At 62.0% G+C, this 56,002-nt stretch carries 51 protein-coding genes, 2 tRNA genes and 2 pseudogenes (2 of these 55 cut by a window edge); 31 read left to right on the top strand and 24 right to left on the bottom strand.

What is annotated here, in order from left to right:
- The 5 genes from ruvA to AC3IYG_RS07175 form a co-directional block, all read right to left on the bottom strand.
- Positions 1–312, bottom strand: the 5' portion of a protein-coding gene (gene ruvA / locus AC3IYG_RS07195; protein ID WP_489313110.1) for a Holliday junction branch migration protein RuvA. Its footprint begins 294 nt before the window's first position; only the first 312 of its 606 coding nucleotides appear in the window; the start codon lies at positions 310–312; its stop codon lies beyond the left edge, outside the window.
- A 31-nt stretch (positions 313–343) separates the two neighbouring features.
- Positions 344–868 (bottom strand): crossover junction endodeoxyribonuclease RuvC, encoded by a 525-nt coding sequence (gene ruvC, locus AC3IYG_RS07190; protein WP_489313109.1) that lies wholly within the window; start codon positions 866–868, stop codon positions 344–346.
- A 139-nt stretch (positions 869–1,007) separates the two neighbouring features.
- On the bottom strand, positions 1,008–1,757 hold the full coding sequence (locus AC3IYG_RS07185; protein ID WP_489313108.1) for a YebC/PmpR family DNA-binding transcriptional regulator: 750 nt from the start codon (positions 1,755–1,757) through the stop codon (positions 1,008–1,010).
- 126 nt (positions 1,758–1,883) lie between these two features.
- The gene (gene aspS, locus AC3IYG_RS07180) at positions 1,884–3,659 is read right to left on the bottom strand and encodes an aspartate--tRNA ligase (protein ID WP_489313107.1); all 1,776 of its coding nucleotides are present in this window, start codon (positions 3,657–3,659) and stop codon (positions 1,884–1,886) included.
- A 44-nt stretch (positions 3,660–3,703) separates the two neighbouring features.
- On the bottom strand, positions 3,704–3,925 hold the full coding sequence (locus AC3IYG_RS07175) for an FmdB family zinc ribbon protein (protein WP_119955747.1): 222 nt from the start codon (positions 3,923–3,925) through the stop codon (positions 3,704–3,706).
- 508 nt (positions 3,926–4,433) lie between these two features.
- On the opposite strand from AC3IYG_RS07175, the gene AC3IYG_RS07170 reads away from it, so the two are divergent.
- From AC3IYG_RS07170 to AC3IYG_RS07155, 4 genes and pseudogenes are all read left to right on the top strand, one after another.
- Positions 4,434–4,904 (top strand): Dps family protein, encoded by a 471-nt coding sequence (locus tag AC3IYG_RS07170; RefSeq protein WP_489313104.1) that lies wholly within the window; start codon positions 4,434–4,436, stop codon positions 4,902–4,904.
- Between the two features lie 113 nt (positions 4,905–5,017).
- On the top strand, positions 5,018–6,085 hold the full coding sequence (locus AC3IYG_RS07165) for a GGDEF domain-containing protein (RefSeq protein ID WP_489313102.1): 1,068 nt from the start codon (positions 5,018–5,020) through the stop codon (positions 6,083–6,085).
- A 178-nt stretch (positions 6,086–6,263) separates the two neighbouring features.
- Positions 6,264–6,536 (top strand): annotated as a pseudogene (locus AC3IYG_RS07160) (cold shock domain-containing protein membrane protein); the annotation flags it as partial.
- Between the two features lie 105 nt (positions 6,537–6,641).
- Positions 6,642–6,866, top strand: a complete 225-nt coding sequence (locus AC3IYG_RS07155; RefSeq protein WP_177412473.1) for a cold-shock protein — start codon at positions 6,642–6,644, stop codon at positions 6,864–6,866.
- Positions 6,867–6,934: 68 nt separating this feature from the next.
- Here AC3IYG_RS07155 and AC3IYG_RS07150 read toward each other — a convergent pair whose 3' ends face one another.
- On the bottom strand, positions 6,935–7,141 hold the full coding sequence (locus tag AC3IYG_RS07150; RefSeq protein WP_489313100.1) for a SlyX family protein: 207 nt from the start codon (positions 7,139–7,141) through the stop codon (positions 6,935–6,937).
- A 3-nt stretch (positions 7,142–7,144) separates the two neighbouring features.
- Entirely contained in the window at positions 7,145–7,570 is a 426-nt protein-coding gene (locus tag AC3IYG_RS07145) for an HIT family protein (RefSeq protein ID WP_489313099.1), read from the bottom strand.
- A 900-nt stretch (positions 7,571–8,470) separates the two neighbouring features.
- On the opposite strand from AC3IYG_RS07145, the gene AC3IYG_RS07140 reads away from it, so the two are divergent.
- Complete coding sequence (locus tag AC3IYG_RS07140) at positions 8,471–9,808, top strand: OprD family porin (protein WP_489313097.1); 1,338 nt, start codon at positions 8,471–8,473, stop codon at positions 9,806–9,808.
- Positions 9,809–9,874: 66 nt separating this feature from the next.
- Here the strand turns inward: AC3IYG_RS07140 and AC3IYG_RS07135 are convergent, their stop codons facing one another.
- On the bottom strand, positions 9,875–10,285 hold the full coding sequence (locus tag AC3IYG_RS07135) for a PaaI family thioesterase (protein ID WP_489313857.1): 411 nt from the start codon (positions 10,283–10,285) through the stop codon (positions 9,875–9,877).
- Positions 10,286–10,397: 112 nt separating this feature from the next.
- On the opposite strand from AC3IYG_RS07135, the gene AC3IYG_RS07130 reads away from it, so the two are divergent.
- The 3 genes from AC3IYG_RS07130 to AC3IYG_RS07120 are packed head-to-tail and all read left to right on the top strand — an operon-like array spanning position 10,398 to position 13,689.
- Positions 10,398–12,113 carry a proline--tRNA ligase gene (locus tag AC3IYG_RS07130; RefSeq protein ID WP_489313095.1) on the top strand — a complete coding sequence of 572 codons (1,716 nt, stop codon included), beginning with the start codon at positions 10,398–10,400 and terminating at the stop codon, positions 12,111–12,113.
- A gap of 41 nt (positions 12,114–12,154) precedes the next feature.
- Positions 12,155–13,111 carry a hypothetical protein gene (locus AC3IYG_RS07125; RefSeq protein ID WP_489313093.1) on the top strand — a complete coding sequence of 319 codons (957 nt, stop codon included), beginning with the start codon at positions 12,155–12,157 and terminating at the stop codon, positions 13,109–13,111.
- Positions 13,112–13,119: 8 nt separating this feature from the next.
- Positions 13,120–13,689: a transglycosylase SLT domain-containing protein gene (locus AC3IYG_RS07120; protein WP_489313091.1), complete on the top strand. Its 570-nt coding sequence runs from the start codon at positions 13,120–13,122 to the stop codon at positions 13,687–13,689.
- Positions 13,690–13,704: 15 nt separating this feature from the next.
- Here the strand turns inward: AC3IYG_RS07120 and AC3IYG_RS07115 are convergent, their stop codons facing one another.
- On the bottom strand, positions 13,705–13,980 hold the full coding sequence (locus AC3IYG_RS07115) for an acylphosphatase (RefSeq protein WP_489313089.1): 276 nt from the start codon (positions 13,978–13,980) through the stop codon (positions 13,705–13,707).
- 4 nt (positions 13,981–13,984) lie between these two features.
- The gene (locus AC3IYG_RS07110; protein ID WP_489313856.1) at positions 13,985–14,422 is read right to left on the bottom strand and encodes a TlpA disulfide reductase family protein; all 438 of its coding nucleotides are present in this window, start codon (positions 14,420–14,422) and stop codon (positions 13,985–13,987) included.
- Between the two features lie 90 nt (positions 14,423–14,512).
- Between AC3IYG_RS07110 and AC3IYG_RS07105 the strand changes: the two genes are divergently transcribed.
- Both AC3IYG_RS07105 and AC3IYG_RS07100 read left to right on the top strand, forming a co-directional pair.
- Positions 14,513–15,922, top strand: coding sequence for a PilZ domain-containing protein (locus tag AC3IYG_RS07105; protein WP_489313088.1), 1,410 nt, complete (start codon positions 14,513–14,515; stop codon positions 15,920–15,922).
- A gap of 145 nt (positions 15,923–16,067) precedes the next feature.
- Positions 16,068–16,460, top strand: coding sequence for a hypothetical protein (locus AC3IYG_RS07100; protein WP_489313087.1), 393 nt, complete (start codon positions 16,068–16,070; stop codon positions 16,458–16,460).
- Between the two features lie 47 nt (positions 16,461–16,507).
- Here the strand turns inward: AC3IYG_RS07100 and AC3IYG_RS07095 are convergent, their stop codons facing one another.
- Together AC3IYG_RS07095 and AC3IYG_RS07090 are read right to left on the bottom strand one after the other, a co-directional pair.
- Positions 16,508–16,714: a hypothetical protein gene (locus AC3IYG_RS07095; protein ID WP_489313086.1), complete on the bottom strand. Its 207-nt coding sequence runs from the start codon at positions 16,712–16,714 to the stop codon at positions 16,508–16,510.
- Between the two features lie 207 nt (positions 16,715–16,921).
- Entirely contained in the window at positions 16,922–18,139 is a 1,218-nt protein-coding gene (locus AC3IYG_RS07090) for a virulence factor BrkB family protein (RefSeq protein ID WP_489313085.1), read from the bottom strand.
- A gap of 122 nt (positions 18,140–18,261) precedes the next feature.
- Between AC3IYG_RS07090 and arsC the strand changes: the two genes are divergently transcribed.
- From arsC to AC3IYG_RS07075, 3 genes are read left to right on the top strand one after another with little or no spacing between them, the layout of a single operon-like run.
- A complete protein-coding gene (arsC, locus tag AC3IYG_RS07085; RefSeq protein WP_489313083.1) occupies positions 18,262–18,615 on the top strand; it encodes an arsenate reductase (glutaredoxin) in 354 nt (117 codons plus the stop codon).
- On the top strand, positions 18,612–19,217 hold the full coding sequence (gene wrbA, locus AC3IYG_RS07080) for an NAD(P)H:quinone oxidoreductase (RefSeq protein ID WP_489313082.1): 606 nt from the start codon (positions 18,612–18,614) through the stop codon (positions 19,215–19,217). The genes arsC and wrbA overlap by 4 nt, the downstream gene beginning before the upstream one ends.
- On the top strand, positions 19,210–19,617 hold the full coding sequence (locus AC3IYG_RS07075; RefSeq protein WP_489313081.1) for a DUF2069 domain-containing protein: 408 nt from the start codon (positions 19,210–19,212) through the stop codon (positions 19,615–19,617). Before wrbA ends, AC3IYG_RS07075 begins: the two co-directional genes overlap by 8 nt.
- Before the next feature lie 234 nt (positions 19,618–19,851).
- On the opposite strand, the gene hda is transcribed toward AC3IYG_RS07075, so the two are convergent.
- Genes hda through AC3IYG_RS07060 form a run of 3 tightly spaced genes read right to left on the bottom strand, consistent with a single transcriptional unit; the run spans position 19,852 to position 22,747 of the window.
- Positions 19,852–20,556 (bottom strand): DnaA regulatory inactivator Hda, encoded by a 705-nt coding sequence (gene hda / locus AC3IYG_RS07070; protein ID WP_489313079.1) that lies wholly within the window; start codon positions 20,554–20,556, stop codon positions 19,852–19,854.
- On the bottom strand, positions 20,553–21,644 hold the full coding sequence (locus AC3IYG_RS07065) for an AI-2E family transporter (RefSeq protein WP_489313077.1): 1,092 nt from the start codon (positions 21,642–21,644) through the stop codon (positions 20,553–20,555). The genes hda and AC3IYG_RS07065 overlap by 4 nt, the downstream gene beginning before the upstream one ends.
- Positions 21,645–21,703: 59 nt before the next feature.
- Positions 21,704–22,747: a DUF2066 domain-containing protein gene (locus tag AC3IYG_RS07060; protein ID WP_489313076.1), complete on the bottom strand. Its 1,044-nt coding sequence runs from the start codon at positions 22,745–22,747 to the stop codon at positions 21,704–21,706.
- Between the two features lie 222 nt (positions 22,748–22,969).
- On the opposite strand from AC3IYG_RS07060, the pseudogene AC3IYG_RS07055 reads away from it, so the two are divergent.
- The 5 genes and pseudogenes from AC3IYG_RS07055 to AC3IYG_RS07035 form a co-directional block, all read left to right on the top strand.
- A pseudogene (locus tag AC3IYG_RS07055) lies at positions 22,970–23,494 on the top strand (MCP four helix bundle domain-containing protein); the annotation flags it as partial.
- 225 nt (positions 23,495–23,719) lie between these two features.
- The gene (locus tag AC3IYG_RS07050; protein WP_489313855.1) at positions 23,720–24,583 is read left to right on the top strand and encodes a methyl-accepting chemotaxis protein; all 864 of its coding nucleotides are present in this window, start codon (positions 23,720–23,722) and stop codon (positions 24,581–24,583) included.
- 291 nt (positions 24,584–24,874) lie between these two features.
- Positions 24,875–25,933, top strand: a complete 1,059-nt coding sequence (gene purM, locus AC3IYG_RS07045) for a phosphoribosylformylglycinamidine cyclo-ligase (RefSeq protein WP_489313075.1) — start codon at positions 24,875–24,877, stop codon at positions 25,931–25,933.
- Complete coding sequence (purN, locus tag AC3IYG_RS07040) at positions 25,933–26,583, top strand: phosphoribosylglycinamide formyltransferase (RefSeq protein ID WP_489313074.1); 651 nt, start codon at positions 25,933–25,935, stop codon at positions 26,581–26,583. Before purM ends, purN begins: the two co-directional genes overlap by 1 nt.
- Before the next feature lie 8 nt (positions 26,584–26,591).
- Positions 26,592–27,308, top strand: coding sequence for a DUF3108 domain-containing protein (locus AC3IYG_RS07035; protein WP_489313073.1), 717 nt, complete (start codon positions 26,592–26,594; stop codon positions 27,306–27,308).
- 63 nt (positions 27,309–27,371) lie between these two features.
- Here the strand turns inward: AC3IYG_RS07035 and AC3IYG_RS07030 are convergent, their stop codons facing one another.
- From AC3IYG_RS07030 to cysM, 5 genes are all read right to left on the bottom strand, one after another.
- Positions 27,372–27,911 carry a DUF2058 domain-containing protein gene (locus tag AC3IYG_RS07030; protein ID WP_489313071.1) on the bottom strand — a complete coding sequence of 180 codons (540 nt, stop codon included), beginning with the start codon at positions 27,909–27,911 and terminating at the stop codon, positions 27,372–27,374.
- 123 nt (positions 27,912–28,034) lie between these two features.
- Positions 28,035–28,871, bottom strand: coding sequence for a nucleoside triphosphate pyrophosphohydrolase (gene mazG, locus AC3IYG_RS07025; protein ID WP_489313070.1), 837 nt, complete (start codon positions 28,869–28,871; stop codon positions 28,035–28,037).
- Positions 28,872–29,013: 142 nt separating this feature from the next.
- Positions 29,014–31,257 carry a GTP diphosphokinase gene (relA, locus tag AC3IYG_RS07020; RefSeq protein WP_489313068.1) on the bottom strand — a complete coding sequence of 748 codons (2,244 nt, stop codon included), beginning with the start codon at positions 31,255–31,257 and terminating at the stop codon, positions 29,014–29,016.
- Positions 31,258–31,350: 93 nt separating this feature from the next.
- A complete protein-coding gene (gene rlmD, locus AC3IYG_RS07015; RefSeq protein WP_489313067.1) occupies positions 31,351–32,703 on the bottom strand; it encodes a 23S rRNA (uracil(1939)-C(5))-methyltransferase RlmD in 1,353 nt (450 codons plus the stop codon).
- 2 nt (positions 32,704–32,705) lie between these two features.
- A complete protein-coding gene (gene cysM, locus AC3IYG_RS07010; protein WP_489313065.1) occupies positions 32,706–33,608 on the bottom strand; it encodes a cysteine synthase CysM in 903 nt (300 codons plus the stop codon).
- A gap of 186 nt (positions 33,609–33,794) precedes the next feature.
- Here cysM and AC3IYG_RS07005 point away from each other — a divergent pair, with 186 nt between their 5' ends.
- Genes AC3IYG_RS07005 through AC3IYG_RS06990 form a run of 4 tightly spaced genes read left to right on the top strand, consistent with a single transcriptional unit; the run spans position 33,795 to position 38,483 of the window.
- Positions 33,795–36,548 (top strand): response regulator, encoded by a 2,754-nt coding sequence (locus AC3IYG_RS07005; protein WP_489313064.1) that lies wholly within the window; start codon positions 33,795–33,797, stop codon positions 36,546–36,548.
- A gap of 30 nt (positions 36,549–36,578) precedes the next feature.
- Positions 36,579–37,568: a 2-hydroxyacid dehydrogenase gene (locus AC3IYG_RS07000; protein WP_489313063.1), complete on the top strand. Its 990-nt coding sequence runs from the start codon at positions 36,579–36,581 to the stop codon at positions 37,566–37,568.
- Between the two features lie 58 nt (positions 37,569–37,626).
- Positions 37,627–38,058, top strand: a complete 432-nt coding sequence (locus AC3IYG_RS06995) for a hypothetical protein (protein ID WP_489313062.1) — start codon at positions 37,627–37,629, stop codon at positions 38,056–38,058.
- Positions 38,059–38,078: 20 nt separating this feature from the next.
- Entirely contained in the window at positions 38,079–38,483 is a 405-nt protein-coding gene (locus tag AC3IYG_RS06990; protein WP_489313061.1) for an META domain-containing protein, read from the top strand.
- A gap of 161 nt (positions 38,484–38,644) precedes the next feature.
- Here the strand turns inward: AC3IYG_RS06990 and dinB are convergent, their stop codons facing one another.
- Positions 38,645–39,706, bottom strand: coding sequence for a DNA polymerase IV (gene dinB, locus AC3IYG_RS06985; protein WP_489313060.1), 1,062 nt, complete (start codon positions 39,704–39,706; stop codon positions 38,645–38,647).
- Positions 39,707–40,460: 754 nt separating this feature from the next.
- Between dinB and AC3IYG_RS06980 the strand changes: the two genes are divergently transcribed.
- The 4 genes from AC3IYG_RS06980 to AC3IYG_RS06965 all read left to right on the top strand — a co-directional run bounded on the left by AC3IYG_RS06980 (position 40,461) and on the right by AC3IYG_RS06965 (position 43,460).
- Positions 40,461–42,260, top strand: coding sequence for a multicopper oxidase family protein (locus AC3IYG_RS06980; RefSeq protein ID WP_489313059.1), 1,800 nt, complete (start codon positions 40,461–40,463; stop codon positions 42,258–42,260).
- A 40-nt stretch (positions 42,261–42,300) separates the two neighbouring features.
- Positions 42,301–42,921: an SCO family protein gene (locus AC3IYG_RS06975; protein ID WP_489313058.1), complete on the top strand. Its 621-nt coding sequence runs from the start codon at positions 42,301–42,303 to the stop codon at positions 42,919–42,921.
- 259 nt (positions 42,922–43,180) lie between these two features.
- Positions 43,181–43,257 (top strand) — tRNA-Met (locus tag AC3IYG_RS06970).
- Between the two features lie 126 nt (positions 43,258–43,383).
- Positions 43,384–43,460, top strand: a tRNA-Met gene (locus AC3IYG_RS06965).
- A gap of 53 nt (positions 43,461–43,513) precedes the next feature.
- Here AC3IYG_RS06965 and AC3IYG_RS06960 read toward each other — a convergent pair.
- Positions 43,514–44,350, bottom strand: coding sequence for an enoyl-CoA hydratase/isomerase family protein (locus AC3IYG_RS06960; protein ID WP_489313057.1), 837 nt, complete (start codon positions 44,348–44,350; stop codon positions 43,514–43,516).
- A gap of 165 nt (positions 44,351–44,515) precedes the next feature.
- On the opposite strand from AC3IYG_RS06960, the gene mprF reads away from it, so the two are divergent.
- From mprF to AC3IYG_RS06945, 3 genes are all read left to right on the top strand, one after another.
- Positions 44,516–47,155 carry a bifunctional lysylphosphatidylglycerol flippase/synthetase MprF gene (gene mprF, locus AC3IYG_RS06955; RefSeq protein WP_489313056.1) on the top strand — a complete coding sequence of 880 codons (2,640 nt, stop codon included), beginning with the start codon at positions 44,516–44,518 and terminating at the stop codon, positions 47,153–47,155.
- The gene (locus tag AC3IYG_RS06950) at positions 47,155–48,420 is read left to right on the top strand and encodes a virulence factor family protein (RefSeq protein WP_489313055.1); all 1,266 of its coding nucleotides are present in this window, start codon (positions 47,155–47,157) and stop codon (positions 48,418–48,420) included. Before mprF ends, AC3IYG_RS06950 begins: the two co-directional genes overlap by 1 nt.
- A gap of 144 nt (positions 48,421–48,564) precedes the next feature.
- On the top strand, positions 48,565–49,113 hold the full coding sequence (locus AC3IYG_RS06945; RefSeq protein WP_489313054.1) for a cytochrome b: 549 nt from the start codon (positions 48,565–48,567) through the stop codon (positions 49,111–49,113).
- Positions 49,114–49,161: 48 nt separating this feature from the next.
- On the opposite strand, the gene AC3IYG_RS06940 is transcribed toward AC3IYG_RS06945, so the two are convergent.
- Positions 49,162–51,069, bottom strand: a complete 1,908-nt coding sequence (locus AC3IYG_RS06940; RefSeq protein ID WP_489313052.1) for a potassium transporter Kup — start codon at positions 51,067–51,069, stop codon at positions 49,162–49,164.
- Between the two features lie 248 nt (positions 51,070–51,317).
- Between AC3IYG_RS06940 and rimO the strand changes: the two genes are divergently transcribed.
- A complete protein-coding gene (gene rimO, locus AC3IYG_RS06935; protein ID WP_489313051.1) occupies positions 51,318–52,646 on the top strand; it encodes a 30S ribosomal protein S12 methylthiotransferase RimO in 1,329 nt (442 codons plus the stop codon).
- Positions 52,647–53,195: 549 nt separating this feature from the next.
- Entirely contained in the window at positions 53,196–54,578 is a 1,383-nt protein-coding gene (gene ppnN, locus AC3IYG_RS06930) for a nucleotide 5'-monophosphate nucleosidase PpnN (RefSeq protein ID WP_489313050.1), read from the top strand.
- 601 nt (positions 54,579–55,179) lie between these two features.
- On the opposite strand, the gene AC3IYG_RS06925 is transcribed toward ppnN, so the two are convergent.
- Positions 55,180–56,002 carry the 3' portion of a hypothetical protein gene (locus AC3IYG_RS06925; protein WP_489313049.1) on the bottom strand. Its footprint extends 194 nt past the window's final position, so only the last 823 of its 1,017 coding nucleotides appear in the window; the start codon falls outside the window, past its right edge; it ends in the stop codon at positions 55,180–55,182.

The following is a 56,002-nucleotide window of genomic DNA, read 5'->3' as shown; positions in this document are numbered from 1 at the left end:
CGCCTGTACGCAGCGTACCAGCTCATCCACTTCCAAACCGGACATCAGCGCCAATGCCAGCTTGGGTCCCACGCCATTGAGCCGGATCAGCTCGCGAAACAGCTCACGCTCGCGCTTCTCGCTGAAGCCATAGAGCAAATGTGCGTCCTCACGCACCACCAGATGGGTGTGCAAGGTCAGCGGCTCGCCGACGGACGGCAACCGGTAAAGGGTGGTCATCGGCACTTCCAGTTCATAGCCGATACCGTTCACGTCGATAACCAGATGTGGCGGCTGTTTTTCCACCAAGGTGCCGCGCAGGCGTCCAATCACGGGTTCACTTCCTTAATAAAAAGCCACGGCATTACAACCTGAGCCGGCCGCCGCGACTGCGTGCGCCAGCCAAACCATGGGGAATCAGACTTGAGCGGGTGTGCGCATGGCACAAGGCAATCGCCAAGGCATCGGAGGCATCGATCTGCGGCTTCTGCGTCAGCTTCAGCAGGTGCATCACCATCAACTGCACTTGCTGCTTGTCCGCACCACCGGTTCCCGCAATCGCCTGCTTGACCTGGGTCGCCGTGTACTCGGCAATTTCCAGCCCCTCCTCCGCCGCCGCAACGATGGCGGCGCCACGCGCCTGCCCGAGTTTGAGTGCCGAGTCGGCATTCTTGGCCATGAACACCTGCTCGATACCCATGGTTACCGGGCCGTAGGTCTGAATGACCTCGCGCACACCGCGAAAAACGATCTGCAGCCGCTCATGCAAAGCCCCGGCGCCAGTACGAATGCAGCCTGAGGCCACGTATTCGCAGCCGCGGCCGATATCGCGCACCACGCCGTAGCCGGTGATACGTGAACCAGGGTCGATACCGAGAATAAGAGTCATAGCGCCCGCAGCTTGAAGTTGATGCCCAATGCCAAGCAACCCGTGCTCGGCAGCTTAAAGGCAGAAGCCGGAGGCGCAAAGCGGCGTGATGCTCACGCCCTTGCGTCTCCGGCTCCAGGGATACCGCCAGCAGTCCGGTCTAGCCGAGCTGCTCCATGATTTCATCTGGAATTTCGGCGTTGAAGTAGACGTTCTGCACATCATCCAGGTCTTCAAGCATGTCGATCAGCTTGAGCACCTTTTGTGCGGCTTCCAGATCGGCCAGCTCAACCGCGATCGAAGGGATCATGCTGATCTCCGCCTCCTCCCCCTTGAAACCAGCCACCTGCAACGCCTCATTCACCGAAATGAAGTCGACGAAGCTGGTGAACACGTCGATCGAGCCATCGTCATTAGTCACCACATCATCGGCGCCGGCTTCCAGCGCCGCATTCATCAGGGCATCTTCATCCACACCCGGCGCGAAGCTGATCTGCCCCTTGCGATCGAACATATAGGCCACCGAGCCGTCGGTACCCAGGTTGCCGCCGCACTTGGTGAACGCATGCCGCACGGCGGCAGCCGTCCGGTTACGGTTATCGGTCATCGCTTCGACAATCACCGCTACACCGTTGGGTGCATACCCCTCATAACTCAACTCTTCGACTTTCGTGTCATCGTCGGCACCCACGCCGCGCGCGATCGCCCGGTCGATGGTGTCACGGGTCATGTTGGCGCCAAGCGCCTTATCCACCGCCAGGCGCAAGCGCGGGTTATCCGCGGGCAACCCACCGCCTTGGCTCGCAGCGATAGTCAATTCGCGAATCAGCTTGGTGAAAATCTTGCCTTTCTTGGCGTCCTGCCGCCCTTTACGATGCTTGATGTTGGCCCATTTGGAATGACCAGCCATAACGCACTCCGCACTTTCTGATGCCTCGAATCTCCCCTCTCCCGCTTGCGGGTTAGGGGCCGGGGGAGAGGGAAAACAGCGAACACCTCTCCCTAACCCTCTCCTTGAGAGAGAGGGAACTACCCCTTATTCCGCTTTTGGCTGTTCGCGCAGGCGAATGTGCAGTTCGCGCAAAGCCTTGGCGTCCACCAGGCCCGGCGCCTGAGTCATGACGCAGGCGGCACTCTGGGTTTTCGGGAAGGCGATCACTTCGCGGATCGACTGGGCACCGGTCATCAACATCACCAGACGGTCGAGACCGAAAGCCAGGCCACCGTGGGGCGGCGCACCGTATTTCAACGCATCGAGCAGGAAGCCGAACTTCTCCTGCTGCTCGTCTTCGCTGATGCCGAGCACGCGGAACACGGTCTGCTGCATGGCCCGGTCGTGGATACGGATCGAACCGCCACCCAGTTCGGTACCGTTCAGCACCATGTCATAGGCGCGCGACAGCGCGGCGGCCGGGTTGGCTTCCAGCTCTGCCGGGCTGCACTTGGGCGCGGTGAACGGGTGATGCATGGCCGTGAGGCTGCCATCGTCGTTCTCTTCGAACATCGGGAAGTCGACGACCCACATCGGCGCCCACTCGCAGGTCAGCAGGCTGAGGTCGTGACCCAGCTTGATCCGCAGCGCGCCCAGGGCTTCGCTGACGACCTTGGCCTTGTCGGCGCCGAAAAACACGATGTCGCCGTCGACCGCGCCGACGCGATCGAGGATCACATTGAGGTTGTCCAGCGGAATGTTCTTGACGATCGGCGATTGCAGGCCTTCGACGCCATTGGCGCGCTCGTTGACCTTGATGTAAGCCAGACCGCGGGCGCCGTAGATGCCGACGAATTTGGTGTAATCATCGATCTGCTTGCGCGGCATGCTCGCGCCACCGGGTACGCGCAGGGCCGCAACGCGGCACTTCGGATCGTTGGCCGGGCCGCTGAACACCTTGAAGTCGACCGCTTGCAGCTGATCGGCCACGTCCACCAGCTCCAGCGGGTTACGCAGGTCCGGCTTGTCGGAACCATAACGGCGCATGGCTTCGGCCAGGGTCATGTGCGGCAACTCGCCAAACTCGACGTCCAGCACCTCCTTGAACAGCTGGCGAATCATCTTCTCGGTGATGGCCATGATGTCGGCCTCATCGAGGAAGCTGGTCTCGATGTCGATCTGAGTGAACTCAGGCTGGCGGTCGGCACGCAGGTCTTCGTCGCGGAAACACTTGGCGATCTGGTAGTAGCGGTCGAAGCCGGCCACCATCAGCAGTTGCTTGAACAGCTGCGGCGACTGCGGCAAGGCGAAGAAGCTACCGGCATGGGTGCGGCTCGGCACCAAATAGTCACGCGCACCTTCAGGGGTGGCGCGGGTGAGGATCGGTGTTTCCACATCGAGGAAGCCGTTCTCGTCCAGGTAACGACGAATGCTGCTGGTGATGCTCGAACGCAGCTTCAGCTTGGCGGCCATTTCCGGACGACGCAGGTCGATAAAGCGATAGCGCAGGCGGGTTTCTTCGCCAACGTCGGAGTATTCGTTGAGCGGGAACGGCGGGGTTTCCGCTTCGTTCAGCACTTCCAGCTCGTAGCCAAGCACTTCGATAGCACCGGAGGCCATGTTGGCATTGCCGGCACCGGCGGGACGCAGGCGTACCTTGCCGGTGATCTTGACGACATATTCACTGCGCACACGGTCAGCGACGGCGAACGTGTCAGCGCGATCCGGGTCGAACACCACCTGGGCCAGACCTTCACGGTCACGGATGTCGAGGAAGATCACCCCGCCGTGGTCACGACGGCGATGGACCCAGCCGCACAGGGTGATTTCTTGACCGTCCAGGCTCTCGTTCAGTTGGCCGCAATAATGGCTGCGCATCATGATGGTGGTTTCGCTTCTCGTAATTCGACTAGTCGGTGTGCTGCTTAATCGGCTTTATCGCCGCCAGCCAGGTTCTTTTTCGCGCCGGTTTTGAAGTCAGTCTCATACCAGCCACTGCCTTTGAGGCGGAAACCGGGCATCGACAGCAGTTTCTTCAACTCGGGCGCCTTGCAGGTCGGGCAATCGACCAATGGCGCATCGCTGAATTTCTGAATGGCTTCCATTTGATGACCACAGGAAGCGCATTGGTAATCGTAAATAGGCATTGGCTCATCTCGGCAATCTAAAAAACAGCACTGCGCCAGGCTGGATGAAAACGCAGCGAGCGCAAGCTAGACCGGGGCGCGCAGACAAAGCGAAAACAGCGACTGCACGTTGCACATGCGCATTTTTAGCCATTTTTAAACGCCGTATAGCCAGGCTCGTCGTTTTCACACCGCCTGGCGAGCCCGCACCCAGCGGCAAGGGGCGCGATTATATATGGTTAATCGGTCACGTGCAGCCGCCTGGGTGGCCGGCGCTCACCAAGGCCGTCGCCACCCGAAAAATACCGCCCCACGGTCGCGATACAGGCTTGCCGACCTGGAGCAACCACGCTCCATAGCAATCGAAGCCCTCGAAACCATGCTGAAAAGTTGAACCTAACACCGGGAGCCCGCACTGAATCAGGTGCTTTATTGACGCAAGCCAAGACTAACCCCCCCGGCCCCCTATGCTAGGCTCCGCCCATCACCAAGCACCTACAAGCCTGAGCCGTCAGAAAGGAGAAACGCCATGGAAATCAACATCGGAATCGCCGAACAAGACCGCGCCGCCATTGCCGAAGGCCTGTCGCGCCTACTGGCGGACACCTACACCCTGTACCTGAAAACCCACAACTTCCACTGGAACGTCACGGGGCCGATGTTCAACACCCTGCACCTGATGTTCGAAGGGCAATACACCGAACTGGCGCTGGCGGTCGACTCCATCGCCGAACGCATTCGTGCCCTCGGCTTCCCGGCGCCCGGCACTTACGCCGCATACGCGCGCCTGTCCTCGATCAAAGAGGAAGAAGGCGTGCCGACCGCCCAAGACATGATCAAACAGCTGGTACAGGGCCAGGAAGCCGTAGTACGCACCGCACGCGGCATCTTTCCATTACTGGAAAAAGTCAGCGACGAACCGACTGCCGACCTGCTCACTCAACGCATGCAGGTCCATGAAAAAACCGCCTGGATGCTGCGCAGCCTGCTGGCCGCTTAAACCAGCGGTTTTTACAGAAAGACAAAGGCCCGGCTAAACCGGGCCTTTTGCTAGGCACCCACCCTCCGGCTACTCTATGCTCTGGCAATCCAGAATTAGCCACAGTGACGTGCATGAGCCAGCCCTCGAAAACTATCAGCATTCTGAACCTGTACCCTGAAGAGTCCCGAGAAGCGGCCGACCTCCTCAAGCAGTCTGTACCGCTGATGATGCGCCATAACATCCCGCCTAACCCGATGCACTACGCCCTCTGGTACACCTACAGCAGAGGCCTGGAGCCCGAACTGAATCGCCGGCTGGACAAGGTCGTCAAGGATTTCGACAGCTTTCCACCGGAAACCGCCGCCAAACTGTTTCGCGACTACATCATCCGCGGCGAACTGGAGGAAGCTCGCGCGGGCCAGCAACAAGTGATCGAACTGGTCGACGATATCGAAGGCAACGTTTCACACAGCGTGCTCAGCAGCCAAGCCTACCAAGCCAGCCTGAGCCAAGGCTTGAGCGCCTTGCATGAACCGCTCATCGATGACTTGCCCAATGTGCTGAACGAACTGCAACAGAGCACACAACTGATGCAGGACCAGCAGGAGAAATTTCTCTACCGCCTACGCACCGCCCAAGAAGAAATCCAGCACCTGCGCGGCCAGCTGGAGCGCGCCCACATGGCCGCCACCCTGGACAGCCTGACCAATGTATTCAACCGACACGCCTTCACACGCCTGCTGGAGCAAACCCTCAGCGTCAGTCATCAGGGTGTCGCACTGGTGATGCTGGATATCGATCATTTCAAGCAGTTCAACGATCAATACGGCCACCCTCTGGGCGACCGCGTACTGCAGCATGTCGGCCAGCTACTGCGCGAGCTGCTGCCGCCAGGCGCCATGGCCGCCCGCTATGGTGGCGAAGAGTTCTGCGTAATCATGCGCGACTGCACAGACCTGGAAACCGCCCTCGCCTTCGCCGAACGGATGCGCCTGAAAATTCAGGCACTGCGAGTCAAGGTGCGGCGCACCGATGAAATCCTCGACACCATCACCGCCTCCTTCGGCCTGGCCCTGGCCGAAGCCGGCGACAACCTGGAAAGCCTGCTGACCCGTGCAGACGATGCGCTGTACCAGGCCAAACGCAATGGCCGCAACCAAGTCCACCCGGCCGCTCCAGAGCCCGCGCTAAGCACTTGATTTGAGTAGCCCTGCGCTTTGCTGTTAAATACGCCCCGTGCTGCCGCTCTCTAACCGTTCAGGGAGAGGCGCATAGGCTGGCATTGTGCGCGCATCGACCGCCCGCCATTTATCAGGGGCAAACCGCGCCGAGCCAGCTCTCCTCGTGATCCGCCTTATATAAGTGAGCTCATTGCACATGTTGAAAATCGTCCATCTATTCACGGGCGCTGCCGCCCTGCTGCTGTCCTTTATTCCCAGCCTGCACGCCGAAGCCCTGCCTTACCTGCAGCAACCCGATGCGCTGTACCTGGCCCTGTTCGGCCTGCTCAACCTGCTACTGGCACCCCTGCTGCCAATCTGGCACATGGGCGCGCGCCACCAACTGCAAAGCCTGGTTTCGGCGCTGCTGGTGCTGGCCGTCGTGCTGCAAATGCTGATTCTACTGGCACCACTGCCGGTCATCAGCGGCCAACCCGCCGTGCTGCTCAGCCTGCTGACCGTATTTGCAGCAATACTGCTGCACTTGGCCACCAACCTGCGCATGAGCAGCCGCAGCGCCTCGCCAACTCAGGACATGACTGATCGCGAGACCGGCACCGTCAAGTGGTTCAACACTTCCAAGGGCTTCGGCTTTATCTCGCGCGACTCCGGCGACGATATCTTCGTGCACTTTCGCGCCATTCGCGGCGAAGGCCACCGCGTCCTGGTCGAAGGTCAGCGTGTAGAATTTTCGGTCATGCAGCGCGACAAAGGCCTGCAAGCGGAAGATGTGATCGCAGCCCTGCCGCTGCGCCGCTAACGCCCAGCGCATAAAAAACCCGCCTCAATGGCGGGTTTTTTTATGCGACTCCTATCAGGAGGGACCTATCAGTAGTGCGGCGGCGGTGCATCCTCCTGCGAAACACCCAACTGCCCCTGGATATCTTCCTGCCGCTTGGCCAACGCCGCGACTTGCCGCTCCAGCCGATCCAACACCCGCTGCTGAGTCACCAGCACATCATTCAATGCCTGAATCGTGTCATCCTGAAAAGCCAAGCGGCTCTCCAACTCGGTAATGCGCATTTCCGGGCTCATGGCTTATTCCTCGACAAAACTGAAACCCTCGGTCAACACCAGCCGCAACTTGGCGCGAATCACCGCAACCTGCTCCGCACTGTACGGCTCAGTCGGAAACCTGCCCCAAACCGGCGCTGGCCAGGCAGCATCTTCACGACGACGAACAATGACGTGCATATGCAGCTGACTGACGACATTGCCGAGGGTGGCGACGTTCATCTTGTCCGCCGCAAAGGTATCTTTGAGCATCTCAGCCAGCCCCGTGACCTCCCGCCACAACGTTTGCTGATCATCGGCATCCAACTGAAACAGCTCGCTGAGCGCTTCCCGTCGCGGCACTAAAATGAACCAGGGGTAGTGCGCATCGTTCATCAAGAGCAAGCGGCAGAGGGGAAAGTCGCCAATCGGTAGAGTGTCCTGCTGCAGACGTGAATCCAAGGCGAACATGCTGGCCTCTCCTGTTCGACGGTTTAAGGTTTCAGTGTGGCTCCCCATGCAGAGCATGACGACTGCACAGGATACCCGTGAACCCCTACTCGATTCATCCCGCAACGACAGCGCGCGACAATCCCAGGTTATCCCGCCCCTCAACCCCCCCTAAAAACCTGCCACCCGCACGGATCAGGCAGCGTGCAGAGCCAAACCAAGCACCGAGCCCTCACTTGGAGCAAGCGTACAACCCGTGCACCCAACCCGTGCACCATCCAGCAGCACTCGCTCAGGAGCAACATCAACGCCACTTCGAACACCGCCCGCCGTGTTACCCGGCAGCTATCGCGCACATCCAACACGCCCTGACTGGCACCCTGGGTAACGTTCAGAAGCAGATAGGTCGCGACAAGCCCCCCCTCACAACCCGCCACTCGCCCCGCCCACCAGGTACAAATGTTGCTTTTTCCCAGCACAATGCTCGAAAAAACGCACAGCTGTAAATTTTCCCAAGCGACCTGGCAACTTGTGCATGGATTTTGCTTTAGCCCATATCAAGATGAATGCCCGCTCGTATTAATAAGCGCAAGCACGCCTCTTTACCAAAACGCAACAACTTCATTGAATGGGGCTGACGAACAGGTATTCAAGGGGCCGACAAGCAGTCTTACCGACGCTTGAATCGTCTAAAACTACGGAAAACTTAAAACGGCATGGATGCAAGAGTAAAACTACGAATTTGCGACATGTTTCATCGGGTTTTGCGACATAGCCGTGAAGAATTCGTAAGTAATAGACTGCACCTGTCGCCAACAATGTCGGCGTGATATAAGTTACCGCCGACACAAAAAGAAAGAGCCGCCCATACAATAAAGAAGATGGGTGGCGCAACTCTTCTAAACCAAAGGAGCAATCACGATGCAAGTGATGAAGTGGAGCTTAATCGCCCTAGCTGTAACCGCGGGCACTTCTCAAATGGCCGCAGCCAGCCAACAGTCCGACTCCAAGGGCTTTGTTGAAGACAGCAGCCTGACCCTTCACAACAAGAACTTCGCCTTCTACCGCGACTTCCGCAACAACGCTTCCGACCGTCAGAACTACCGCAATGAGTGGGCTCACGGTATCAGCACCAAGTTCGAGTCCGGCTTTACCCAAGGCACCGTTGGCTTCGGCGTTGACGCCAACGCCAATCTGGGCCTGAAGCTGAATAGCGGCGGCGGCACCAACGGCACCGGCCTACTGCCAATCGGCAGCGATGGCAAAGCACAGGATGATTACTCCTACGTTGGCGGCGCCGTCAAAGTACAAGTTTCCAACACTGTACTGAAATACGGTGACCTGATACCGACCTCCCCGGTCTTCGCCACCGGCACCGCCCGCCTGTTCCCGGGCTCCGCCACCGGTTTCCAACTGCTGAGCAGCGAAATCGAAGGCCTGAACGTCGACGCCGGTCACTTCACCTCGATTCGCGACGGCAGCGCCTCCACCAACCATGACGGCGAAATCACCACCACCTACACCGGCATCGCCAGCGACAGCGCCGACTACGTGGGCGGCTCCTACGCCTTCGGCGACAACGTCACCGCCAGCCTGTACGGCTCCGAGCTGGAAGACATCTGGAATCAGTACTACGGCAACCTGAACTGGAACATTCCGTTCAGCGACAGCCAAGCCCTGAACTTCGACTTCAACGTCTACCGCACCCTGGACGAAGGCAAGGCCCTGGCCGGTGACCTCGATAGCACCGCCTTTTCGCTGGCAACCGCCTATTCCATCGGCGCGCACAAGTTCACTCTGGCCTTCCAGAAGGTGAATGGCGACGAGCCGTTCGACTACATCTCGATGGACGGCCAAAACGCCGGCGACTCCATCTACCTGGCCAACTCGGTTCAGTACTCCGACTTCAACGGCCCGAACGAGAAGTCCGTACAGGCTCGCTACGACCTGAACATGGCCGAATACGGCGTTCCCGGCCTGAGCTTCATGGCTCGCTACATCTCCGGTAGCGACGTCGACGGCACCAAGGCCGACCCGAACGGCGCGTTCGCTGGCGCGATCGGCGACGATGGCAAGGAATGGGAACGCGACATCGAAGCCAAGTACGTAGTTCAGGAAGGCGCCGCCAAGGACCTGTCCTTCCGCCTGCGTCACGCCAGCTGGCGCGCCAACAGCGACATGGGCTTCTTCGGCTCCGCTGGCGCCACTGCCCTGGACGAAGTTCGTCTGATCACCGAGTACCCGCTGGACATCCTGTAAGTCCAACGCGTACCCGTAGCTGATAAAAGAAACCCGGCCTAGGCCGGGTTTCTTTTTGCGCGCAGCTCAACCGCCCAGCGGCAGGGCGTAAGTCCCCGTGACATGCGCCACCAGTTCATCCTCCCCCGCCGAATACAGGCTGACTTCACAGACCGCCTGCCGCCTGGACAAGCGCAGGATACGTGCCTCGGCCAGCAGATCCACCGGCTTGGGCTTGGCCAGGAAGTTGATGTTCAGGTTGGAGGTCACCGCCATCTCCACCTTGCCCAGCCGGCCCAGCACCACGGCGTACATCGCGGCATCGGCCAGGGACATGATGGTCGGCCCGGACAAGGTTCCGCCCGGACGCACCAATTTGGCCTGGAAAGGCACCCGCGCCAGGGCGCAATCCGCATCCAGCCGGTCGATCCGCAGATCGATATCCTCCGCCATCGGCACCCCCATTCGAATCAGCGCCTGTACCTGCTCTGCGGTCAATACTGTCACCTTATATCCCCTGTTCCGGCGGCCTGAATCCTGTACGCGACTGTACAGGCACCGTACAATGCCGAGCTATTCCCAGCCTTCGCAACTGATATAACGGCCAAACATGCGTACCAGTCAGTATCTGCTCTCGACCCAGAAAGAAACCCCCGCCGACGCCGTCGTCATCAGCCATCAGTTGATGCTGCGCGCCGGCATGATCCGCAAACTGGCGTCAGGCCTGTATACCTGGCTACCCATGGGCCTGCGCGTGCTGCGCAAGGTCGAGGCCGTGGTGCGCGAAGAGATGAATGCCGCCGGCGCGCTCGAAGTGCTGATGCCGGCCATTCAGCCCGCCGAACTGTGGCAGGAGTCCGGCCGCTGGGAGCAATACGGCCCGGAGCTGTTGCGCTTGAAAGACCGTCACGGGCGTGAGTTCTGCGTCGGCCCGACCCACGAAGAAGTGATCACCGACCTCGCGCGCAACGAATTGAGCAGCTATAAGCAGTTGCCGCTCAATCTGTACCAGATCCAGACCAAATTCCGCGATGAAATTCGCCCGCGCTTCGGCTTGATGCGCGGCCGTGAATTCACCATGAAGGATGCCTACTCCTTCCACAGTGACCAGGCGTCGCTGCAACAAACCTACGACCGCATGCACCAGGCCTATTGCAATGTGTTCACCCGCCTGGGCTTGAACTTCCGCCCGGTGCAGGCTGACACCGGCTCGATCGGCGGCACCGGCTCCCACGAGTTCCACGTACTGGCCGAATCTGGCGAAGACGATATCGCCTTCAGCGACAGCTCCGACTATGCCGCCAATATCGAGAAAGCCGAAGCGATTCCACGCGAACAAACCCGCGGTGCCGCCACGCAAGAGTTGCGCCTGGTCGATACGCCGAACGCCAAAACCATCGCCGAACTGGTGGAAGGCTTCAACCTGCCGATCGAAAAAACCATCAAGACCCTGGTTGTGCAGGGTGCCGAAGCCGGCACCCTGATCGCCCTGATCATCCGTGGCGACCACGAACTGAACGAAATCAAGGCCGCCAACCTGGCGCAAGTCGCCAGCCCACTGGTGTTCGCCTCCGAAGCCGAACTGCGCACCGCCATCGGCGCTGGCGCCGGCTCGCTCGGCCCGCTGAATCTGCCGTTGCCGTGCATCGTCGACCGCTCGGTGGCACTGATGAGCGATTTCGGCATCGGCGCCAATATCGATGACAAGCACTATTTCGGCGTCAACTGGGAGCGCGACCTGCCGTTGCCGGAAGTTGCCGACCTGCGCAACGTCGTGGCGGGCGACCCGAGCCCGGATGGCCAAGGCACCTTGGTAATCAAGCGCGGCATCGAAGTCGGGCATATCTTCCAGCTCGGCAGCAAGTACAGCGAAGCGATGAACTGCACGGTGATGGGCGAAAACGGCAAGCCGGCCGTCCTGACCATGGGCTGCTACGGCATTGGCGTATCCCGCGTGGTCGCGGCCGCCATCGAGCAGAACAACGATGAACGCGGCATTCTCTGGAACGATGCCCTGGCGCCCTTCCAGATCGCGCTGGTGCCACTGCGCTATGAAAACGAAGCGGTACGCGAGGCGACCGACCAGCTCTACGCCGAGTTGACGGCGGCCGGCTTCGAAGTGCTGCTCGACGACCGTGACAAAAAGACCAGCCCGGGCATCAAATTCGCGGACATGGAGCTGATCGGCATTCCGCACCGCATCGTGGTCAGCGAACGCGGCCTGGCCGAAGGCAATCTGGAATACAAGAGCCGTAGCGAAACCGAGGCTCAAGCCGTTCCCGTGGCCGAAACCCTGGCCTATATCCAGGCCCGTATCCGTCGCTGATCCTAGCCGTTGTCGAGAGCAGTCGCTCACCAAGAGAAGTCATGTTCAAGCGAAATACTTCAGGCCTCATTGGCGCCGCACTCTGCGGCGCCCTCTTCCTCAGCGGCTGCGCCAACCACCTGCCACAGCGCAGCGAGCATGAGGAGCGGGTCGAGCGCAAACTGCTGAACCACAGCCTGCAGATAGATGTGGGCGAACCTGGCGTGCTTGAACTGCCGCAACGGCGCGTGCGCGTGCAAGAGCAGAAAGCCTTCGAGGTCACCGACTTCGAGGTGACTCGCCGCTACGATCGCTACACGCCTTACCAGCCCTGGCGCGAGCTCTACGAAGTGCCGCTGGGTGCCGTTGCGGTGGTCGCCGGTATCGGCGCCAACGTGCTCAACGTGGTCATGCTCGGCAGCCTGCCGGAAACCGCCACCAAAGACTGGATCAGCTACGGCTTTGCCGGCCTCAACCCCTTTATGAACGCCCAGTCCAATGGTCGCTCGCAGCAGAACCTGGCCGGCATCGACGAGGTGCAGCAGGACAAGCGCATGGAATACTCCAGCCTGCCGTGGGCTGAACGCTCCGTATTGATCAAGGCGGGCAAGCAAACCCATGAGCTGACCACCGACCGCAACGGTGTACTGCGCCTGAACCTGCTCGATGGGCCCTTCGCCGAGCAGGACGTCAGCCAGGTGAGCAAACTGCAACTGAGCACCGAAGACGAACAGGACCATACCCGCGCGGATGCCACCTTGCTGGTCAGCCGCACGCTGCGCGGCAAGTTGTTGGAAGCTCACGCATTGATCTACGACGACCTCGAAGACGACGAAGTCGGGCAGTGGGTGCATCGGGTCAAACGCCTGTCGGAGCTGGGCCTGGAAGAAGAAGCCAGTGAGCTGGAACAAAGCCTGATCGAGCTGACGCGCAACGATCCGGAGTTGCAGCAAGAATTTCTCAAGTCGCTGACAAAGGACGCCGGTCGCCTGGTCGCCGACCCTGGCGCCAGCAACTGAGGCGCAACGTGGCCTCTCGCTTCGCGTTGTTATGCCTGCTGTTGTTAGCGCTGCCGGCGGGCGCCAATCTGCGTCAGGCTCCGGAACCGGAGCTGCGCAGCTTGTTGCAACGCACGGTGGCCGAGGCGGACAGTTTTGAAGATCGCTTCGACGCCGAAGTCTGGCTGCTGGATATGTCTACGCGCCTCACCCGCTATCTACCGGATCCCGAGGAGCGCCTGAGCCTGCTCAAACAGGTGCATCGCGAAGCCCGTAAAGCCGGCCTGAAACCCGATCTGGTGATCGCCCTGATCCACGCGGAAAGCCACTTCAACCGTTTCGCCATCTCCTCGGTGGGCGCCCAAGGCATGATGCAGGTGATGCCTTTCTGGAAAGGCGAGTTGGGCCGCCCGCAAGACAACCTCACCGACAACGCCACCAACCTGCGTTACGGCTGCACCATCCTCAGTTACTACCTGAAAAAAGAAAACGGCAATCTCAGCCGCGCCCTCGCCCGCTATAACGGCAGCCTGGGGCAGAACGCCTACCCGGCAAAGGTCATCGGGCTCTGGCAAGACTTCTGGTACGTCAAACCCTGAACATGCCGGCTACATTCAGCCGCGCACGATAAAGCCGGCGATGCCCTGCAAGGCCTGCTCGTGCAGCTCGACCGTATCGACCTTGGCTTGCTTGGGCCCCCGCTCCAACCAGGCAGCCAGCTCACGCACCGCCGCCTCTTCGCCCTCCAGCAGCACTTCGACCCGGCCATCGGCGAGGTTGCGCACCCAGCCATCGAGCCCCAGGCGCTCGGCCTGCTCCTCCGTATGCTGGCGATAGCCCACACCCTGGACTCGACCGCTGACATAACCGTGCAAACAAATGCGTGCCATTGCCTCACTCCTCAGCTTGCAACTCGGATAACCGCTTACTCAGCCCCGCCGCGGTCTGTTCGCCGATCAGGCGCTCGCGCAGCCGGCCTTGTGCATCGACAATGTAGGTCACCGGCAGCGCTTCACTGCGAGGCAGCTGAAAGCGCGCGGCGGGGTCTTGGGCCAGCACGGTGAAACGAATCCCCAGCGCCTCGGAGGCCTTGCTCAGCTCTTTGCCCTGAAGGCCATCAAAGTTCACCCCAAACACGCTGACAGGCTTATCCTTGAGCTGTTCGGCCAGGGCATTCAACTCTGGGATCTCGGTTCGGCAAGGCCCGCACCATTCGGCCCAGTAATTAATCACTAACCACTGGCCTTCCAAACGTTCAGCCGCTACCTTTCGTCCATGCTGATCGACACCTGAGTCCTCGGCACAACCGGCCAACAGAAGCCCGGCGAGCATACTGATGACGATCCGCACCATGACCATTCGCCTCAAGACTATCTGGAGTTGCATTCCCATGCCGTCGATCCTCGTACATGCAGGGTTGATATGACGCTGGATGCCTTGCGCCTGGAAGTGCCAGACATCCTCGAAGAGGACGCGGCGAGCCTTGCCGATCTCAATGAGCAACTCGTCGACGCACGTTTGCAGTCGCACGAGCAGGGGCTGCAACAGGTATTGAGCCTGCTGTTTCGGCTTAATCGCAGCGCCATGACCTTACTCGAAAGGCAGCGCGCGCTGCAAAGCTTCAGCGAAGAATACCGCCACTATGCGGCGCTCTACCTTACCGGCTCGGCACCACCGCAACTGTTCGTACGCCTGTGTGCCGAGATTTCCATTGGCTTCAAGCGCTTGCTCCTGCAGATTCTGCAAGGCCGCCAGCCCTCGCGCCCGCACCTGGCGTGGTGCCTGTACATGGCTCAGCACTTCCTCGCCCAGAGCCTGCTGCGGCACTACCAGTTGTACCAGGAACCACCCGCCAGCCTATGGCGTGACAGCCACCTGCTGTACTGGATCGGCGAACACCAGGAATGCCTGGATGAGCCCGTCGCCGCGGCCTTCCAGCCGACGCCGGCCAGCACCCTGCGCGGCCTTTATCAGCAGATGCTGCTCATGGCCTTGAGCAACCCCTTTCATCTGGCCGAAGGCGAAAGCCCGCTGCTGTTCAGCGCCCTCGCCCCACTGGCCAGCCTCGCGCGCCTGCTGCCCTGGGATGAGGAGGATGACAGCGAGGGCCTGGCCGTCGACCTCACCGAGTCGCAGCCTTGTTTGGCCCACGAACAGACACCCGAAGGCGATAGCCCTTACCTGCGCCGCTTCGAGCTTGGCGCCTTGCTGATCGCCCTGCATGAACCGGCGCCCTTGCAGAGCCCACGTGAGCGGCAGTTGCTGGAGCGCGTTCGGCATAATTGGCTGGGCCGTCAGCAGCGTCGCCATACCCGCGCGGAACACGTTGGGGACTGCAGCCTGGTCATCGGCCTGACCGCCATCCATGCCCAGCTCCTTGAACATCGCCCAGGCCACTGCGCGGCGCAGATGCTCGATACCAGCCCGGGCGGCGCACGGCTGCTGTGCCATGCCGATCAAGGCAAACACTTGCCTGTCGGCCAGGTGGTGTTGCTGCTCAGTGGCAGTGCCACCCCGACCTTGGCGCTGGTACGCTGGCGGCACTTGAATGTCGAGGGCCTGCATCTCGGCCTGCGCTACTTGAAAGGGTTGCCGCGCCCCGTGTGGTTGCGCCGCGCACCCAGCGCGCAAACCCACCCCGGCGTCCTGCAAAGTACGCCGGTGCAGGGCGGCGGCTGGAACCATGGCCTGTGGTTGCCCAACGGGCAGTTCGTGGCCGGGGAGAACCTGTGGTTGCAGTTGGTCAGCGTGCACAACCAAGCCGCCCTACCCCTACCGGCAGCCAACCTGAGCACCCCCACGGTCAGCCGCCATCCGCTCAAACTGGCCTGAAGGCAGTCGGCGCAAAGCTTGAAACTGCGAGACCGATCACGCCAGCTAACGGCCAAGCGCACAGTTTGACTGGCACCGTCGTGCTTATAATTTCGCGCACAACTCGCACCGCTCATTCAATACGCTATCAGCCCGGAAGCCCGCCATGTCCCAAGCCCACGACAAGCTGATCGGCCCAGTGCCATCCCGAATCGCCGACGCCGCACGCCTGCTCGTCACCCCTTACGAAGGGCGGGTAGCCGAATACAACATCGCCGCCTGGCTGCAGCTGCCAGGCCTGGCCAATCTGCCGGTGTCGTTATTGGTCAGCTACCGCGATGGTGACAACCGGCGTGAAGTGCTGGTGGATCACGGCAAGGTCAGCGTCCAGCACAAAATCCTGCTCTCGGGCATCGCTCGCCTGCCGGTCAAACAGAAGATCCAGGACATGCAAGTCTGCTTGCGTTCGGCCGTGCCGGCACCCAGCCTGATCGTCGAAGAGTTATTCGTGCAGGCCGTGGAACTGGCCAGCGACGAGAGCCGCCAAGCCCTGGCTTGAGGGTCGCCTTGCAGCCCCGACCCCGCGCTCAACCGCGGGGTTTGTTTTTAGCGCTGCGCAACCGTTGAACCGGTGGGAGCCAGGATGGCAAAGTCGCTGCCATCCTGCTCGACAACGCCAACCGGCGACACGCGTTGCACCAGCGACTCCGGCCACCGCGCAAAGCGCAGCCCGGTCAGGCGATTGAGACGCTCCAATGCGTGCTGCGGATCCCACTCCTGCAAGTGGATCACATTGCCCTTAGTTCCGCTCATAGCACCCATTGTTCCTCGGCTAATCCGTGCCGCGCTGGCAGTTTGATAGCAATCTCTTAGCGAGAGAGCCAAAAGCGTGCCAACCTCCTGATCATCTACCCTGCGGCCCCATCCGGGCTGCCGCGCCACCCTGGCGCCTGCACGGCGGTGGCTATATGCCGCAAACTGACGTTTTTCGTCATACGCTGGCCGGCGCAGCGATCGAGCTTACTTGGTCGCGTGCAGCCATTGCGCCAGGCTGGCACCCAATAACAGCGCCTGTTGCTCATGCAGGGTTGCCAACGCCGCACGCAGCTGCGGATACCAGGCCTCGTCCAGCTCTGCCGGCAGTCGCTCCAGGCGCGGCAATGGCCAAGGGCTGTGGCTGAGCAATTGGTGCAGGCTGTACTGGCTCAAGTCGCGACACAGCACCCAGCCACCGCCACTGGCGCGGCAGATCAAGCGTTCGCGTTCGAGAAAGTCGAGGATTTCGTCCCACTCGTCCTCCGGCAGTTGCCAACCCTGGCTCTGCACATCGCTATGGCGCACCACTTGACCGCGCTGCTGGCAGTCATGGAACACCCGCAAAACACCCAACGCCACCAACAGCCGCGGCACCGCACGGCGCCGCCAATGCCGTGACGAGGACAGGTTGCAGACCAGTTCGGCACCAAACAGCACGATCAGCCAGGACAGGTAGATCCACAGCAGAAACAGCGGCACGGTGGCAAAAGCACCGTAGATCAACTGGTAACCGGGAAACAGGCGGACATACAGGCCGAACAGCATCTTCGCCACTTCGAACAACACCGCGGTGAACAGCCCGCCAAGCAGCGCATGCTTGAGCGGCACCCGTGCGTTGGGCACCGATGCATAAATCAAGGTGAACGCCGCCACACTGGACAATAACGGCATGAAGCGCAGCAAGGTCTGGGCGCCGATCACCGCGTCCGGCCCGGAGATCAGCGATAAGGAAGTGATGTAGGTACTCACCGCAAAACCGGCGCCGAGCAGCAGCGGGCCGAGACTGAGAATCGCCCAGTACAGCAGAAAACTGGAAATCCCACGCCGAGGCTGACGCACGCGCCAGATGGTGTTGAGCGCCTTCTCCACCGTCACCAGCATGGCAAAGGCGGTCACCGCCAGCAGCGCCACGCCGATCCAGGTCAACTGCCGCGCCTGGATGGTGAAATTGCTCAGGTACTCCTGCACCGTTTCGCCGGACGAGGGCAAGAAGTTACGGAAGATGAAACTCTGAATTTCTTCGCCCACGCCCTGAAACGCCGGGATCGCGGACAGCATGGCAAAGGTCACCGTCATCATTGGCACTACCGCGAACAGGGTCGTGTAGGTCAGCGCCGCCGCGCTGTTGGGCCCATGATCTGCGAGAAAGCGCCGCAGCAGAAAGCGCCAGAATTCCACGACATCATTGAAGCGTTGGCGCATGCCCTTTCCTTAGCGAGTGATAAAGCCGTTCCAACCCATGACCACAAACCTTGCGCCCGGTTCAGACAGAGGCGCCGACGCAGGTAGAATAGCCGCCACCTTATGCAAGATGCGACCTGCACATGACCGATTTGACGCTCTATCACAACCCGCGCTGCTCGAAATCCCGCAGCGCGCTGGAACTGCTCGAAGCCCGCGGCCTCGTACCGACCATCGTGCGTTACCTGGACACCCCGCTCAGCGCCATCGAGCTGCAGGGCCTGCTGGGCAAACTCCAGCTGTCCGCACGGCAATTGCTGCGCAGTGGCGAGGACGAATACAAGACCCTGAATCTGGCCGATGCCAGCCTCAGCGAAGAACAACTGATCGCCGCCATGGTCGAGCACCCCAAACTGATCGAACGGCCGATCCTGGTCGTCGGCAGCAAGGCCGTCATCGGCCGCCCACCGGAGAAAGTGCTGGAGATTCTGCCATGAGCCAGCCCTACATCCTGGTGCTCTATTACAGCCGCAACGGCGCCACCGCCGAAATGGCCCGGCAGATTGCCCGCGGCATCGAACTGAGTGGCCTGGAAGCGCGCCTGCGCACCGTGCCGGCGGTCTCCACCGACTGCGAAGCCATTGCGCCGGCCATTCCAGCCGAAGGCGCGCTGTATGCCAGCCTGGATGACCTGAGAAACTGCGCCGGCCTGGTTCTGGGCAGCCCGACCCGCTTCGGCAACATGGCCGCCCCGCTGAAATACTTCCTCGATGGCACCAGCAGCCTCTGGCTGACGGGCGAGTTGGTCGGCAAACCGGCCGGCGTCTTCACCAGCACCGCCAGCCTGCATGGCGGCCAGGAAACCACCCTGCTGTCGATGATGCTGCCACTGCTGCACCACGGCATGCTGATCGCCGGCCTGCCCTACAGCGAGGGCGCCTTGCTGGAAACCCGAGGCGGTGGCACGCCTTACGGTGCCAGCCACCATGCGGGTGCCGACGGTAAACGGCCATTGGACGAACATGAAATCAGCCTGTGCCGCACCCTCGGTCAACGCCTGGCTCAGATCGCACAGCGCCTGGAGAACAACCGTGGCTAAAACCCCGAAACCCTTGCCGACACTCAGCTGGCTGGCGCCGCGCCTGGCCATCAGCCGCGCGCTGAGCCTGCTCAGCTTCGGTGGCTTGGCACTGTTGCTGCTGGTCTGGAATCTGCTCTACGCCGACCTGCATGGCGCGCGCCCGTGGGTGATTCTGAGCATCGAGTTGGTGCCCTTACTGATACTCGCCCCCGGCCTGCTGCTGGGCAACGCGCGGGCTCACGCCTGGACCTGCTTTGTCGTCAACCTGTACTTCATCAAAGGCGTGCTCGCCGCCTTCGACCCCAGCCGCAGCTGGCTCGGCTGGACCGAAGCGCTGCTGAGCCTGACGCTGTTCTGCGCGGCACTGCTCTATACCCGCTGGCGCTTCCAATACGATCGCAAACTGGCCGGCGAATAGCAGAGCGACAGCCCGCCAGCTCGATAGTTATAAGCACCCACCCTCTCCCCAACCATCTCCCGGAGGGAGAGGGGGCGAATCGAGGCAGGGTTGTTGCCCGTGTACATCCGCCATTCCCGCGAAAGCGGGAACGAAGGCGAGCGAAAAAGCGGGGTTTAGTTTTTGTAGATCAGCGTTCTCAGCTCCTGCCTTCAACGCCGCATGATCGAGCACCGCCGCTTTAAACCCAACCTTTTACCAGCCGAGAACTTCCTTCAGAAAAGGAATGGTCAGCTTGCGCTGCGCCTGCAGGGAAGCCTGATCCAGGCGTTCCAGCAGCTCGAACAGGGCACTCATGCTGCGCGTGCCGCGTGTAAGGATAAAGCGGCCGACTTCGTCGGTCAGGTGCAGACCTCGACGCGAGGCGCGCAGTTGCAGGGCGCGCAACTTGTCTTCGTCGGACAGCGCCTGCAACTGGAAAACCAGCGCCAGGGTCAGGCGTGACTGCAGGTCCGGCAACTGCACCGGCAGTTCCCGTGGCGAAGCGGCGGCGGCCAGCAACAACCGGCGACCGGCGTCACGCAGACGGTTGAACAGGTGGAACAGCGCCTCTTCCCAATCGGCACGGCCGGCCACCGCATCCAGATCATCCAGACAGACCAGTTCGCACTGCTCCAGATTGTCCAGCAGTTGTGGGCCGTAATCCGCCAGCTCGGCCAGCGGCAGGTACACGGCCTGTTCGCCACGCTGCTCGAAGCGCAAACACGCCGCCTGCAGCAGGTGGCTGCGGCCAACACCGTCACCACCCCAGAGGTAGATCAGGCTTTCCGCCCAGCCGGCTTCAGCCTCGCAGAGGCGCTCGACATAGCCGAGCGCGGCGGCATTCGCACCGGGGTAGTAGTTGGCAAAGGTGGCGTCATCGCGCAGACGCACGCCCAGAGGGAGCTGAATCGGTTTCATGCAGGGCTGGGCGGCTCGTCGGAACCGCCGGAGGACTCTTGATAAAGAGCGGAAAGTTTATAGAAATCATGAGCATGACGCAGCAATACCATGATCACCGCGGCAACTGGCAGCGCCAGCAGCACGCCAGTAAAGCCAAATAACTGGCCGCCGGCGAGAATCGCGAAGATCACCGCGACCGGATGCAGGCCGATGCGATCCCCCACCAGCAGCGGTGTCAGCAGCATGCCTTCGAGCAATTGGCCGACCATGAACACCGCAGCAATCCCCAGCAAGGGATAAAACTCACCGCCAAACTGAAACAGCCCAGCCGTGATCGCGGCACCAAAACCCACCACAAAACCCATGTAAGGCACGATGCTGGCCAAACCGGCAATCAGGCCGATCAACAGGCCCAGCTCCAGACCCACCAGCATCAAGCCGCTGGCGTAGATAATCCCCAGCGCCAGCATCACCAACAACTGGCCACGCAGAAAGGCGCCCAGCACTTCATGACACTCGCCGGCCAGTTGCACGACAAAACCTTCGCGACTGCGTGGCAGCAGGCTGCGCAACTTGGTCACCATCAGGTCCCAGTCCCGCAGCAGGTAGAAGCTCACCACCGGGATCAGCAACAAATTACCGAGCCAACCGAGCAACGCCAGACTCGATGCAGTGGCCTGCGCCAGCACGGCCCCGACTATGTCGGTAGTCTTGCCCAGATGCTCGGAGAAAGCCGTTTTGAGCTGATCGAAACGCCAGAAGCCATCCGCCAGCCCCAGCTGCGCCTGCGCCCAGGGCAAAGCCGTGTGCTGCAGCCAGTCGAGCATCTGCGGCGCCAGTTCATAGAGGCGCACCAGCTGTCGGCCCAGCATCGGCACCAGTACCAGCAGCAACACCAGCAAAATCAGGCTGAACAAGCCGAACACCACGATCACAGCCCAGGTGCGCGAGAGCTTCCAGCGCTCCAGCCGGTCCACCAATGGGTCGCCCATGTAGGCCAGCAGCACGCCCATCAGAAAAGGAGAAAGAATCGGGTGCAGCGTGTACAGCAACCAACCGAGCAGCAACAGCCCGGCAATCCATAGCCAGTGACGTGAATCAGTCATGCCCAAAACCTCGTAGCGGGGAATTCCAGAAGCAAGCCCAGGCCAGGCCAGGCCAGCTATTACCAACGGTACTGCAGCAGATCCGCACGCGGCTGTTGCATCGGCGCCACACCTGGCGTTGCGGCCTGAGCGGCATCAACCGCTGCAGCCCCGGCTGGCACCTCCTGCAGGTGCACCAGGGCCAATTGCGCACGCAACTGTTCGGTGCTGGCCTTGATCCGATAGGTCAGACGCTCGCCTTCCACCTTCTGCAAGCGCGCATCGAACGGCTCGAGCAAGCGTTGCAGCTCGGCATAGCGGGTCAGATTGGCGCCCTGCACCTCCAGCGTCAGGCTTTCGGCGGTGCCCGGCGCGGCGACAAAGCGCGACGCCAAGCGCTCGCTGATGGCCAGAAACACCGCATCCGCCAACGCATCGGCATCGGCGCCCTGGGCTGTGCCCTGTTCGCGGCTATCGCCCAGCCACAGACGCCACTGTGCTTGCCACTGGCCGGCTTCTTCATGGGCATTGACCGCCAGCAAGGCATCCGCCGCATAGCGCTCGGAGGCTGGGCGCAGTGCATCGGGCTGGGTGGCGGCGAGGTTTTCCGCGGTAGCCGCCAATTGTTCATTCAAATCGGCCAGCGGCAGGCGCAGCGGCAAACCACGATGCTGCGCGGCGCGGCGCAACGGCGCGGCACTGGCCTGGCCGTCACCGACCAGATTGGCGCCCTCGGTGGCGCTATTGAGCCACCACGCCAGGATCGCCGGGCGGTTGGAGCCCCATAGCGAGAGGCCGGCCTGACGCAAGCTGCGCTCGCTGCTGACCGGGTCGAAGTCGACCACCAGCAACTGCGGCGGGCCACTTTCGTAACCGTACTGGCTGATCAATTGCTGTGGATCCTTGCGCAATTCAGCCAGCGCCGGGTTGCTTGGCGCTTTGCTGTCGCCGGTAAGGCGCAGCACCAGGGTATCCAGCGCGCGACTCAGCGCCGCCGCACGCTCTTCCGGCTGTTGGCTGGCGACCGGTTCGCGCACCTGATACAGATCGCCAAGCGTTTGCGCCCATGACGGCAAGCTAAGCAGCGAGAGACAGAGGACGAGCAGTTGAGCAAGCGGGCGCATGGCAGATTCTCGACAGACTGAAAGGCGGCATCAGGGCCACCGCTGAAGGGCTCTACCTTAAACAGCCACCTCGACCCCGGCAACACTTGCCGCGCCCGGAAAAACCAAGACGAAGTGTAAATACGCTTAACTAACCCTCTAGAGCAGCCGATAACCCGCCTGAACATAACAACCCCAGCATTACTCAGCCGACCAGGCACAGACCAATAGGGGAACCTCAGGGTGTCCATAAAACTACGCTTACTTTTGCTGATGGGCACCGGCCTGCTCACCGCCTTGATCATGAGCCTGGTCAGTTACCTGGGAAATACCCAGATGGCTGCAGCGATGAATGACAACCAAGTCAGTATGACTGCCCTGCGCAATCACCTCGAAGCCGACATGATGCACGACGCCCTGCGCGCCGACGTGCTCTCCGCGATGCTGGTGGGGCTGGGTAAAAGCACCAGCAGCAAAGAAGAAGCGCGCAGTTCTGTCGCTGAGCACGCGGCGCGCTTTCGCGAGGTGCTTGGCGACAACCTCAAGCTGCCGGTCAACGACACCATCAAAGCCGGCCTGAACACAGTCAGGCCCAGCCTCGACACCTACATCAGCGCTGGCGAACGCATCGTCGGGCTGGCACTCAACGATCCGGACAGCGCGCAGCAAGAGCTGGCCACGTTCAATAACGCCTTCAGTCGCCTGGAAGATGAGTTGAGCGCCCTCAGCGAGCTGATCGAAACCAACACCCAACTCACCAGCAAAGGCACCCAGCAAGCCATCAACAGCGCCAACTTCACCCTCGCTGGCGTACTGATCGCCAGCTTGCTCCTGCTGCTCGTCCAGGGGCGGTGGATCATTCGAAGCATCCTGGGCCCACTGCAGTCCGCGAGCCGGTTCGCCGACGGCATTGCCCAGGGCAACCTCAGCGAACGCATAGCCGAACCCGAACAGCAGGATGAAGCCAGCAAGCTGATACGCAGCCTGGCGACCATGCAGCGCGACCTGCGCGGCATGATCGAGGTGGTCCGCAGCAATGCCCAGGGTGTCAGTGGCATGAGCCAGCAATTGAGCAGCGGCTGCCACCAGGTGGCCGGCAGCAGCCAGCAACAGAGCGAAGCCGCCAGCACTATGGCCGCCGCCGCCAGCGAAATGACCGCGAGCATCGAGGAAATCACCCGTCACGCCGAGCGCGCACTGAACATGGCCAATCAGGCCGAGCAACTGGCCAAGGATGGCGGCCAGGTGATCCATCAGGTGGTCAGCGACATGGACGGCATCGCCCGCTCGGTGCAACAGTCGGCGCAGGTGATCCGCACCCTGGATAAAGAGTCCGAGCAGATTTTCAGCATCATTCAGGTGATCAAGGGCATCGCCGACCAAACCAACCTGCTGGCGCTGAACGCCGCCATCGAGGCCGCCCGCGCCGGTGAACAAGGCCGTGGCTTTGCCGTGGTGGCCGACGAGGTGCGCAGCCTGGCCGGCCGCACCAGTGCTTCCACCCAGGAAATCGCCAGCATGGTCGAGCGTATCCAGCACAGCACGCGCGAGGCCGCCAGCAGCATGGAGGCCGGCGTCGCGCAGGTCGACAAAGGCATGGCGGTGACCGCCGACGTCGAGCGCGCCATCCGCGAAATCCTCGAAGCCACCCTGAACACGACGCAACTGGTCAACGACATCACCCGCACGATCGGCGAACAGAGCCTGGCCAGTAACGAAATCGCCCACCAAGTGGAAATGATTGCCAACATGTCCGAAGGTAATAGCCGGGTGATCGGCCAGACCGCCGCGACCACCGATGAGCTGTCCAGCCTGGCGGGCAAGCTGGCGCAATCGGTCGATCGTTTCCGGCTCTGACAGGCTAACCGGTGGCTGTTCGTCGGATCAGCCACCGCCAACGCCTCGTCACTGGCACCGGTCGACAGGCTCTGATGGCCGCCTGCCGGTAAGCCTGATAAAATCGCGCGCCTTCGCAGACCGGCTTCGGCAGTACCTCAAGTTCAGTGAAACCTCGCGAGCGCGGCAGAAAAAGACGAAAACAGCTGGAACGGCCGTTTTCCACCGAGTATCTCCCGTTTAACCCGCAACAGTGTTCGCTTAACTTGACCCGGTCGATCCCCGAACATCCCTTTAAAAGGCCCTGGATCTATGAGCAAGCAACCCTCCATTAGCTACAAGGACGCCGGTGTAGACATCGATGCAGGCGAAGCCCTGGTCGAACGCATCAAAAGCGTGGCCAAGCGCACCGCACGTCCGGAAGTGATGGGCGGCCTGGGTGGCTTCGGCGCCCTCTGCGAGATCCCGGCCGGTTACAAGCAGCCGGTACTGGTTTCCGGCACCGACGGCGTCGGCACCAAACTGCGCCTGGCATTGAACCTGAACAAGCACGACAGCATCGGCATCGACCTGGTCGCCATGTGCGTCAATGACCTAGTGGTGTGCGGCGCCGAGCCGCTGTTCTTCCTCGACTACTACGCCACCGGCAAGCTCAACGTCGACACCGCCGCCCAGGTGGTCACCGGCATCGGCGCCGGCTGCGAACTGGCCGGCTGCTCCCTGGTCGGTGGCGAAACCGCTGAAATGCCCGGCATGTACGAAGGCGAAGACTACGATCTGGCCGGCTTCTGCGTCGGCGTGGTGGAAAAAGCCGAGATCATCGACGGCTCCAAGGTCCAGGCCGGCGACGCCCTGTTGGCCCTGCCCTCCTCCGGCCCGCACTCCAACGGCTACTCGCTGATCCGCAAGATCATCGAAGTGGCCGGCGCCGACATCGAGAACATCCAGCTCGACGGCAAGCCCCTCACCGAACTGCTGATGGCGCCGACACGGATCTACGTCAAACCGCTGCTCAAGCTGATCAAAGACACCGGCGCCGTCAAAGCCATGGCCCACATCACCGGTGGCGGCCTGCTCGACAACATTCCGCGCGTGCTGCCCGAAGGCGCACAAGCGGTGGTCGACGTGGCCAGCTGGAAACGCCCAGCGGTGTTCGACTGGCTGCAAGAGCAAGGCAACGTCAACGAAGTGGAAATGCACCGCGTGCTCAACTGTGGCGTCGGCATGGTCATCTGCGTTGCCCAGGAGCACGTCGAAACGGCGCTGCAAACCCTGCGCGAAGCCGGTGAGCAACCTTGGCTGATCGGCCAGATCGCCGCCAGCGCGCCCGGTGCCGAGCGCGTGGTACTGAACAACCTGAAAGGTCACTGATGCCCGCACGCTGCGATGTAGTCGTGCTGATCTCGGGCTCCGGCAGCAACCTGCAGGCGCTGATCGACAACATCCAGGCCGGTGAAAATCCGGCCCGGATCCGTGCAGTGATCGCCAACCGCGCCGACGCCTATGGCCTGGAGCGGGCGGAAGCGGCCGGTATCGACACGCAGGTGCTCGACCACAAGGCCTTCGCCGACCGTGAAGCCTTCGATGCCGCGCTGATCGAGCTGATCGACACCTTCACGCCACGGCTGGTGGTGTTGGCGGGCTTCATGCGCATCCTCAGCCCCGGCTTCGTGCGCCACTACCAGGGCCGCCTGCTGAACATTCATCCTTCGCTGTTGCCCAAGTACAAAGGCCTGCACACCCATCAACGGGCGCTGGAGGCTGGCGACAGCGAACATGGCTGCAGCGTGCACTTCGTGACCGAGGAACTCGATGGTGGCCCTCTGGTCGTACAAGCTGTAATCCCGGTAAAGTCGGATGACTCGCCGGAAAGCCTGGCCAAGCGTGTGCATGTACAAGAACACCACATTTACCCGTTGGCCGTGCGCTGGTTTGCCGAAGGCCGCTTGCGTCTTGCCGCGCATGGCGCAATGCTGGATGGCCAGCCGTTACCGGCCACCGGCCACTTGATTCGAACCTAGGAGACTCTATGCGTCGTGCCCTGCTGTTCGTCCTTGCCGTACTCACCCTGCCGGTCCAGGCTCTGGAGCTCAAACCCTTCTCCGCCAGCTACACCGCGGATTGGAAACAGTTGCCCATCAGCGGTACCGCCGAGCGCAGCCTCAAGCGCCAGGAAGACGGGCGCTGGCTGCTCAACTTCGAAGCCTCGATGCTGATCGCCAGCCTCACCGAGGAAAGCACCTTTCGCGTGGAGAGCGGCACCTTCCTGCCGCTGACCTACCACTACGAGCGCAGCGGACTGGGTAAAGGCAAACAAGTCGAGTTCGATTTCGACTGGAGCGCCAAGCAAGTCATCGGCACCGACCGCGGCGCACAGGTTTCCCAGCCGCTCAACCGCGGCCTGCAGGACAAGTCGACCTACCAGTTGGTACTCCAGCATGATGTAGCCGCTGGCAAAAAGAGCATGAGCTACCAGGTGATCGATGGCGACGAGATCGAAACCTACGACTTCCGCGTATTGAATGAAGAGAGCGTTCGCACTGCGACGGGCCTGGTCGATGCGATCAAGGTCGAGCGCGTGCGCGACCCGACACAGAGCAGCCGAAAAACCGTGCTCTGGTTCGCCAAGGATTGGGATTACCTGCTGGTGCGCCTGCATCAGATCGAGAAGGACGGCAAGGAATACCAGATCATGCTCAAAGAGGGCTCGGTGGACGGCAAACCCGTTCAAGGCCGCAGCGAGTAATAATCAGGCGATGAAAAAGCCGGGCAATGCCCGGCTTTTTTCATGTGTTTTGCGCTTCGCCTCTCACCACATCAGGTCGTCAGGCACCTGATAGGCGGCATAGGGGTCGTCCGCATCCGGCGCTTCGGTTGGGGTGTTGAGCAGTATCACGCGGCGCGGATCGCGCTCCTGAATCTTCAAGGCGGCTTCACGCGGGATCACCTCATAACCACCGCCATGCTGAACGACGGCCAACGAGCCACGGCTGAGCTTGTCGCGCATCAAGCTGTTGACGGAGAGGCGCTTGACCTTCTTGTCGTCGACGAAGTTGTAGTAATCCTCGGTGGTCAACTTGGGCAGGCGGCTCTGCTCGATCAGTTGTTTGATCTGCGCGGCTTCGGCCTTCTTCTGCACCTTTTCCTGCTGTTGGCGGTTCAGCTCCTGATCGCGGGCGGCCTTCTCGGCCATGGCTTGCAGGGCGGCGCGCTTCTGCGAGTCATCGACCTCGACCTGGCCTTTGTGCTCCAAGCGCTTTTGCTTCTGCTTTTCTTTGCCGACCTGCTTGGCCTGCTTTTGGTTGACCAGGCCGGCTTTCAACAATTGGTCACGGAGAGAAAGACTCATACCCTGCGCCTTACAATGAATTTGAGATGTGGGGTGGGTGAAACCCACCGGCGGCGCAGCTAAACGCCACAACCTGATTATCCAACCCGACGGCCAATGGGTGGGTTTCCCCCACCCTACGCACTATGAACCGCAACCTAGGCCGTCCTTTTCCTGACGTTTGGCCTCGCCCCAGAGGGCATCCAGTTCTTCGAGGCTGCAATTTTCAATGGGGCGACGGGTTTCACGCAAGGCCTGTTCGATAAACCTGAAACGACGCTCGAACTTGCCATTGGCACTGCGCAATGCAGTTTCCGGATCGACCTTCAGGTGCCGTGCCAGGTTGACCACCACGAACAGCAGGTCGCCGATTTCCTCGGCCACCGCCTGAGGGTCGTTCTCGCTCATGGCTTCGAGCACTTCGTCCAGTTCTTCGCGAACCTTGTCCACCACGGGCAACGCTTGCGGCCAATCGAAACCGACCTGGGCCGCACGCTTCTGCAATTTGACTGCACGGGACAAGGCCGGCAACGTCTTGGGCACATCATCCAGCAAGGACAGCTGTTCCGGCGCAACAGCCTTCTCTGCACGCTCTTCGGCTTTCAATTGCTCCCAACGCTGTTTGACCGCCGACTCTGCCAGCCTGGCCACATCCGGTGCGCCATACAGGTCGCCATCGGCGAATACGTGGGGGTGGCGGCGAATCAATTTGCGGGTGATGCCATCCACCACCGCATCGAACTCGAAACGCCCTTCTTCCTTGGCCAGCTGGCTGTAATACACCACTTGAAACAGCAGATCGCCCAATTCGCCCGGCAGGTGCTCGAAGTCGGCCCGCTCGATGGCATCGGCGACCTCGTAGGCCTCCTCGATGGTGTAGGGCACGATGCTCGCGTAACTCTGTTTCAGATCCCACGGGCAGCCGTACTGCGGATCGCGCAGGCGGGCCATGAGATGCAGCAGATCTTCAAGTTTATACACTGACAACTCCAACCTATGGCAACCGCCTGAGCGGCGCGGGCGAAGAGCTGGCTAGGCGAAGACTTTCCGAAAAGCGGAGTTGGCTCTAGCCAATGAGCATTTTTCGGAAGGTCTTCAACAACGCCAGGCCAAGCGCAGCAGCTCAGGAAGCTCGGTTGCGCCGCACCTCGATAATATTCGGCAACTGGGAAATCCGCCCCAGCAAACGACCCAGCGCATCCAACCCCGGAATCTCGATGGTCAAGGACATGGCCGCGGTGTTGTCTTCCTTGTTCGAGCGGGTGTTGACTGCCAGCACGTTGATCTTCTCGTTGAGCAGCACCTGGGATACGTCGCGCAGCAAACCGGAACGGTCGTAGGCGCGGATGATGATATCCACCGGGTAGGTCTGCACCGGTACCGGCCCCCAACTGACCTGGATGATCCGCTCCGGCTCGCGCCCGCCCAGCTGCAGCACCGAGGCGCAGTCCTGGCGATGGATGCTGACGCCACGCCCAAGGGTGATGTAACCGACGATCGCATCGCCCGGCAGCGGCTGGCAGCAGCCGGCCATTTGCGTCAGCAGGTTGCCGACGCCCTGGATCTGGATATCGCCACGCTTGCCTGGCTTGAAATGGCTGTGCTTGCGCGGAATCAGCTCCAACTGCTCGTTGCCACGCTCCGGCTCGACCAGTTGCTGCGCGGCGTTGACCAGGTGCGCCAGGCGCAGATCACCCGCACCGAGGGCGGCGAACATATCCTCGGTGGCTTTCAGGTTGACCTTCTCCGCCAGGCGTTCGAAGTCCACGTGCGGCAATGCCAGGCGGCCCAGTTCGCGCTCGAGCAGGGTTTTGCCAGCGGCGACGTTTTGGTCGCGATCCTGCAACTTGAACCAGTGCACGATCTTCGCCCGCGCCCGCGAGGTGGTGACGTAACCGAGGTTACTGTTCAACCAGTCACGGCTCGGCGTGCCGTGCTTGCTGGTGATGATTTCCACCTGCTCGCCGGTCTGCAGGCTGTAGGTGAGCGGCACGATACGCCCGTTGATCTTGGCGCCGCGGCAGTTGTGGCCGATTTCGGTGTGCACACGATAGGCGAAGTCCAGCGGCGTCGCGCCTTTGGGCAGGTCAATGGCATGACCGTCCGGGGTGAACACATAGACCCGATCCGGCTCGATATCCACGCGCAACTGCTCGGCCAGGCCGCCGATATCGCCGAGCTCTTCATGCCATTCGAGCACCTGGCGCAGCCAGGAGATTTTCTCTTCGTAATGGTTGGAGCCGGATTTGACGTCGGTGCCTTTGTAGCGCCAGTGCGCGCACACGCCCAGCTCGGCTTCCTCGTGCATGGCATGGGTGCGGATCTGCACTTCCAGCACCTTGCCTTCCGGGCCGATCACCGCGGTATGCAGCGAGCGGTAGCCGTTCTCTTTCGGGTTGGCGATGTAGTCGTCGAACTCTTTCGGGATGTGCCGCCAGAGGGTATGCACGATGCCCAGCGCGGTGTAGCAGTCGCGCATCTCCGGCACCAACACGCGCAACGCACGCACGTCATAGATCTGGCTGAACGCCAGACCTTTGCGCTGCATTTTGCGCCAGATCGAATAGATGTGTTTGGCCCGCCCGCTGATATCGGCCTGCACGCCGGTGGCCGCCAGTTCGGACTTGAGCTGTGCCATCACCTCGGCAATGAAGCGCTCACGGTCCAACCGCCGCTCATGCAGCAGCGTGGCGATCTGCTTGTATTGTTCGGGCTCCAGGTAGCGGAAAGACAGGTCTTCCAACTCCCACTTGATATGGCCGATGCCCAGTCGATGCGCCAGCGGCGCGTAGATATCGAACACTTCGCGGGCCACCCGATGGCGCTTTTCGTCATCGGCATTCTTGATCGCGCGGATCGCGCAGGTGCGTTCGGCCAGTTTGATCAGCGCGACGCGCACATCGTCGACCATCGCCACCAGCATCTTGCGCAGGTTGTCGACCTGGACCTGGGTGCCCAGCACCAGCGACTCGCGCGGATTGAGGCTGGCGCTGATCGCCGCCATGCGCAGCACGCCATCGATCAGCTTGGCGACCACCGGACCACAGCGCTGCTGCACCGCGGCCAAGGTGATCTTGCCTTCGCGCACGCCGCGGTAAACGACCGCCGCGACCAGCGAATCCTGATCGAGCTTGAGATCGGCAAGGATTTCGGCGATCTCCAGGCCAGTGCGAAAACTGGAGTTGCCTTCGGCCCATAGATTCTTCGCCGCATTGGCTTGCTGCTCGGCCTCGCGGGCGAACTCGCACGCGGCTTTCAAGGCCTCGCGATCCAATGCCTGGTCGATGCTGACCACATGATCGAGCCAAGCCTCTAGGTTGATGCTGCCGTCCGTGTTGATCGGCTGGTGCGCTCTAACCTGTACCATCGTTTACCTTCCCTACGGCGTGCGGCAAACACCCCGCCTGACTGCATAAAAAATCGCCAGCCTTCTGCGGGCTGGTCGGATTACGCGAACTTCCTAGTCCGCCTCGAATAACGCCATCGCCTCGACATGTGCCGTCTGCGGAAACATGTCGAGGATGCCGGCTCGTTTTAACCGGTAACCCTGCCGCACCAACTCCGCCGCATCACGCGCCAGCGTCGCCGGATTGCAGGACACATACAGCACGCGTTTGGCGCACAAAGCACCAATCTGCCGGACCACTTCCAGCGCGCCATCGCGCGGTGGGTCGAGCAAGACCGCGGAAAAACCTTGTGTCGCCCACGTGGCGCCGGCCAGCGGGATCGACAAGTCCGCCTGAAAAAACTGCGCGTTGCCCAGACCATTGGTCGTGGCATTGCTCGCGGCCCGCTCGACCATCGCCTCGACCCCCTCGACCGCCACCACCTCACGAACCTGGCGGGCCAGCGGCAGGGCGAAGTTGCCCAGGCCACAGAACAGATCCAGCACCCGCTCATCCGCTTGCGGTGCCAACCAGTCTAGCGCCTGCGCGATCATTGCCTCATTCACCGGCGCATTGACCTGTACGAAATCGCCGGGGCGATAGGCCAATTGCAGGTCCCAGGCCGGCAGGCGATAACCCAGCGTCTCACCGGCATCCAGCGGCTGCGGCTCACCCTCGCCGTGCAGCCAGAGTTGCGCACTGTGCTCGGCACAGAACGCCTGTAACAACGCCAGGTCGGCCTCCGGCAAGGGCGCGGTATGACGCACCAAAACAGCGCTGGCCGTACCACTGAACAACTCGACATGGCCCAGCGCCTGCGGCTTGGCCAAGCGCCGCAGCACCTGCGGCAGTGCCCGAATAATCGGCTGCAAGGGCTGTACCAGCACCAGGCAATCGGCGATAGCCACGATGTCCTGGCTGGCCGCCGCGCGAAAGCCGACATCCAGGTGCTTGGCCTTGGCATCCCAGCGCACCGCAATGCGCGCACGGCGGCGATAGGCGAACTCGGGGCCGACCAGCGCCGGCGCCCACTCGTCCGGCTGCAAGCCGCCAATACGGCTCAACTGCTCGGCCAGCAGGCGTTGCTTCAACGCCAGTTGCTCGCTGTGCGGCAGGTGCTGCAGGGTGCAACCGCCACAGCGGCCGGCATGGGCGCAGGGCGCGACACGCCGCTGCGGCGCGGCGGTGAAAATCCGTTCGGCGCGGGCATCGACGATCTGGCTGCGAGCACCGAGCACGCGGGCTTCCACCTGCTCATCCGGCAGGGCACCGGCGACGAACCAGGTGCGCCCCTCGAAGAAGGCGATACCACGGCCGTCATTGGCCAGGCGCTCGATGGTCAGGCGCTGTTTCTTGCCGACCGGAATTTGCGGCGCGCGGGTACCGCCGCTCGGCTGGAAGCGCAAATCACCGCTACGTTTAGCCATGATCAGCGGGGGTCATCGTAGACACCGGTCGACAGATAACGGTCGCCGCGGTCGCAGATGATCGCCACGATCACGGCATTCTCCACCTCACGCGACAAACGCAACGCGGCGGCCACCGCGCCACCGGAGGAAACGCCACAGAAGATGCCTTCTTCGCGGGCCAGCCGGCGCATCACGTCTTCAGCCTCGCTCTGGGCCATATCGACGATGCGGTCGACGCGCTCGGCCTGATAAATCTTCGGCAGATACTCCTCTGGCCAGCGGCGGATACCCGGAATCGCCGAGCCTTCCATCGGCTGCAAGCCGACGATCTGGATCGCCGGATTCTGCTCCTTGAGGTAACGCGACACACCCATGATGGTGCCGGTGGTCCCCATGGAGCTGATGAAGTGGCTGATGCTGCCCTGGGTCTGGCGCCAGATTTCCGCACCCGTGCCGTTGTAATGGGCAATCGGGTTGTCACCATTGGCGAACTGATCGAGCACCTTGCCCTTGCCTTCGGCCTGCATTCGCTCGGCCAGGTCGCGGGCGCCTTCCATGCCCTCTTCCTTGCTGACGATGATCAGCTCGGCGCCATAGGCGGTCATCGCCGCCTTGCGCTCGGCACTCATGTTGTCCGGCATGATCAGGATCATCCGGTAACCCTTGATCGCGGCGACCATGGCCAGCGCGATCCCGGTATTGCCGGAGGTCGCCTCGATCAGGGTATCGCCGGGTTTGACGGCACCGCTGAGTTCGGCACGGGTGATCATCGACAACGCCGGGCGGTCTTTCACCGAGCCCGCGGGGTTGTTGCCTTCCAGTTTCACCAACAGGGTGTTGCTGGTTTCGCCGGGCAGCCGTTGCAGGCGCACCAGCGGCGTGTTGCCGACGCAATCGGCGATGGTTGGGTACTGCAGGGTCATGGCGTCTTCGCAATCCAGACTGCGGGGGCACCCATGATAGCGGCAAACGGCCGGACGCCATAACACACGAACACAGAGGCTTATTACAGGTTGTTATAAGGAAAGCGTTCACCTCTTGTTCGCACAAAGGCAAGCGCTACACTGCCGGCCAGAACTCATCGAACAGTGCAACGCGGGAGGATGGCTGTGTTCAAGGATCTTGGCATCAAGGGCCGCGTATTACTGCTCACCCTGCTACCCACCAGCCTGATGGCGCTGGTGCTCGGCGGTTACTTCATTTGGATGCAACTGTCCGACTTGCAAGCGCAACTGCTGCAGCGCGGGCAGATGATCGCCGAACAGCTGGCGCCACTCGTCGCCCCGGCGTTGGCGCGAGGCGATACCACGTTACTGAACCGGGTCGCCAGCGAGGCCCTGGAGCAGCCGGACGTGCGCGCCGTGACCTTTCTCTCGGCGGAAAACGCGCGCCTGGCCCACGCCGGGCCGAACATGCTCAACTCGACCCCGGAGGGTGACGGCAACCAGCTGTTGCAGCGCAGCGGCAAGGATGCGACGCGCTTTCTGCTGCCGGTGCTCGGCCGTCATCGCAGCCTGACCGGCGACCCGATCGTCGATGACCCCGAACGCCTGCTGGGCTGGGTCGAACTGGAGTTATCGCACCACGGCACCCTGCTGCGCAGCTACCGCAGCCTGCTCGCCAGCCTGCTGCTGATTGTCACCGGGCTCGGCGTCACGGCGCTGCTGGCCGTGCAAATGAGCCGCACGATCAACGAGCCGCTGCGGCGGATCAAGCAGAGCGTCAGCCAACTCAAGGAAGGTCGCCTGGAAACCCGCCTGCCACCGCTCGGCAGCCATGAAATGGACGAGCTGGCATCGGGCATCAACCGCATGGCCGAGTCACTGCAAAACGCCCAGGAAGAACTGCAACACAGCATCGACCAAGCCACCGAAGACGTCCGGCAAAACCTGGAAACCATCGAGATCCAGAACATCGAACTGGACTTCGCACGCAAGGAAGCCCTGGAGGCCAGCCGGATCAAATCCGAATTCCTCGCCAACATGAGCCATGAAATCCGCACCCCGCTCAACGGCATTCTGGGTTTCACCAACCTGCTGCAGAAAAGCGAGCTGACGCCGCGCCAGCAGGATTACCTGGGCACCATCGAGAAATCCGCCGACAGCCTGCTGGGGATCATCAACGAAATCCTCGATTTCTCGAAAATCGAAGCCGGCAAACTGGTGCTGGAAAACATCCCGTTCAACCTGCGCGACGTGCTACAGGATGCCCTCACCATCCTCGCCCCGGCGGCCCACGCCAAGCAGTTGGAACTGGTCAGCCTGGTGTACCGCGACACCCCACTGTCGCTGATCGGCGACCCGGCACGGCTCAAGCAGGTGCTGACCAACCTGGTCAGCAACGCGATCAAATTCACCCGCGAAGGCACCATCGCCATGCGCGCCATGGTCGAAGATGAAAACAGCGACCGTGCGCAACTGCGCATCAGCGTGCAGGACACGGGCATCGGCCTCTCCGACGAAGACCTGCGCGCGCTGTTCCAGGCGTTCAGCCAGGCGGACAACTCGCTGTCGCGGCAAGCCGGCGGCACCGGCCTCGGCCTGGTGATATCCAAGCGTCTGATCGAACAGATGGGCGGCGAGATCGGTGTTGCCAGCACCCCCGGCGAAGGCTCTGAATTCTGGATCAGCCTGAGCCTGCCCAAAGCCCGCGACGATGCCGAAGACCTGCCACGCGCGCCACTGCTCGGGCGCCGCGTGGCGATCCTCGAAGGCCACGAGCTGGCGCGCCAGGCCCTGCAGCACCAGTTGGAAGACTGCGGCCTGCAGGTCGTGCAGTACCAGCACCTGGACGACCTGGTGGAAGCCGTGACCGCCGAGCAGCACGGCGACCTCCCGATCGGCCTGGCCGTACTCGGCGTGACCGCCCAGGAGCTGCCACCGGAACGCCTGAGCCGGCGCGTCTGGGACCTCGAACGCCTCGCTTGCAAAAGCCTGGTGCTCTGCCCGACCACCGAACAGACGCTTTATCACGAATCCCTGCCGGACGCCCACAGGCAACTGCACGCCAAACCGGCCTGCACCCGCAAGATGCAGCGCGCCCTGGCGGAACTGGTCAGCCCGCGCCATCTGCGCGTGGAAGCGGCCAGCACGCCGACCAATCGCCCGCCGCGCCTGCTGTGCGTCGACGACAACCCGGCCAACTTGCTGCTGGTGCAAACCCTGCTCAGCGATATGGGCGCCGAGGTCAGCGCCGTCGACAGTGGTTACGCCGCTCTGGCCATCGTTCAACAGAAGTGCTTCGACCTGATTTTCATGGACGTGCAGATGCCCGGCATGGACGGCCGACAATCCACCGAGGCGATTCGCCAATGGGAAGGTGAAAACGACACCGCGCCGATACCGATCATCGCCCTCACCGCCCATGCCCTGGCCAACGAAAAGCGTGCGCTGCTGCAAGGCGGCATGGACGACTACCTGACCAAGCCGATCAGCGAACGGCAGCTGGCGCAGGTGGTGCTCAAATGGACCGGCCTGGCGTTACGCAACCATGGCCCGGAACGCCCGACGCAAAGCACGCCCACCCCCCTCAACCAGCGTGTCCTCGACGCCGAAGAGGGCCTGCGCCTGGCAGCCGGCAAGGCCGATCTGGCGGCCGACATGCTGAGCATGCTGCTCGCCTCGCTGGACGCCGACCGCCAAGCCATTCGCCATGCACGCGATGCGGACGACCGCATCGCCCTGATCGAACGGGTCCATCGCCTGCATGGCGCCACCCGTTATTGCGGCGTGCCGCAACTGCGCGCCGCCTGCCAACGCAGCGAAACCCTGCTCAAGCAAAACGATCCGGCGGCGAAAACCGCGCTGGACGAGCTGGACGACGCCATCACCCGCCTGGCAAACGAGGCCCAATCCCGCGCCTGATGAGGCCGCAGAGCAAAAGGAGAGACGCACATGCGCATCATGCTATTCAGCTACCAGCCCTATGATCGCGACAGCTTCAGCGCCGCGTCATCGGCGACCAGCCATGAACTGCTGTTCCAGTCCGCGCGCCTGAGCCTCGACACTGCAGCCCTGGCCCAGGGCTGCCCGGTGGTTTGCGCCTTCATCAATGACGATCTGAGCGCTCCGGTCCTGCAACGCCTCGCGGCGGGTGGCACACAACTGATTGCCCTGCGTTCGGCCGGCTACAACCATGTCGACCTGCCCGCTGCGCAGCAGCTGGGGCTGACCGTCGTCCGCGTGCCGGCCTACTCGCCGCATGCCGTGGCAGAGCATGCCGTGGCCCTGATCCTGGCGCTCAACCGCCGCTTGCACCGGGCCTATAACCGCACCCGCGAAGGCGACTTCTCGCTGCATGGGCTGACCGGCTTCGATCTCTACGAGAAAAACGTCGGCGTGATCGGCACTGGGCAGATCGGCACCACCTTCGCCCGCATCATGGCTGGCTTCGGCTGCCGCCTACTGGCCTATGACCCACACCCCAACCCGCAGGTGCTGGCACTCGGCGGCCGTTATGTGCCGCTGCCGGAACTGCTCGAGCAGGCGCAGATCATCAGCCTGCATTGCCCCCTGACACCCGCTACCCACCACCTGATCAACCGCCAATCGCTGCAACACATGCGCCCGCAGGCCATGCTGATCAATACCGGGCGTGGCGCCCTGGTGGAAACCCCGGCCTTGATCGAGGCGCTGAAAAGCGGCCAGCTCGGCTACCTGGGCCTGGATGTCTACGAAGAGGAAGCCACCTTGTTCTTCGAAGACCGCTCCGACCTGCCACTGCAGGACGACGTACTGGCACGCCTGCTGACATTCCCCAACGTGATCGTCACCGCCCACCAGGCCTTCCTCACCCGCGAGGCCCTTGCCGGCATCGCCAGAACCACGCTGGAAAACATCGAGGCGTGGATCGCCAACCAGCCGCAGAATCGGGTCGAGGCTTAGGCCGTGTTAACATGCCGGCCTTGTATTTCCTCTTAGATAGCGACTGAAACCTGCTCCCATGGCCGAACACGACTTCCGTTACAACCTGCTCAACCCCGAGCACACCCTGATCGAATGCCGAGCCCTGGCGCCGGGTCGCTATCAAGTCACCGGCAACGGCGGCTCGGTCCAGAGCGGCGACAGCCTGCTGGTGACCCTCAAAGGCAGCCGCGACCTGAGCATGCGCCTGAACGTGGACAAGGTTCGCCACCTGATCAACCCGCCCGGGCAGTGGGTGGCCGTGGCGCAAGGGCCGGCCTTCGGCGAGTTGTCTATCCTGAGTTGGCAGGTCAACTGCGACGGTTGCGGCACGCAGCTGGATTTCGAGTTCGCGGTGGACTCCGCACTCGGTAAAAAGGCCCATGCACCTGCTGCCGAAGCGCGCATTCGCGAGCTGCACTGGCAGAACAACAGCGGCCGTCACCTGTGCCCCAAATGCCAAAAAGACTGAAAGAACCAAAAGGACGCCCGATGAAACGCACCCTTGCCCTCAGCCTGCTCGCCACCAGCCTGCTCGGTTGCGCCAGCGATGCCCTGGTGCTGGACCAGGACAGCACTTACCAGGTGGAATGGATCGGCGAACGCCCGCTGATCGACAACAGCCACCTGACCCTGACCCTTGGCGCCGATGGCCGCGCCTATGGCAGTGCCGGCTGCAACCACTGGTTCGCGCCCTATGAAATGAAAGGCACGCAGCTCAGTTTCGGCCAGGCCGGCAGCACCCGCAAAATGTGCGCACCCGCGCTGATGGAGCAGGAAGCCCGCTTCCTCGAGGCGCTGGGCAAGGTACAGCGCTGGGACGTTTCGCCGATCGACCAGCTGCGCCTGTGGCCGGCGCAAGGCAAACCGATCCGCGTATGGCCGGAAAAGGGCTGATATAAGTTTCTTCACGGACTACCGGGTTAGGGCAGCATTCCGACGCAGGAGCGGGCCATGCCCGCGATGCTTTAATCGCGTTTCGCGGGCATGGCCCGCTCCTACAAGGGACACCATACCCGCCCACCTTGCGTATCAAACTCATCGCCCCATCAATGCACTCAGTGAGCGAACAGCTCCAACTGCTCGCTGACCCCGCGCAAATCCACCAACCGCACGCCAACGCCGATCAAGCGCACCGGCTTGCCGCCGCGCTCGAAGGCGCTACCCAGCAACTTCCGATAACTGTCCAGATCCTGTGCGGCGCCCGCCTGCTCCAGGGTGGTCTGGGTAAAGTCGTGGAACTTCAGTTTCACGAAAGGTTTGTCCGCCCGGTAACTGCCATCCAGCCGCGCCATCCGCTCGCTCAACAGCTCCAGCAAACCCGGCAGACGCTCCAGGCAGGCCGGCAGATCGGGCAGATCCTTGTCATAGGTGTTTTCCACACTCACGCTCTGCCTGCGGTTATCGACCTGCACCGCGCGCTCGTCGATGCCACGCGCCAGGTTCCACAGGCGCTCGCCGAAGCTGCCGAACTCTCGCAGCAGCGCCAGCTTGTCCCATTCGCGCAGATCCATACAGCTGATGATCCCCAGGCGCCCGAGCTTGTCCGCGGTGACCTTGCCCACCCCATGCAGCTTGCTGACCGGCAGCGCCGACACGAAACCCTCCACCTCGTCCGGGGTGATCACGAACAAGCCGTTGGGTTTGCGCCAATCGCTGGCAATCTTGGCGAGAAACTTGTTCGGCGCCACCCCGGCGGACACGGTGATATGCAGCTGCAGCGAAACGCGGCGACAAATGTCCTGGGCGATCCGCGTGGCGCTACCGGAAAAGTGCGGGCAGTCCGAGACATCCAGAAAGGCCTCATCCAGCGATAACGGCTCGATAATCTCGGTGTACTCACGAAAGATCGCCTGGATTTCCCGCGAGACGCCCTTATAGACATCCATCCGCGGCTTGACGATCAGCAGGTCCGGGCACAGCTTGAGCGCATGCCGCGAAGACATCGCCGAGCGCACCCCATAAGCCCGCGCTTCATAGTTGCAGGTGGCAATTACCCCGCGCCGATCCGCCGCACCGCCGACTGCCAAGGGTTTATTCGCCAGGCGCGGGTCATCGCGCATCTCGATGGCGGCGTAAAAGCAGTCGCAGTCCACGTGAATGATTTTTCTTTGGCTCATAAGCAATTGAATTTATTCAACTACCACCAAGACAAGACGCGTTGATAACCGACTTGATACCCGTATTTCCATTTGCCTGAAAAGCACAGAGGCCGTGAGCGCTGCCCGCCTACAATTTCCACTGAATGGAAAGCCGAGCGCCAGGCATGATACCCACTTTCATCCGACCATTATCTTCCGTATAGCTCTGGCCGATCAGCCGCGCTGGCGATTTGGCGGAAATGAGCCAGCGCCTGACTACCTGCCATAGCCCACACGCCTAACCGTCGCTATCAATACGCCATAACAATCTATTAAACCCAGACAGAACAGGCGCTTGCACACTTGTTAAGAACAGTTCTGACCTAGACTGGTTATCGACACTTTTGCAACATGACTCAGTACCACAGAGGAGTTCGACGTTTTGCACGGCGCTGTGTTGCACGGGCAAGGGCACTAGGCCCGGTGCCTGGGTCGACACAACGATGGAGAAATCATGGACAGAGAGCAACGCACTCGCATGATGGAGCCTTCACAGACCGACGCGTTCTCGGCCCATCAACCTGTCCCCTCCCGACACTACCTACCGACTACTTGTCCGTTGTCGTCAACGGACAGAACGCCCTGTGGCCGAGCGCTGATAAGCGAAAGCGGGTCAGAGGCGTTCGGCTGCGAGCGCTCTTCCACTGCCTGGCTCGAAGACGGCGCTGACGCCACCCAATGCGGGGTTGCAGTCAGCCATGAGCAAGCCGGCTGAGATGAGGGGTGAGTCACCATGAAAACCACAGAACTGAGACAGAGGAAAGGTCGACTGCCGGCCCTGAAAAACTCAGCCGATGTCGAAGCCCGGCGTTCGTTCCTCAAGCTCGGCGCCGCCGCCATGCTGACGCCGCTGCTGCTGAGATCGCGCGAGAGTGCGGCCGCAGCCGTGCCGGTCTTCCCTCCCAGCCCGCCAACCACGCCGTGGCTGGTGACACTGCCCAACGCAATCACGCCGTTGCAAGCGGTCGCAACCCTGAACCCGAGCCCCACCGTGGCGGCGAATACGGCCGGCGGTGAAGCCGGGCGAGCGCCGCACCAACGTTTCGCCGAACTCACCGGCGTGCTCGGCGCGCCGCTGCTGTACGAGTTGAAGGCCAAGGAGCGCCCCGACTGGGTCTTCCATCCAGCCTATCCGCCGCAACGCATCTGGGGTTACGAAGGCAACTCGCCGGGCGCGGTCAGCCCCGGCCCGACGATCTTCGCGCGTTATGGCAAGCCGGTCATCGTCCGCTTCCGGAACCAGCTGCCGCAGAATCACGTCGGTTTCGGCACACCGGAGATCTCCACCCACCTGCACAATGCGCACATCGGGTCGGAAAGCGATGGCTTCCCCGGCGACTACTACAGCGCCAACAAGGCCGGGCCGACCCTGACCGCGCCAGGGGCATTCAAGGATCACTTCTACCCGAACATCTATGCCGGCTACGACCAGTTGCAAAACCATATCGGCGACCCGCGCGAGGCCCTGGGCACGCTGTTCTACCATGACCACACCCTGGACTTCACCGCGCCGAACATGCTTCGCGGCTTGTTCGGAATGTATCTGCTGTTCGACGACATCGATTCGGGCAGCGAACGGGATCCGAACCCAAGCGCGCTGCGCCTGCCGAGCCATCCTTACGACTACCCGCTGAACTTCATGGACATGCGTTTCGACAACAACGGCATCCTCTTCTACGACCAGGTCAACCCCGAGGGGGTTTTGGGCGACAAAGTGGCTGTCAACGGTTACATCGAGCCGGTATTACGGGTGGCGGCCCGCAAGTATCGCCTGCGCTTGCTCAACGCCGGGCCTAGCCGCTTCTACGCGTTCTCACTGGTCTCGCCGAGCGGCGCGCTGCAGAAGTTCACCTACATCGCCAACGACGGCAACCTGTTGCCGGCGCCGCTGCTGAACCAGACCCGGGTGCAGCTGGGCATGGCCGAGCGCGCCGACATAGTCGTGGACTTCTCCAAGTACCCGATCGGCACCGTGCTCTATCTGGTCAACAAGATGCGCCAGGAGGACACCCGCGAGGGCAAGGACATCAAGGAGCCGGGCACGCGCGTGCTCAAGTTCATCGTCGATCGCGTCCCGCCGGAGCAGGATCTCAGCCAAGTGCCGAGCGTGCTGCGCGCGCTGCCACCGCTCAGCCTTGCGGAGATCGCGGCGGCGCCGGTGCGGCGCTGGGTGTTCGAGCGCTCGAGTGGTCTGTGGTCGATCAACGGCAAGCTGGTCAACGTGAAGGTTCCGCGGGCCTCGATCATCCAAGGCCGCGCAGAGGTGTGGGAGCTGGTGAACCCCGAAGACGGTTGGACCCACCCCATCCATATCCACTTCGAAGAGGGGCGCATCATCGGTAAGATTTTCAAAGGTAATAACGTGCCGGTGCCAGCACACGAGCAGGGCCGCAAGGACGTCTATGTGCTCGACGCATTCACGACCCTGCGGGTGTTCATGCGCTTTCGCGACTTCAAAGGCAAGTACGTCATGCACTGCCACAACCTGATCCACGAAGACCACGCGATGATGCTGAGATGGGACATCGTTTGAGTGGCGCGGCAACACCCCTGATGAAGGCGGAGGGATGCACATGAATACGCGCAGAGATCTATTGACCGGCATGGGCGTCGCCGCGCTTGGAGTGATCGCCTGGCAGGGCGGCATGACAGGGCCGCAGCGCGCTCGCAGCAGTGCGGCGGGCGGCAGCTACTTCCCGAACACGCCGCTCTACACCCACGAAGGCCAGGCGGTCAGGTTCTACGACGACCTGATTCGCGGCAAAGTGGTTGCCATCAACATGATGTATGCCTCATGCACAGGGAACTGCCCGACCGCGACGGCGAACCTGCGCCGCGTGCAGAAAATGCTCGGCGACCGCGTGGGCCGCGACGTCTTCATGTACTCGATCACCCTGCAGCCCGAGGTGGACACGCCACAGAGTCTGAAAGAGTACGTCGAGCGGCAGCATATCGAGCCGGGCTGGTTGTTCTTGACCGGAGCACCCGCCGACATTGAGCAACTGCGCTATAGCCTCGGCTTCTACGATGTGAACCCATTGATCGACGGCAACATAGCCAACCATTCCGGCATGGTGCGCATCGGCAACGATGCCTATGAACGCTGGACCATGGCGCCTGCACTGGCTGAGCCAGAGCAGATCCTGGCCACTATCAACCATGTGGACAGCTCCGTGGTGCATACGGCGGCTTAGGGCGACAGGGCGCTGCGCCGTGATCCGCCTGTACGGTTGGCAGGTCGTGGCCCATGGCCCTTGCACGAACACTGAAACCTTGGCGAATGCAGGTGCTGGTCAATACGCGAAATCGTGCCCGTAGAAAGCCCGCCAAGCCCCGCCCGGCATGGCCCGGAGCTTCGCAGCGCCGCCCTAGGACGGCTCTAAGCATCTGAACATGCAACAGTTTTTCAAAACTAAAGGTTGACAGCCAAGCGCTCGACTGTAGAATAGCCGGCGCGGGATGGAGCAGTCTGGTAGCTCGTCGGGCTCATAACCCGAAGGTCGTCGGTTCAAATCCGGCTCCCGCAACCAAACAAATAAAGGGTCACTTGAAGAAGTGGCCCTTTTTTGTGCCTGTCGTTTCTATAAACACTTAAGCCTTTGATACAAAAGCAAAATAGTGATTGACAGGGCAGCGCTCAACTGTAGAATAGCCGGCGCGGGATGGAGCAGTCTGGTAGCTCGTCGGGCTCATAACCCGAAGGTCGTCGGTTCAAATCCGGCTCCCGCAACCAACATTTAAAGGCCACTTGAAAAAGTGGCCTTTTGTGTTTCTGGCGCTCCTGAATCAGCTCAGCTGCTCTGGATAGCGCGCCAGCAACGCCCCCAGATTGCGCTCCAACTCACCATCTGTTTGCCCACCCTGGGCCAGCATCCAATCGACCCGCTTCACCGTTTCAGTCGCCGCCATCTCAGCGATGAAACGCTGCGACTCATCAGCCAAAGCGCCCGAATCCAGTTGCGTGCACTGCCCCACCAAGGCCTTGGCATGAGCAATACCGGCCGCAGGAAAGCTGGCGATACGCCGCGCCAAGGCCTCCGTGAAGGGTCGCAGTTCTGCATCGGCCAGCGCGCGATTGATCCAACCGTAACGTTCGGCAGTCTCTGCGTCGTAGTCATCCCCGCTCAAGCAGACTTCCAGCGCCCGCCCACGACCAAGCATTTGCGCCAGCCGCACGGTGCCCCCGGCACCCGGATGCAGCCCCACTGCCACTTCCGGCTGACCGAGCAACGCCCGTTCACGAGAGGCGAAGCGCATATCCAGCGACAGGAGAAACTCGCTCCCTGCGCCACGCGCACGGCCTTGCAACTCGCCAATAGTGACTTGCGGCAAACGCGCAAAACGGCTGAACAACGCACTTAATAGACTCGGTTCACCGGCAGGCGGCAACGCTGGCGCCTGCTCACCAACCTGGCCAGCCAAATCGAAATGAGCGATGAAAAAGTCTGGATTGGCGCTGCGAAATAGCACTACCCGAGTGGCAGTGTCCTGCTCCAATTCCTTGACCAGCCGCAACAGATCGACCACTACCTGGCGGTCGAGCAGATTGATCGGCGGATGATCGAAACTGATGGTGGCGACGCCCGACTTGTCGTGGCGTTGCAGGCTTTTATAGGGGGTCATAAGTGCCGCTCCGATAGATGTGCCGCGAGCATGCAACGCAGCAAGCACCGTTCGGAACTACTATCCAGCCGAAGAATAATCCGGCCATCGCAAAATATTTATCTCGCCGCCATTGGTAAGCAACCCACGCGCCCCACTCTGTCGCGCACAACCCTGAGGTGCTCAATGCGCGCCAACTCGCCTGATTCCCAAACCGCAGCACCTGCCTCGCACATCCACCCTTCACGCCTGCGCTGGTTGGAACGTATCAGCACCTATCGCCAACCCTTGGGCCTGGCGCTGACGCTGTTGCTATTCGGCGTTGCATTGATAGCCTGCCGCCACCTGCTCAGCGAACTGGACCCGGGCGCCCTGCGCGACTCTTTACTCAGCGTACCGATCCCCTCGTTGCTTGGCGCCCTGGCCGTCACCGTGCTCGGCTTTATGATTCTGCTTGGTTATGAATGGTCGGCCAGCCGCTATGCCGATGTGCAACTGCCGCTGCCGACCCTCGCCTTTGGCGGTTTCAGCGCCTTTGCCATTGGCAATGCAGTGGGCCTGTCGTTGCTCTCCGGGGGCTCAGTGCGCTACCGCCTCTACGCCCGCAACGGCCTGGGCGCTGGCGAAGTGGCGCGAATGACGCTGTTCGCCAGCCTCGCCCTGGGCTGCGCCCTTCCCATCCTGGCCGCGCTGGCCACCCTCAGCGACCTGACGGACACCGCGGCCGCGCTGCGCCTGCCGGCGCCACTGCTGGCGGGGGTTGCCGGCGCCGTGCTGCTGCTCGGCGGCCTGCTGGTGGCCGCTATCTATCGCCGGCGCCTGCCGGAACAGCCGATGCCGCAGAACCTGCTGGTGCGCGTCGGCCGCCGCACCCTGCGCCTGCCCGGCTTACGCCTGTCGCTGCTGCAACTGTTGATCACTGCACTGGATGTAACCGCCGCCGCCACCGTGCTCTATCTGCTGCTACCCGAAACACCGCCGTTCGCGGCCTTCTTGCTGGTCTATCTGCTGGCCCTGGCGGCAGGCGTACTCAGCCATGTGCCGGGCGGCGTCGGGGTGTTCGAAGCGGTGCTGCTGGCGGCTTTTGCCGAGCAGCTTGGCGCCGCGCCGCTGGCCGCGGCCCTGCTGCTCTATCGCCTGATTTATGTGCTGCTGCCACTGTTGTTGGCCTGCCTGCTGCTGTTGCTGGTCGAAGCCCAGCGCCTGCAGCCGACGCGTCAGGCCATGCGTGTCGCGTCTGGCATGGCCGCGCCAGTGCTGGCTCTGCTGGTGTTTTTCTCCGGCATGGTGCTGCTGCTCTCCGGTGCCACGCCGGTGATCGACACGCGCCTGGAGCACCTCGGCTTTCTGATTCCGCATCGGCTGATCGACGCCTCGCACCTGGGTGCCAGCTTGATCGGCGTGCTCTGCCTGCTGCTCGCCCAAGGCCTGCGCCGGCGTCTATCGGCGGCCTGGGCACTGACCCTGGTGCTGTTGCTGGCCGGCGCCCTGCTCTCCCTACTGAAAGGCTTCGACTGGGAAGAGGCCAGCCTGCTGACCATCACCGCCAGCCTGCTGGCCCTGTTCCGTCGCGTCTTCTACCGCCCCAGCCGGCTGCTCGAATTGCCGTTCTCGGCGCTTTATCTGGTGGCCAGCCTCTGCGTGCTGGCCGCCTCGGTCTGGCTGCTGCTGTTCGCCTATCAGGACGTGCCCTACAGCCATGAACTCTGGTGGCAATTCACCCTCGACGCCAACGCCCCGCGCGCCCTGCGCTCGGCACTGGGCAGCGCGGTGTTGCTGGTCATCGTCGCGCTGACCTGGCTGCTGCGCGCCGCCCCACCAGTGATTCATCTGCCGGATGGCGAAGAACTGGCAAAGGCCGCCGCCATTCTCAAGGCCTCTGACCAACCGGGCGGCGGCCTGGCCCTGACCGGCGACAAGGCCCTGCTGTTCCATCAGGGTGACGACGCCTTCCTCATGTACGCCCGCCGTGGCCGCAGCATGGTCGCACTGTACGACCCGGTCGGCCCGGCGCAGCAGCGCGCCGAACTGATCTGGCAGTTCCGCGACCTCTGTGACCTGCACCATGCCCGTCCGGTGTTCTACCAGGTGCGCGCGGAGAACCTGCCGTACTACATGGACATCGGCCTGACCGCGCTGAAACTCGGTGAAGAAGCCCGTGTCGACCTGCCGCGCTTCGACCTCGAGGCCAAGGGCAAGGAGATGAAAGACCTGCGCTACACCTGGAGTCGCGGCCAGCGGGATGGCCTGGCGCTGGAAATCCACCCTGCAGGCCAAGCGCCGATGGACGAATTGCAGGCGATTTCCGAAGCCTGGGTCAACGGCAAGAACGTGCGCGAGAAAGGCTTTTCCCTCGGCCGCTTCACCCCGCAGTACCTGCGGCATTTCCGCATTGCGGTGATCCGCTTCGAAGGCCGCGCAGTGGCCTTCGCCAACCTGCTGGAAACCCACAGCCACGAACTGGCCAGCCTGGACCTGATGCGCGCCCACCCGCAGGCTCCGAAGTTGACGATGGAGTTCCTGATGCTCGGTCTGATCCTACACTTCAAGGAACAGGGTTATGGGCGCTTCAGCCTGGGCATGGTTCCGCTCTCCGGCCTGCAACCACGGCGCGGCGCGCCCCTGACCCAGCGGCTCGGGGCCATGGTCTTCCGGCGCGGCCAGCAGCTCTACAATTTCCAGGGCTTGCGCCGCTTCAAGGATAAATTCCAACCGGACTGGGAACCGCGCTACATGGCCGTACCCGCCGGCCTCGACCCCTTGTTGGCCTTGGCCGACACCGCCGCCCTGATCGCCGGCGGCCTGACTGGACTGGTGAAACGCTGATGATCCGACGCTACTGGCGACATACGCTCGCCCTCATCGCTCTCCTGATTGTGGCCATCGCCCTGCTGCTGTGGAGCCGTGCGAGCGCCGCCCCCAGCGTGGAACACCTACGGTTACCGGACGGCAGCCCGCTGACCCTGGTCCAACCCGGCAAAGCGCCGCAAGCCCGAGTGGCCCTCGCGGTGCCGGCCGAACATGCGCTGAGCGATAGGCAACTGCTGGCCCTGAGCCGTGACAGCGGCGCCCAACTGGTGCAGTTCGTCGCCGAAAGGGACTGCAACGCCCAGCAACAACACCTGCAAGCCAGCCTGGAGCATCTGGCCGGCCCCGCCACCCTCGTCGCCGGCATCGGCCCCGGAGCGACCCTGGCCTGGCGCTGGCTCGCCGGGCAGGACAACGACCAGGCCCAGGCGCTGTCGGTCGCCTTCACGGTGGAAAAGCCCGACTGCCCGGACGCCTTGCCGGCAACAGCCGCCCACGGTCACTGGCTGGCCGCCTGGAACGACAACCCGGACGACCGCAGCGCCGCCTTCGCCCGCAAGCAAAACAATGGCCAAACCAGCATCAGCGACTACCACACGCCGTTGCCGCAGGTGCTCGACAGCCAGCTGCGCCGCCTGCTGCAAGGCCAGAGCGAGGCAATGCCGGTGGTGGAAGTAGCCGCGCCCCAAGCGGCCGACACCGTCACCCTGTTCTATTCCGGCGACGGCGGCTGGCGCGACCTGGATCGTGCCGTGGCCGGGGAAATGGCCAAACGCGGTTACCCGGTGGTGGGCATCGACGCCCTGCGCTACTACTGGCAGCACAAAAGCCCGGAACAGAGCGCCAGCGACCTGGCCAAGCTGATGCAGCAGTACCGGCAGAAATGGGGCGCCAGGCATTTTGTCCTCACCGGCTATTCCTTCGGCGCCGATGTGCTGCCGGCGATCTACAACCGCTTGCCCGCCAGCGAACAGCAGCAGGTGTCGGCCATCCTGCTGATCGCCCTGGCACGCAGCGGCAGTTTTGAAATCGAAGTCCAGGGCTGGCTCGGCAGCGCCGGCCAAGAAGCCGCCACCGGCCCGGAAGTGGCGCGCCTGCCGGCGACCAAAGTGCTGTGCGTATACGGCAAGGAGGAACGTGGCGAGAGCGGTTGCACCGCCGCCAGCCGCGTCGGCGAACAGCTCGAACTGCCCGGCGGTCACCATTTCGACGAGGATTACCCAGCCCTCGCCGCACGCCTGATCAAGGCCATCGAGAGCCGCACGCCAACGCCCGCCGGTTGACCTCGGACAATAGGCTCCGCCAACCAGGCCGGCAAAATAGTCACCGGTCTCAGTGGCAGGCGTTAATACCGGCTTAAGCCGAAAAGGCCAAAATACCGATCCAATCCGCCGCAGAGCGGGCCCGTACCGAAAAAGGAAACCCTGATGAGCTGGAAAAACACCGAGTCCCGCTATGGAACCCTGAGCATCTCCCTGCACTGGTTGATGCTGCTCTTGATCGCTGCGGTCTACGCCTGCATGGAATTAAGGGGGTACTTCCCCAAAGGCAGCGCCGGGCGCGAAGGCCTCAAAGAGTGGCACTTCATCCTCGGCCTGAGCGTGTTCGCACTGGCCTGGTTGCGCCTGGCCATGAGCCTGCTGAGCCCGACACCGCGCATCGAGCCCACCGCGCCGACCTGGCAGGTGCTACCCGCCAGGCTGATGCACCTGGCGCTCTACGCCTTGATGATCGGCCTGCCGCTGGCCGGCTGGCTGATCCTCAGCGCCGCCGACAAGCCCATTCCCTTCTACGGTCTGGAGCTGCCGGCACTGGTTGGCAAGAACCCCGAACTCGCCAGGCAGGTCAAATACCTGCACGAACTGGGTGCCACACTGGGTTACTGGCTGATCGGCCTGCATGCCGTGGCCGGGCTGTATCACCACTACATCGTGCGCGACAACACCCTCACACGCATGCTGCCGCGTCGCGGCTGAGCCGTTGGCGGTGGACGTGGCGCAGCGCCATCCACCGCCCCGTGCGGCTCATATCTCGACCTGGGTACCCAGCTCGATCACCCGATTCAGCGGCAGGTTGAAGAAGCGCAGGTTGCCGTTGGCGTTCTTCAGCAGGAAGGCGAACAGCAGCTCACGCCAGCGCGCCATGCCAAACCGCTTGGCCGAGATGATCGTCTCGCGACTGAGGAAATAAGTGGTGCGCATCGGGGTGAAGTCCAGCCCCTCCAGATGACAGAGCCCAAGGGCCGCCGGCACATTGGGCTCGTCCATAAAGCCGAAGTGCAGCACCACACGATAAAAGCCTTCGCCGTACGACTCGACCTCGAAACGCCGCTCCGTCGGAATCCGCGGCTCATCCTCGGCCGTCACCGTCAGCAACACCACCGTCTCATGCAGCACTTGATTGTGCAGCAGGTTATGCAACAAGGCGTGAGGCACGGCATCGGCGCGCGCGGTGAGGAACACCGCCGTGCCTTGCACCCGATGCGGCGGCTGCACACGAATGCTGCTGATGAAGATCGGCAGCGGCAAGGCGCTCTCGTCAAGGCGATCGACCAGCAACAGACGGCCTCGTTTCCAAGTGGTCATCAATATAAACAAGGCAATCCCCGCCACCACCGGAAATGCCCCGCCCTGCAGCACTTTCGGCAGGTTGGCGGCGAAGAACAGCCCATCGACCAAGAGAAAAGCCAGCAAAATCGGTACTGCCAGCACAGGCGGCCATTTCCACAACAGCAATATCACCGACGCCACCAACAGGGTGTCGATCAACATGGTACCGGTGACGGCCACTCCGTAGGCCGCGGCCAGTGCACTGGAGGACTCGAAACCGATGACCAAGAGCACCACACCGACCATCAGCGCCCAGTTCACCGCACCGATGTAGATCTGCCCCTGTTCATGGCTGGAGGTGTGCTGGATGAACATCCGCGGCACATAGCCTAGCTGGATAGCCTGGCGCGTCAGCGAGAAGGCACCGGAAATCACCGCCTGCGAGGCGATGATAGTAGCCAGCGTGGAGAGCCCGACCATCGGCAACAGCGCCCAACTTGGTGCCAATAGATAGAAGGGGTTACGCGCCGCCTCGGGGTTCTCGAGCAGCAACGCACCCTGACCGAAGTAGTTGAGGGCCAACCCCGGCAACACCAGGGCGAACCAGGCGCGGGCAATCGGCTTGCGGCCAAAGTGGCCCATATCCGCATACAGCGCCTCGGCGCCGGTCAGCGCCAGCACCACCGCGCCGAGAATGGCGACGCCAATGCCCGGATGGGCGATAAAGAAATTCACGCCCCAATAGGGGTTGAGCGCATGCAGCACTTCCGGACGCTGCAAGATGCCATGCACCCCCAGCGCACCAAGTACCACGAACCAGAGCACCATCACCGGGCCGAACAGAATGCCGATCCGCGCCGTACCGTGCTTCTGAATCAGGAACAGGGCGACCAGCACGATCAAGGACAGCGGTACCACCCAATGCTCAATCCCCTCGAAAGCCAGCTCCAACCCCTCCACCGCCGACAGCACTGAAATCGCCGGGGTGATCATGCTGTCGCCATAAAACAAGGCCGCGCCAAACAGGCCCAGCACCACCAGCACATTCCTCAACCTCGGATGAGCTCTGGCGGCGCGGTGCGCCAGGGCGGTGAGCGCCATAACCCCGCCCTCGCCCTGATTATCGGCCCGCAGCATGAACAGCACGTACTTGAGCGACACCACCCAGATCAACGACCAGAAGATCAGCGAAAGGATACCCAGCACCCCATCGTGGTTGACCTGCACCCCATAATGACTGGAGAAGACTTCCTTGAGGGTATACAGCGGGCTGGTACCGATATCGCCATAGACCACACCCACGGCAGCGACCATCAGACCAATCGTCGATGACTTGGCCTGGGGGGCCGGTTCGCCAGCCGCCGCAGAAAGCGTCTTGGACATGCACTAAGCTCCTGAAATGGATCGCGGACAGTGGCGCCAGCCCCATCTGCCCAAACTGGCCGGCTTTATACCTGATTATCCCGACCCTAAGAAGCCACATAGTGCTCGAACGCCCGCTCAGAGCATAGCTAACCGGCATCTGCCCGACGGAGGCTGGTCAAGTGCCCGACCTGCCGCTAGAATTGCGCACTTTTTGATCAGAGGCGCTCCGCTAAGCGCCCACCGCAAACAACCGCCCGAGGTTCGCCATGTCCACCGCCGCCACGCCGAAAGTCGGCTTTGTCTCCCTGGGTTGCCCGAAAGCCCTGGTCGACTCCGAACGTATCCTGACCCAGTTGCGCATGGAAGGTTACGAAGTCGTCGCCACCTACCAGGACGCCGACGTAGTGGTGGTCAACACCTGCGGCTTTATTGATGCCGCCAAGGCTGAGTCGCTGGACGTGATCGGCGAAGCCATCGCCGAAAACGGCAAAGTCATCGTCACCGGCTGCATGGGCGTGGAAGAGAGCGCAATCCGCAACGTACACCCCAGCGTACTCGCCGTCACCGGCCCGCAGCAGTACGAACAGGTGGTCAACGCCGTACACGCTGCCGTGCCGCCGAAGCTCGATCACAACCCGCTGATCGACCTGGTGCCGCCGCAAGGCATCAAACTCACCCCGCGCCACTACGCCTACCTGAAGATTTCCGAAGGCTGCAACCACAGCTGCAGCTTCTGCATCATCCCCTCGATGCGCGGCAAACTGGTCAGCCGCCCGGTCGGTGACGTCCTGAGCGAAGCCGAGCGCCTGGTCAAAGCCGGCGTCAAAGAGCTGCTGGTGATCTCCCAGGACACCAGCGCCTACGGCGTCGACGTCAAATACAAGACCGACTTCTGGAACGGCCAGCCGGTGAAAACCCGCATGCTGGAACTGTGCGAAGCCCTCAGCACGCTCGGCGTCTGGGTGCGCCTGCACTATGTCTACCCGTACCCCAACGTCGACGACGTGATCCCGCTGATGGCCGCCGGTAAAATCCTGCCGTACCTGGACATCCCCTTCCAGCACGCCAGCCCGAAAATCCTCAAGGCCATGAAGCGCCCGGCCTTCGAAGACAAAACCCTGGCGCGCATCAAGAAGTGGCGCGAACAGTGCCCGGAGCTGATCATCCGCTCCACCTTCATCGTCGGCTTCCCGGGCGAAACCGAGGAAGACTTCCAATACCTGCTCGACTGGCTGACCGAAGCCCAACTCGACCGCGTTGGCTGCTTCCAGTACTCGCCCGTCGAAGGCGCACCGGCCAACCTGCTGGACGCCGCAGTGGTGCCGGACGAAGTGAAGCAAGAGCGCTGGGATCGCTTCATGGCCCACCAACAAGCCATCAGCACCGCCCGCCTGCAACTGAAAATCGGCAAGGACATCGAAGTGCTGATCGACGAAGTCGATGAACAAGGCGCGGTCGGCCGCTGCTTCTTCGACGCCCCGGAAATCGACGGCAACGTCTACGTCGACAGCGACCAGGACCTCAAGCCCGGCGATAAAGTCTGGTGCCGCGTCACCGATGCCGACGAGTACGACCTCTGGGCCGAAACGATCTGACTACGCGCATAAATAGCCCCGCACCTGCGGGGCTTTTTATGCGCCGCCGGAAGGGCTTGTCCCCCACCGGGCCCAAGCGCATGGGAACGATCAGCGCGGTATGGCGGGAGCAACCCGCGCGGTAATTACAGATAAGCGCCTCCTGCCTTCGAGTGCATCGCTATCCGACTCGTAGAGGTTTTCCAGCGCCTGCTCTACTCTTGCCGGGTGAACGGTCCTGCCCGCGACCGTCATAATCAATCTACAGAAGGAATCTGCAGCGTTACCCCACCAAGGTTGCCTGGATGTTTGCGCGACAGCAGATGGAGGCCAGCGTCCGACTCAGTCGTTGCAAGCAGATTTCAGAATTTCCTTGTCAGACCTCTAAGGGTCTCGCAATTTCGCTGATCCACATCCTCTGGAGCAAAGACCCACAGCGCGGCTTGTGACATCGCCATGCCCAGACGAGACCTACTGTCGTAACAAGCGGCGCGCCAATGCGTTCGGCGCCCACTATCCTGGTGCAATGGCCTCTTCCTGGCTCATGGCATCGCTTTCATGGAACCTAGAATGCCCTCAAGACAAGTCATCAACGCTCAAGTAAGCCCCAAGGGCAGCCTGGAAACACTGTCCCACCGCGAAGTGCAGCAACTGAGCGAAGCCGGATCCGGCAGCATCTACAGGCTGTTCCGTCAGTGCGCCTTGGCGATCCTCAACACGGGCTCCCACATTGACAACGCCAAGACCATTCTTGATGCCTACCAGGACTTCGAGGTTCGCATTCACCAGCAGGATCGAGGGGTGCGCCTGGAACTGCTCAACGCGCCGGCGGATGCCTTCGTCGACGGCGAGATGATTGCCAGCACCCGCGAGATGCTGTTCAGCGCCCTGCGTGACATTGTCTATACCGAGAACGAACTGGACAGCCAGCGCATCGACTTGAGCAGCTCCCAGGGCATCACCGACTACGTCTTCCATCTGCTGCGTAACGCCCGCACCCTGCGTCCCGGGGTAGATCCGAAGATCGTGGTGTGCTGGGGCGGCCATTCGATCAGCACCGAAGAGTACAAATACACCAAGAAGGTCGGTCACGAACTGGGCCTGCGCAAACTGGATGTCTGCACCGGTTGCGGGCCTGGCGTGATGAAAGGGCCGATGAAGGGCGCCACCATCGGCCATGCCAAGCAACGGATCAACGGCGGCCGCTACCTGGGGCTGACGGAACCTGGAATCATCGCTGCCGAGGCGCCTAACCCGATCGTCAACGAATTGGTGATCCTTCCGGACATCGAGAAACGCCTGGAGGCCTTCGTACGCGTTGGCCACGGCATCATCATTTTCCCCGGTGGGGCCGGCACCGCCGAGGAGTTCCTCTACCTGCTAGGCATCCTGATGCACCCGGATAACCGAGAAATACCGTTCCCAGTTATTCTGACCGGACCAAAGAGTGCGGCGCCCTACCTGCAGCAGTTGCACGCGTTCGTCGGCGCGACTCTGGGGGATGCCGCACAGCGCTTTTACCAGATCATCATCAATGATCCTGCTCAAGTGGCAATGCAAATGGCCCAGGGATTAAAAGCGGTCAAGCAGTTCCGGCGAGAGCGCAACGACGCCTTTCATTTCAACTGGCTGCTCAAAATAGACGAAGGCTTTCAGCGCCCGTTCGACCCCACCCACGCCAACATGGCCAACCTCCAGCTTAACCACGACTTGCCTCCTCACGAGCTAGCGGCCAATCTGCGTCGCGCCTTTTCCGGCATCGTCGCCGGCAACGTGAAAGACAAGGGCATCCGCCTGATCGAGCAGCACGGCTGCTACGAGATCCATGGCGATGCGGCCGTGATGCAGCCTCTGGATCACTTGCTACAAGCGTTCGTCGAGCAGCACCGCATGAAACTGCCAGGCGGCGCGGCCTATGTGCCCTGCTATCGGGTAGTGGAAAGCGGGGCCTGACGCTTGCCACGGCGTTGAAGATAGGGCTCGGGTTGTCGCAGCTCCGAGCCCGGCCCCAACGCGCGGGAGACAACTCGTCGCGGGGAGGAATACCGGTTGCGATCCCTTTCGCTGCGGATACGTGTGCGAGTTATGCAGTGAAAGCGCTTATCGACTTTATGGCGCCCAAGAAGTGTTACACCAGCGCTCGACGACTTGCCACTCCTTAACCTAAACGTCAGGTGTCGCTCACGCACACTGAAAGGAACCGAGATGACACTCTCTTCATTCGCTGCGATAACTCAGCCTCACTGCGCGCCCACGCAAAAATGGGCATGCGCGAAGTCGCCGGCTTCGTGTTTGACGGAAATGAGTTTGCTGTTCTCTCCTAATTGCGGATGAGGCCGCCGAGAAGCCCTTTAGCAACTCAAAGACCAACCCAATGACGCCTAACCCTAGGCGGCAGCCGACCCTCGATCGAGACTGTCGATTGGGCTAGAGGCGACTCCCATCCCGTTTCCGGTGCGGATAGACATGCCTGCCAGCGGCCGTGTCGGGTTATTCACCCGCGCTACCATCGTCGGCAGGGGCTCCATCGTCACGCTTTCCGTCCTGAAAACGGTTATTCGCCCGGCAGGGGAACTACTCGTGGCACCGGTTCGAATTTGACCGGCAGCGTAACGGTTTTGGCGAGACTTCCTTCGATTTGCCCAGATAGGTGATAGACCCCTGCCAGTACCCCCGTGGCGGGGTTTCCCATCAGACTAAACCACTCATCGCCCAAGGCGACGTCCAGGTTTTCCCGAAGCTGCGCCTCCATTGCCGGCCGTTCGTTCTCGTGCGCGATGGCACGGAAGCCTGCCATTCCGATGGAAATCATCATGCCGGCTACCCGGCCGACCACCGCGGAGGCGGCACTGGCGACACCGCTGGTGGCGAGATCGGCTTCCAGTTTTTCGCTGGTCCGCTTCGCCACTGACGATATGCCTGAGTCCGATGACCCGACTCCCGCGCCACCCGAGGCAATGCGGATCCGATCGACCAAAGCCACATAGGCCGGCAGCTTGTCGAGTGGGTCGGCGTGGACAATCTGGTAGAGCGAAGCACTGTGGGCTTCTGGAGGTGCCAGCGCGATCGCTGGAATGTCTTTGAGCCGCCGGTCGAATTGATCTAGAGGGACACCGTAACGCTGTGGGATTCCCTGTAGTTGCTCGCCGAGGAGCTGGACGTAGAACTTCGTCGCCTCCCCCATGACCACTTCGGGATCGATCTCCTTGGCGACGGGATCCAGCACGCGATCGTGGTATTGCTCCTGCAAATAGGTAGCCAGTCGATTTACGGCCGGATCCGCCTCTCCCCCTGAGCTCAGCTTGTACCAGCCCACCTTCATGCTCAGCCATTGCTGGGTCCAGTAGCTGGTAAACCACGGAATGAAGTCTGCATCA

Source organism: Pseudomonas sp. KH_027 (assembly GCF_057838565.1).
This window is presented reverse-complemented; position numbering and strand designations above follow the sequence as displayed.

What these genes read in the sequence shown, in the direction of transcription:
- purN (WP_489313074.1), top strand. Translation starts at nt 25,933, where the DNA reads ATGCCCGCACGCTGCGATGTAGTCGTGCTGATCTCGGGCTCCGGCAGC.
- AC3IYG_RS07050 (WP_489313855.1), top strand. Translation starts at nt 23,720, where the DNA reads ATGCAGCGCGACCTGCGCGGCATGATCGAGGTGGTCCGCAGCAATGCC.
- AC3IYG_RS06980 (WP_489313059.1), top strand. Translation starts at nt 40,461, where the DNA reads ATGAAAACCACAGAACTGAGACAGAGGAAAGGTCGACTGCCGGCCCTG.
- AC3IYG_RS07000 (WP_489313063.1), top strand. Translation starts at nt 36,579, where the DNA reads ATGCGCATCATGCTATTCAGCTACCAGCCCTATGATCGCGACAGCTTC.
- AC3IYG_RS07170 (WP_489313104.1), top strand. Translation starts at nt 4,434, where the DNA reads ATGGAAATCAACATCGGAATCGCCGAACAAGACCGCGCCGCCATTGCC.
- cysM (WP_489313065.1), bottom strand. Translation starts at nt 33,608, where the DNA reads ATGACCCTGCAGTACCCAACCATCGCCGATTGCGTCGGCAACACGCCG.
- relA (WP_489313068.1), bottom strand. Translation starts at nt 31,257, where the DNA reads ATGGTACAGGTTAGAGCGCACCAGCCGATCAACACGGACGGCAGCATC.
- AC3IYG_RS07110 (WP_489313856.1), bottom strand. Translation starts at nt 14,422, where the DNA reads ATGCTCGCCGGGCTTCTGTTGGCCGGTTGTGCCGAGGACTCAGGTGTC.
- AC3IYG_RS07130 (WP_489313095.1), top strand. Translation starts at nt 10,398, where the DNA reads ATGCGTACCAGTCAGTATCTGCTCTCGACCCAGAAAGAAACCCCCGCC.
- AC3IYG_RS06990 (WP_489313061.1), top strand. Translation starts at nt 38,079, where the DNA reads ATGAAACGCACCCTTGCCCTCAGCCTGCTCGCCACCAGCCTGCTCGGT.
- wrbA (WP_489313082.1), top strand. Translation starts at nt 18,612, where the DNA reads ATGAGCCAGCCCTACATCCTGGTGCTCTATTACAGCCGCAACGGCGCC.
- rlmD (WP_489313067.1), bottom strand. Translation starts at nt 32,703, where the DNA reads ATGGCTAAACGTAGCGGTGATTTGCGCTTCCAGCCGAGCGGCGGTACC.
- AC3IYG_RS07105 (WP_489313088.1), top strand. Translation starts at nt 14,513, where the DNA reads ATGACGCTGGATGCCTTGCGCCTGGAAGTGCCAGACATCCTCGAAGAG.
- AC3IYG_RS07030 (WP_489313071.1), bottom strand. Translation starts at nt 27,911, where the DNA reads ATGAGTCTTTCTCTCCGTGACCAATTGTTGAAAGCCGGCCTGGTCAAC.
- AC3IYG_RS07065 (WP_489313077.1), bottom strand. Translation starts at nt 21,644, where the DNA reads ATGACTGATTCACGTCACTGGCTATGGATTGCCGGGCTGTTGCTGCTC.
- arsC (WP_489313083.1), top strand. Translation starts at nt 18,262, where the DNA reads ATGACCGATTTGACGCTCTATCACAACCCGCGCTGCTCGAAATCCCGC.
- aspS (WP_489313107.1), bottom strand. Translation starts at nt 3,659, where the DNA reads ATGATGCGCAGCCATTATTGCGGCCAACTGAACGAGAGCCTGGACGGT.
- AC3IYG_RS07175 (WP_119955747.1), bottom strand. Translation starts at nt 3,925, where the DNA reads ATGCCTATTTACGATTACCAATGCGCTTCCTGTGGTCATCAAATGGAA.
- ruvC (WP_489313109.1), bottom strand. Translation starts at nt 868, where the DNA reads ATGACTCTTATTCTCGGTATCGACCCTGGTTCACGTATCACCGGCTAC.
- AC3IYG_RS07155 (WP_177412473.1), top strand. Translation starts at nt 6,642, where the DNA reads ATGACTGATCGCGAGACCGGCACCGTCAAGTGGTTCAACACTTCCAAG.
- hda (WP_489313079.1), bottom strand. Translation starts at nt 20,556, where the DNA reads ATGAAACCGATTCAGCTCCCTCTGGGCGTGCGTCTGCGCGATGACGCC.
- ppnN (WP_489313050.1), top strand. Translation starts at nt 53,196, where the DNA reads ATGCCCTCAAGACAAGTCATCAACGCTCAAGTAAGCCCCAAGGGCAGC.
- AC3IYG_RS06960 (WP_489313057.1), bottom strand. Translation starts at nt 44,350, where the DNA reads ATGACCCCCTATAAAAGCCTGCAACGCCACGACAAGTCGGGCGTCGCC.
- AC3IYG_RS06950 (WP_489313055.1), top strand. Translation starts at nt 47,155, where the DNA reads ATGATCCGACGCTACTGGCGACATACGCTCGCCCTCATCGCTCTCCTG.
- AC3IYG_RS07060 (WP_489313076.1), bottom strand. Translation starts at nt 22,747, where the DNA reads ATGCGCCCGCTTGCTCAACTGCTCGTCCTCTGTCTCTCGCTGCTTAGC.
- AC3IYG_RS07185 (WP_489313108.1), bottom strand. Translation starts at nt 1,757, where the DNA reads ATGGCTGGTCATTCCAAATGGGCCAACATCAAGCATCGTAAAGGGCGG.
- mprF (WP_489313056.1), top strand. Translation starts at nt 44,516, where the DNA reads ATGCGCGCCAACTCGCCTGATTCCCAAACCGCAGCACCTGCCTCGCAC.
- AC3IYG_RS07035 (WP_489313073.1), top strand. Translation starts at nt 26,592, where the DNA reads ATGCGTCGTGCCCTGCTGTTCGTCCTTGCCGTACTCACCCTGCCGGTC.
- rimO (WP_489313051.1), top strand. Translation starts at nt 51,318, where the DNA reads ATGTCCACCGCCGCCACGCCGAAAGTCGGCTTTGTCTCCCTGGGTTGC.
- AC3IYG_RS07095 (WP_489313086.1), bottom strand. Translation starts at nt 16,714, where the DNA reads ATGAGCGGAACTAAGGGCAATGTGATCCACTTGCAGGAGTGGGATCCG.
- AC3IYG_RS07090 (WP_489313085.1), bottom strand. Translation starts at nt 18,139, where the DNA reads ATGCGCCAACGCTTCAATGATGTCGTGGAATTCTGGCGCTTTCTGCTG.
- AC3IYG_RS06975 (WP_489313058.1), top strand. Translation starts at nt 42,301, where the DNA reads ATGAATACGCGCAGAGATCTATTGACCGGCATGGGCGTCGCCGCGCTT.
- dinB (WP_489313060.1), bottom strand. Translation starts at nt 39,706, where the DNA reads ATGAGCCAAAGAAAAATCATTCACGTGGACTGCGACTGCTTTTACGCC.
- AC3IYG_RS07115 (WP_489313089.1), bottom strand. Translation starts at nt 13,980, where the DNA reads ATGGCACGCATTTGTTTGCACGGTTATGTCAGCGGTCGAGTCCAGGGT.
- AC3IYG_RS07125 (WP_489313093.1), top strand. Translation starts at nt 12,155, where the DNA reads ATGTTCAAGCGAAATACTTCAGGCCTCATTGGCGCCGCACTCTGCGGC.
- AC3IYG_RS07165 (WP_489313102.1), top strand. Translation starts at nt 5,018, where the DNA reads ATGAGCCAGCCCTCGAAAACTATCAGCATTCTGAACCTGTACCCTGAA.
- AC3IYG_RS07100 (WP_489313087.1), top strand. Translation starts at nt 16,068, where the DNA reads ATGTCCCAAGCCCACGACAAGCTGATCGGCCCAGTGCCATCCCGAATC.
- AC3IYG_RS06945 (WP_489313054.1), top strand. Translation starts at nt 48,565, where the DNA reads ATGAGCTGGAAAAACACCGAGTCCCGCTATGGAACCCTGAGCATCTCC.
- AC3IYG_RS06940 (WP_489313052.1), bottom strand. Translation starts at nt 51,069, where the DNA reads ATGTCCAAGACGCTTTCTGCGGCGGCTGGCGAACCGGCCCCCCAGGCC.
- purM (WP_489313075.1), top strand. Translation starts at nt 24,875, where the DNA reads ATGAGCAAGCAACCCTCCATTAGCTACAAGGACGCCGGTGTAGACATC.
- AC3IYG_RS07140 (WP_489313097.1), top strand. Translation starts at nt 8,471, where the DNA reads ATGCAAGTGATGAAGTGGAGCTTAATCGCCCTAGCTGTAACCGCGGGC.
- AC3IYG_RS07145 (WP_489313099.1), bottom strand. Translation starts at nt 7,570, where the DNA reads ATGTTCGCCTTGGATTCACGTCTGCAGCAGGACACTCTACCGATTGGC.
- AC3IYG_RS06995 (WP_489313062.1), top strand. Translation starts at nt 37,627, where the DNA reads ATGGCCGAACACGACTTCCGTTACAACCTGCTCAACCCCGAGCACACC.
- AC3IYG_RS07150 (WP_489313100.1), bottom strand. Translation starts at nt 7,141, where the DNA reads ATGAGCCCGGAAATGCGCATTACCGAGTTGGAGAGCCGCTTGGCTTTT.